The organism is Chryseobacterium nakagawai (genome assembly GCF_900637665.1).
In the GTDB taxonomy this organism is placed as follows: domain Bacteria; phylum Bacteroidota; class Bacteroidia; order Flavobacteriales; family Weeksellaceae; genus Chryseobacterium; species Chryseobacterium nakagawai.
In genome coordinates this window covers 749,398-807,068 of record NZ_LR134386.1, presented here as the reverse complement: position 1 = coordinate 807,068, position 57,671 = coordinate 749,398, and the positions used below count along the sequence as shown (strand labels likewise).

Genomic DNA, 57,671 nt, shown 5'->3' with positions numbered 1-57,671 from the left:
AACCACTTATTCCGATCGCAGGAAAACCTATCGTACAGAGATTGGTGGAAGATATTGCTAAAGTCGCAGGAGAAAAAATTGAAGAAGTAGCTTTTATCATTGGAGACTTTGGTCCTGAGATTGAAAGATCTCTTCTTCAGATTGCTGAAAAACTGGGAGCAAAAGGAAGTTTATATTATCAAAATGATCCCCTTGGAACAGCCCATGCCATTAAATGTGCAGAACAGTCAATGACAGGAGATGTTGTCATTGCTTTCGCTGATACTCTTTTCCGTGCAGACTTCCAGCTGGATAAAAACTCAGATGGAGTAATCTGGGTAAAAAGTGTAGAAGATCCATCTGCTTTTGGAGTTGTAAAGTTAGACAACTATGGTTTCATTACAGACTTCGTAGAAAAGCCACAGACATTTGTCTCTGATCTTGCCATTATCGGAATCTACTATTTCAACAGTGCTGAAAAGCTAATGGATGAAATCAACTATATCATGGACAATGATATTAAAAACGGTGGAGAATATCAGCTGACTATGGCCTTGGAGAACCTTAGAGCTAAGGGCGCTAAATTCACTTTGGGTAAAGTAAATGACTGGATGGACTGCGGTAACAAAAATGCTACAGTAGAAACCAACAGCAAAATCCTTGAATATGAAAGAGAGGAAATGAGTCATCATCCTGCTTCTGCAGTGATTGAAAACTCATTAATTATTCCACCATGCTTTATTGGAGAAAATGTAAAGATTTCTAATTCTAAAGTAGGACCTGGAGTTTCATTAGGAAATAATACAGTTATTGTCAATTCTAATATTGAAAACTCTTTGATTCAGGAAAACACAAAAATCAACCATGGAAACCTTTCCAATTCTATGATTGGTAACTCTGCTCAGTATGTAGGAGTAGCTAGAGAAATTTCTTTAGGAGATTACTCTGTTTTAGATTTCCTTTCTAAATAATTAAGATCAGAACTCTTTAATTCATATAAGATAAAGTCAAACCACACAAAATGTTTTGTGTGGTTTGGCGTTAATATTGCACCGTATTTTTTTAATTAAAAAAGATAAATACATGAAAAATTGGATCCCACTTCTTTTAATACTTCTTGCCTTATCATCCTGTAAAACCCGTAATGCTGTAAAAAATGAGACAGGCAATACCAGAGACAGTATCAAAACAGCAGAAGATAACAAAAATCCAAAAGACGTAAACCAACCGGTAAGAGATAAACTTACCTTTTACGAACATGTATTGATCCCACCAAAATTCGAGCAGATCAAAATCGACAGTAAGGTACGTGTAGAGACTGGCAGCTTTATTCCAACATTAGATGCCACCATTTATATTGAAAATGATAAAAAGGTTTGGATGAACCTAAGAGCCCTTTTCCTAAATGTAGCAAGAGGAATTGCCACTCCGGATGGAATAAAGGGACAGGATAAAACAAGCAAAACCTATATTGATTCTGATTTTGATTACCTTAACAATCTGTTGAATGTTAATTTTATTGATTACAAAGCACTGGAGAAAATCTTATTGGGAAGAACTTTTGTAAAGATTAATGATTCCCAATTTACACTCACTCAAAATGCACAAGGCTATAAACTGATTTCTAATGTCAATCAGAAAATTGTAACGGATGAAAAAAACAGGGAGTACAAGATTGCCCTGCAATATGATACCAATTATGATTTACTGAGTGTTAACTTAAAGGATGTTTTATCTCCGGATGAGTTAGAAATATCTTACAGTGATTGGAATGAGTACAATGGAATTCGCCTGCCGCAAAATGTTAAAATAATTATAAAAGGCTCAAAATCTAGTCAAATTTTACTGGAAAACACGAAATTTGACTTTTCGAGGATGGAAACACCTTATTCTGTACCATCCAGTTATAAGAAAATTGAGATTAAATGATTAAAAAATTTAGCTTTTTAATAGGTGTTCTTATGTTCGGGCTGCACCAGGGGCAGCAGAAAAAAGAACAATTACAAAAACAGAATGCCGAACTTAAAAAACAAATTGCACAAATAAATACAGATTTAGCTAAAACAAGAAGCGAATCTAAACTTTCCATAGCCTATCTTACCAGCGTTAATCAAAAGTTAGTCTTAAGAGAAAAAGTCTACAATAATACTCAAAAAGAAAAGAGATTTATTGAAGATGATATCTATCTGAAGCAACTTGAGATCAATCGTCAGAATAAGGAACTGGCTGTTCTGAGAAAGAATTATGCTGAGGTCTTGGTAAATGCTTATAAAAATAAAGGGGTACAAAATAAAGTAACCTTCATCCTTTCAGCTAAAAACATGGGTGAGGCTATCCGTAGAGTACAATATTTAAAACAGTATTCAGACTATCAGGATAAAAAAGCGGCTGAAATTACTGATGCTGCCAATCAAATCAAAAAAACCATTACGCAAAGACAGAACTCTGTAAAAGAGAAAGAAAACCTTCTGGTAAATCAACAAAAGGATTTAGCTACGATTAATACGGAGAGAGCCCAAAAAGAGCAACTGGTAGCTGATTTTAAAAAGAATGAATCGAAGCTTACTGCTGAACTGAAACAAAAGCAGGTTCAATCTAAGGCACTTGAAGGACAAATCAGGTCAATTATTGCAGAAGAGATCAGAATCGCAAAAGCGGAAGAAGAAGCTAGAAGAAAGGCGGAAGCAGAAAAAATACGTTTAGCAAAAATTGCTGCGGAAAGAGAAAAAGTAAGAATTGAAGCTGAAGCTAAGGCAAGAGCTGAAGCTTTAGAAAGAGAAAGAAGAATAGCTGAAGCTGAAGCGAAAAAAGCAGCTGAATTAGCAGCAAAAAGAGCTGAAGAAGAAAAAAAGCGTAATGAAGAAGCAGCACGAGCAGAAGCTAACTCAAGAGATGAAGCAAGGAAATTAGCGGCAAAAAAAGCTTCCGATGAAGCAGCAGCTAATGCAAAAGTAGCGGCAGATAAATTAGCAGCAGCCAGAGCGGCAGAAGCGGCATTAGCCAAGAAAAAAGAAGAAGAGAAAAAAGCGGCAGAGTCTAAGGCAATGACAAGTTATGGAGTGACAACCTCTACAGGAAGCAGTTTTGCGGATAGCAGAGGAAGGTTAGGATATCCAGCAGACAGAGCAGGACAAATTACTCACCGTTTCGGAAGACAGCCACATCCTGTCTTCAAAAATATTACAGAAGAAAATAATGGGATTAAACTCTCTGTACCTTCAGGTACCCGTGCAAAATCTGTGTATCCGGGATCTGTCTCTTCAGTACTTGCGAATAATGATGGTACAAAAACCGTAATTATTAAACATGGAAGCTATTTTACCATATATTCCAACTTAGGAAATGTAAGTGTTTCCAAAGGACAGCAGGTTTCTGCAGGAACTCCGGTAGGAACTGTAGCCCAAGATTTTGATGGTGCTTATACCCTTGATTTCCAAGTATGGAACGGAAGTACACCAGTTGATCCATTAGGTTGGATTTCATATTAAAAAAAGTGTAACTTTGTAAAAAATTTAAGAGATGAATACACTAACAATACTTGCCTTATCTTGGCAACATATCCTTATCGTAGCAATACTTTTAGTACTGCTTTTTGGAGGAAAGAAAATTCCGGAACTAATGAGAGGTGTTGGTTCAGGAATCAAAGAATTTAAAGATGCGGTAAAAGAAGAAGACAAACCAGGTTCTGAAAATAAATCGTCTTCTACAAACAATAATTCTTCAAGTAACTAAAATTCCTTAGAATTAATGAAATTTACTGAGACTGCATGGAAAGTCTTCAATCAATCTATTGAAGACTATCACGTGTCTGATGACGTTAACACTCTAATTAATAACCCTTTCGAAAAAGACAGTTTGGAACGGATTTTGTATGCAAAGAACTGGATTGATACCGTTCAATGGCATCTGGAAGATATTATTAGAGATGAAAATATTGATCCGGCTGAAGCTCTTCAACTGAAGAGAACAATAGACGCCTCCAATCAGAAAAGAACTGATCTGGTAGAATACATTGACAGCTGGTTCCTTACTAAGTTTGAACATATAACTCCTAAACCTGAAGCAAAGATAAATACGGAAACTCCCGCTTGGGCAGTAGACAGATTATCAATTCTTGCCTTAAAGGTCTATCATATGTCATTAGAAGCTAATAGAGAATCAGCTTCTGAAGAACACAGAAATAATTGCCAGGCTAAACTGGATGTTCTGCTTATTCAGAAAGAAGATCTATCAACTTCTATAAATCAGTTGCTTGCTGATATTGAGAACGGTAACGTTAAGATGAAAGTATACAAACAAATGAAAATGTATAATGATGAAAGTCTTAACCCAATCCTTTATCAAAAAGGGCAACAGAAATGAAAAGACTAGTTTTTTTTGGAGTACTAATACTATTAACATCTTCCTGCGCAACGGAAAAGCTTAACCTTTCTCCGCTGTCAAATAATTTTTATAGCGATACAAAAGGATCTGATTCTGATAGAGGCTCAAAAAAGAGTTTTAATATCAATATCAAAGAAAACGTAAACGCTTCCGAGATTTCAAATATCATCTCCACCTTCCCTAAGTTTAAAAACAACGGGCTGAATGATGAGGTTACAAGTTTGAAATACAGCCTTCAGAATTATTTATATGCTATTGATGCCAATAATTCAGCAGGCAAAAACAGAGCGCTGAAAAGCTTCGAAAAATCATACAAAAAAATTCAAAAGCAAAGACAAAATCTTGACAAGGATGATGATGAAGTTCTTAACAGATATTTGGTACGTTTAAAAACCAATATTTCTGTAATTGAAGATACTTTACCAGGAAGTTAAAAACTAATTGAACTATCAATGATTAAAATTCAGGCGGAAGCCAATGTTCCTACAGAGCACGGCAATTTCCGAATGATCGCTTTCTCCGAAAACGAAAATGATTGGATGCCTCACATGGCAATCATCGCAGACAATACAGATTTTTCAAAACCTGTAAATGTACGCTTCCATTCAGAATGTATCACCGGAGAAGTTTTCCATTCAAAAAAATGCGAATGTGGCCAGCAATTAGATGCTGCTATGAAATACATCCACGAAAACGGAGGTATTATTATTTATCTTCGTCAGGAAGGTCGCAATATAGGCATCATCAATAAATTAAAGGCATATTCATTACAGGAAAAAGGACTTGATACGGTACAAGCCAACCTAGAACTGGGACTTCCTGCAGATGACAGGAACTTTGGCGTAGCCATCGAAATCCTTAACCTGTTACATGTAAAAGATATCAATCTTTTGACCAATAATCCTGAGAAGGTAAAATATGTTGTAGAAAGTAATGTACATCTTAATTCAAGGATACCATTACAGATTCCGGCCAACGAAATAAGTAAAGGCTATTTACAAACGAAAAAAGATTTCTTTGGACATCTACTCGATGACAATGATAACTAGATAAAATAAGAGCTTCAGAATGATTTCTGAAGCTTTTTTATTATGTTCCGGATACCTCATCATTTCAACTCCAATATAAACTATTAACTTTCGCCAAAGCTCTTATTCTGTAAAATAGATGTATTGGAACCAATCGTTATTACTCGTTACCTATCAAAATGCTTCATTCCTCATAAAAATCAAAAGCCCCGGAAGATAACTTCCGAAGCTTTTTTAATTATAAAAAACTGAAAAGATATTTCTTAATTAATGTGCATTGATAGTTTGAACCTTAGATTCATCAATATTATAATGCTTAACTACAGCGTTATAGTCACCAAAATCAACACTGTTGTTTGTTTTTGCTGTCTTTTTCGCAGGATCTGCAGGTACAAGTACAATTCTGAAAGTTTGATTCATCAAATAATTGTTTGCTTCTGCCTGAGACATACTTCCAAGATTAAAGTTAGCATCATCAATTCTAACCTGAACGGTTTTATTATCAAAAACAAAATTATAGTCAAACTTTCTTGGTGAAATAGAAGTTGATGCATCTACATATACAGTCTTTGGTATCTGTTGCCAAGCACTTCCTACTTTTCTATATACCAATACCACATCAGTTGTTTGAATGTCGATATCTGCGTTCAATACATACTTATCTGCAACAAATGTACCTGTTAAGTCTTTCATGATAGGAAAAGTATCATTATCCTTTCCTGGATTTACCACAACCGGATCATCATTACTATTATCACAACTATATGTAAGAAATCCAACACCGGCTAATAATATAAGTGGAAGAATTTTTTTCATTTCTATAAATGTTTAGTTATTATTTATATTGCGTATTCAAATCATATACCAAAAATTTCAAAATCTTTGTTTTTGTCAATTTTTTTAATTGTATTTTTGTTCTTATTCAAAAAGTCATGAAGAAATTATTATATACTTCACTCTTTATTGCAGCATTGATTAGTCCTAGAATTAATGCCCAGTATCAGCCCAAAAACACTTCGAAAGAGGACATGAAAAAGGCACAGCAATGGGTAGAAAAAACGTATAAAAATCTTTCGCAAGATGAAAAACTGGGTCAGCTTTTTATTGTTGCATTATATACTAATAAAGGAGAAGACTATATCAATCAGATAAGAAACATTGTTGCTAATGATAAAATCGGAGGTTTGATCCTGATGCAGGATGATGCGGCAAGAGAAATCAACCTGGTCAACGAGTTTCAGCAAAAATCCAAAATTCCTTTGATGATTGGAATGGATGCTGAATGGGGTTTATTCCAAAGAATTGCAACAGCACATAAATTTCCTTGGGCAATGACTTTAGGTGCTATTCAGGATAAGAATCTAGTGTATCAGATGTCTGCTAAAATTGCAGAAGATTGCCACAGAATGGGAATCAACTGGGATTTTGCTCCGGTAGTGGATGTAAACACCAATCCGAACAATCCTATTATTGGTAACAGAAGTTTCGGCTCTGAGGTGGATAATGTAATTAACTCTGCTCTATCCTACTCTAATGGACTTCAGGATAACAATATTTTAGCAGCAATCAAACATTTCCCTGGTCACGGGGATACTAACACAGATTCACACCTTGATCTTCCTGTGGTTTCCCACAATTTAGATAGATTGAATTCAATAGAACTTGCTCCATTTAAAGCTTTAATGGATAAAGGAATTGGTGGTGTTATGGTGGCTCACTTATATGTTCCTAGTTTAGAATCTGGAAAAGGTATTCCTGCTTCTGTTTCTAAAAATATCATCACAGGATTATTGAAGGATAAACTTGGCTACAAAGGATTAATTATCACAGATGCCTTAAATATGGGCGCCGTTGCCAACAAATACAAACCGGGAGAGTTGGATGCTATGGCATTCAAAGCAGGAAATGATATCATGCTTTTCTCTCAGGGAGTTTCTGAAGGAAAAAAACTGATTCAGAAGGCCATTGATAGCAAAGAAATCTCTCAATCCAGAGTAGAAGAAAGTGTAAAGAAAATTTTATTGACAAAATATTTCCTAGGACTTACTCAATACACTCCAAAAAATCCAGACAACATCAATGCTGACCTGAATAATGATTCTCACAAGATTTTGGTTCAGAATCTTTATTCTAATGCATTAACTTTATTAAAGGATGAAAAAAAACTGCTTCCACTATCAGGAAAACAAGTGTATTATGTTCCGTTAGAAGAAGCTCCTTATCAGACATTTGCTAATAGAATGGGGTCTAATATTATGATTAAAAAGGCAAGTGAGATCAGTACAATTCCAGCAGGCTCTACGGTAATTGTTGGTTTCCACAAAGATAATTCAACAGCTTATAAACCATATAAAATATCTTCAGAATCTAAAAAAGTTCTTGCTGACCTTACTAAAAATCAGAATGTGATTCTTAATGTATTCGGAAGTGCCTATGCTTTGAAAGACGTTGATCTATCAAAAGTTTCAACAGTTCTGGTATCTTATGAAAACAATGATGATTCTATGAATGCTACGGCAGATGCTTTAAACGGAAAAACAAAAATCTGGGGCAGGCTTCCTGTATTGGTTAACGATCAGTTGAAGCCGGGAATGGGTATAGACCTAATTCCTGTTTCCCCAATGAACACACTATAAAAACAACATCAAAACAACAATAATCTAATGAAAATAGGCATACTTTGCTATCCAACCTATGGTGGAAGCGGAATTGTGGCAACAGAACTGGGAATGTCCCTTGCCAATAAAGGATATGAAGTACACTTTATCAGCTCTGCCCTTCCTGCAAGATTAGACATTACCAATCCTAATATTTTTTTTCACAGGGTAAATGTTCAGACTTATCCCCTCTTCCAATACCAGCCTTATGATATTGCGTTAAGTTCTATGATCTACAGAGTTGTGAATCTCTATAAACTGGACCTACTCCATGCTCATTATGCCATTCCTTATGCGTATGCAGCATTTACAGCGAAGCAGATGCTACAGGAAGACAATAATGATATTCCTTTGGTAACTACCCTTCACGGAACGGATATTACTCTTGTAGGTCAGCATCCAAGTTATAAACATGCAGTAGAATTTTCCATCAACCAGTCAGATGCCATTACTTCGGTTTCTGAGAGCTTGAAAAAGGATACCCTTCAGTTTTTCAATATCAAAAAAGAAATCCAGGTAATTACTAACTTTATTGATAATTCTGAATTTGACGACTGTACGGAATGTCAAAGAACTCAGTTTGCGAATCCTGATGAGAAAATTCTGATCCACGTATCGAATCTTCGTCCGGTAAAACGTGTGGATGAGGTATTGCAGATCTTTAAAAATGTTGAGAAGAAGGTAAAATCTAAACTTATCATCATTGGTGAAGGCCCGGATATGGAAAAGGTGAACCAATTCCTTGAAGAAAACCCGGATCTTATCTCAAAAATCCGTCTTTTAGGAAAAGTAAACGACCTTTATAAGATTCTGCAGCTTTCTGACGTATTTTTACTTCCATCAGAGCAGGAAAGTTTCGGTTTGGCAGCATTGGAAGCAATGGCCGCTTATACTCCGGTTATCAGCTCGAATGCAGGCGGAATTCCTGAGGTAAATATTCAGGGAGAAACTGGATATTTAGCAGAAATCGGAAATGTAGAAGCGATGAGCAACTACACCATTAAGCTGTTAAGCAATGAAGAACTTTTAACCAAAATGAAAGAAAATGCGAAAGAACAAGCTATAAAATTCGATTTGAAAAATATTCTTCCTATCTATGAGAAAATGTATAGAACGACTATAGAAAATTTTAAAAATGAGTTGACGAAAGTATAATATTTCTATTATATTTATCGTCACACTATGACGGAAAAATTACTTCAATATCTTTGGAACTATAAGATTTTCAAATATTTTGACTTCAAGGATATTGAAGGAAATTCCGTTGAGATGATACAATTCGGGAAATGGAACAAAGATGCCGGCCCGGATTTTCTCGATTCTAAAATCAAAATGAACGGTGTAATTCTTGCCGGAAATATAGAACTGCATGTTCGTTCCTCGGACTGGATTTTCCACAATCATTCTCAAGATCCCAATTACCAGAACATTATTCTTCATGTAGTTTTTCAACATGACACCGACATTAGTGATCTTACCGATCAAAAGGTGCCAACCCTTGAACTGAAACATTATATTGACGAAAGTATAATATGGAAGTATGAAAGATTGGTCAATGGTAATCAGTTTATTGCCTGTGAGAATATTTTTAATAAAGATAAAATTCCGGTTAACTTTCATGAAGGAAATATTCTGAAAAAACTGGAGGAAAAATCTATTGAACTAGAGCAGAATTTAATTCTTTATAAAAATAATTTTGAAGCGGTTTTATTCCACAGTCTCGCTTATTCTTTCGGATTAAAAGTAAATGCTCATATTTTTAGACAGATTGCAGAAAGTATTGATTATAGTGTTATCAATAAGATTCGCCAGAACCCTTTACAACTTGAAGCATTGTTATTCGGAATTTCAGGCTGGCTTACGACTCCTAAAGATGGACAGATGAAAATATGGAAACGAGAATTTGAATTTATTAGGGCAAAGTTTACATTGCCAGATCTTATATTTCATCCTAAATTCTTAAGATTACGGCCGCCTAATTTCCCAACGATCCGTTTGTCACAACTTGCAGATCTTTACCAACATCAGAATTTATTTTCAAAAATCATGGATGCAAAAAGTACTGAAGAGCTGTACGATCTATTTAAATCAATAAAAGCTTCTGAGTATTGGGATTGTCATTTTAATTTCGGAACGATTTCAAAAGTACAGCCTAAAACTTTAAGTAAGGATTTTATTAATCTTATCATTCTTAATACTATTCTTCCTTTAAAGTATACTTATCATAAATATCACAGTGAAGAAATCGCAGAGACAATTATAGAATTTTATCAAAATATTCCTGCGGAAAAGAACTCAGTAGTCCAAAGCTGGAAAAATATTGGAGTAGTAATTACCAATGCACTGCAAAGCCAGAGCCTGATTTATCACTACAAAAACTCATGTGAAGAAAAAAATTGCTTAACTTGCAGTATTGGATTTAAACTTTTAAAAGAATCTTGAAATGCTGAGTAATATCCGTCATAAAATGGAAAGAGAATGGTTTGGTGTACTAACAAGAATGGGTGCCAAACTTGGAATTCCCGTATCCAAATTAAGGATCTTTTTCATCTACTCTACTTTTGCTACCGCCGGTTTTTTCTTTCTGATCTATCTGGGCCTGGCATTCACTTTGTGGATTAAAGATATTTTCATCACCAGACGACCAAGTGTCTTTGATTTATAATTATGGAATTTTTACCAATTACTTCTGCTGAAGATCATAGAGTTCAGGGAATCTATTCTTCTTATACCAGCACTTTTCCTGTAGACGAACAAAGAGATAAAAAACAGTTTCTGGATTTATTTTCAAATCCGAAAGTAAGTTTTATGTCTATAGTACATGAATCAGAGGCCATAGGATACCTCATCTTATGGGAGCTGAGTTCTTTTGTCTTCGTAGAACATTTTGAAGTATTTGAGGCTTTCAGAAGTAAAAAATTAGGGTCTCATATTATGCAGCATTTACTGGAAAACTATCCAAGAATTATCCTGGAAATTGAGCCTGAGGATCTGAATGAAGATGCTAAAAGACGTTATTCTTTCTATCAGAGAAATAGTTTTGGACTCATTGATACTACTTATGTACAACCAAGTTATGGAGAAGGGAAACAATCTCTAAATCTATGGCTTCTGGCCAATTATTCTCCTGAAAACGTGGAAGAACTTAAAAATGAAATTTGCGATATTGTTTATCCTTAATATAGAACGCCGGAGTATTTCCGGCGTTTATTTTTTATTGAGGAGAAAGATTGATTAGATAAATTATTAACCACAGATTGCACAAATTTTCATAGATGTTGCGCTTCACTTTTTCTGCTCAAATTATCATCTAATTCACTTCATATTCCAGTTTTATAGTAATACTGGCTGCTTTTTCTTTGGAAGAGGTATTAAATGTTCCTCCATATGAATAATCTTCGTTTGAATTGGGCGCAGTAATCTGAATGACACCCATTGTCGCTTTTTTTAGATTACCTAAACTACTTCCGGAGTTTTCTGCAATTTTTTCAGCCCTTTCTTTGGCATCTTTTGTAGCACTGGCAATCATTTCCTGCTTTACCGTAGCCAGTTTTGTATAAAAATAAGAAGGTGAAGAAGAAGTGAATTCAATTCCGCGGTTGATAATTTCAGTAATATTCCTGGAAAGATTTTCAATTTTGCCTACTTCTTTACTTTCAATAGAAACATTTTGAGATAGATTGTAACCGGAAAATTCTCCCTGTACATAATTTCCGTTAGAATCATTATAACTTCTGAACTGCTTTTGGATATCTACAGAAGAAAACACAATCTCATTCTGTTTTATTCCTTTTGAAATCAGATAATCATTAATGACTTTTCTATCCTGCGCCAACTCATCATAAGCTGATTTAAGATCAGGATTATTTTTCGAAAAGCTTCCTGACCAGGTAATCAGATCAGAAGTAAACTGTTTGGACCCCAACCCTGTTACAGAGATTGTATTTTCAGATTTATTTCTGTTTTTGATTGCATTTCCTAAAAAGCCAAGGCCAAGAACAAACCCTAAAGCGCCTATTGCAACTGCAATAATATTTTTATTCATAAAATATGTGAATTTGATTTGATTATGAGTTTATTGCATCAATTTCCATTCCAATATTTTAAGATTTCTTTAACATTAAAAGAAATGATGAACTCTAAAAAATTGAGTTATCGATGACTATTCTTTAGTCTTTCAATGAAAAGAGGGATTACTTCTTCCATTCTCAACATAACACCGGACAAATTTCGGGCTTTTACATACGTACGAACCTGAGGCTTGACTACAAATGAAAATTCTATAAATTCCGAAATTTTGTCGGCAGGTATTCCAGCCTTGACAAAATAATCGTCCTCTACCCTGCTCCGAACCCAGGTAATATGTTCCTGTAGGTCATCATATCTATATTGTCTTTTCTGTTTTCTGGCTTTTCCACTGATCAGATCATATACTCCCTGTACATTAAGATTTCCTAACAATATTGGTAAAAGAACGCTTTTTACTTCTGCCGGCTTTTCCCGCATCTTTCCAACGGGTTGAGGAAGCCCAACAGCTTGTTTTACCTGCTCTCCTTTATCTACTTTGGCAACAATCTTTGAGTCTTGTTCAAGATCACCTGAAAGCCTTTTTACAATTTTCACTTCTCCAACATCTTTGGGAATCTGAAAAAGCGTTATCAACAATTGAGCATTAATCCCGTCCGTCAGCACTCGTCTGGAAACTCTACTGAAGTCTTCTTTTACAAACCTTAGCTCATCATTAGGATTAGCTTCTATAGAAAACATTCCCTGTGAATTGGAATATACTTTTTTATCTGTAGACATATTAACAATAGTTACGGCACTTAAATCTTCCCCGTTGTCATCAATAATCCGGCCGGTTACGGTCTGTTGAGAAAACAAAAAGTTACTGCAAAGCATCATCAGGAAAAGAAATATTTTTTTCCAATGTATATTTGTAATATTTTTGAGGTTATAATCCAATCGTTCTTTTATCATTTAAAAATACCAATATTTTATTTGGCATCAAGCTTATTCAACTTACGATATTCTACAAAGGCAGTTTTTAATTCAAATGCTAATACCTCCTTATTGAAATCTTTTCTGAATTTTTTGGAAAGTTCTCTCGTATTTTCCGCATAAATGAGAAATGCATCAATCTGCTCATCTTCCATCCCATATTTTCTCAGGAAATCTAAATTAACGTCATTTTTAAGTTGTACCATGAAATCCTGAAATTCCAGATAGTTTGCCTTTGTAATTTTAGGTTTTGTTGCATTCGTAAACAGATTTATTGCTTTACCAATAATACCTAAGACATCTACTTGCCCTGCTTTAAAATCATGTCCGGTAAAGGTTTTGGAAATAGATTTATCAGGCAAGGGCTCTGCTAAAGGACTTTTCATATATTTTGACATATCCGATTTTAAAGACCTTAGTTTTTGAGACTCATTAAGGCGCTTACTATCCTTTTCCAGGTTTCCTGTAGGCTTGAAGGCAATTTGTACTTCCGGAATTTGAATCTCCGCTTTTGAGAGCACCATTAGCACAGGAGTATTGAAATCTTCTTTTAAGACCTTCTTACTGGCACGATAATATCCTTCTTTTACAGATCTTATTTCATCATTTTCATCGGCATCTATTACAAATTTCCCTGAAGAATCGCTCAGTACAGAAATATTTTTTGAAACATTAATGATTAATACCGGATTAATATTGTTATGAGTGTTATCAGTAACAAATCCCGTTACTTTTTGCTGTGAGAACAATATTCCTGATAGGAGAGAAAGGATAACACACAGACTGGTTTTGAATATGTTTTCCATAGATTATCTTTGAGGCTGTGGAGCGCGATAAGAAGAAATTCTTGTCAGAACAAAACGTTGGAACCTGTTCAGGTCAGCATCACTGCAAAATCCATATTTGAGGATTTTTTTTCTTTCAAAACCACCTGCTAAAACATAAGAAATGAAATGATTAATCAATGGTTTTTCTATTTTAAGATTGGTGAAATAATCATCTCCAAGACTTGCATGAATATAATTCATTAAATCAATATCATCCCATTTGTCATTAACTTTCCCAATGAAAAATCCTTCTCCTTTCGGTTGTACAAATTCCCCAGGTTTTGCAGCAAGGATTCTCGGATCTGACTTTTGTGCAATATAGCGGCTCATCTCTGTCTCCAGCTTTTGAACCTTTTTAGGTTTATTGTAACTTCTTGAATCTATTTTTAAATTCCCGGTAAGCCCCTGCTTAACCTCCACTTCAGGAATCTGAATGGTAGATCGAATAAGGCTGATGTTCATCGGAGACTGTACATTTTCCTGAGAAACATTTTTCACAACTCTGTCATATCCGGCTTTTATAAATCGTAATTCATCACCTGGTCTCCCGGAAATCATGAAATGACCATCTTCGTTTGAGAATGCCATTTCATCAGTTCTGATATTTACGACAGTGACATCTTTCATTTCTGCACCGCTCTCAGAAACCACCTTTCCAAAAATATAGCTTTGAGCATTGGAATGTATGAAGAAAATCAGAGATAAAAAAAGGAGTAGTTTGAATTTCACGGATTATTTTTTATAGAGCAAAGCTAAAATTATTTTTGTATTGAAGCATAAGTTTAACCACCGTTAACGCCTTTTAGTATTTCTTGCTGCCTTTTGGTCGCGAAACTGTTAAATAGGCAGATTGAATTGTTAAATTTTCTTTTAAATTTTAGCTAACTTGCAGTCTCAATTCTCCTTTAACAATGCAAAATTCTTATACAGTTATCAATGCTTCAGCCGGATCCGGGAAAACATATGCCCTGGTTCAGCGACTTCTGATGATCTGTCTCCGCTATCCTAATCAACAACAATCGATCAGGAATATTCTCGCTTTGACCTTTACCAATAAGGCTGCCAATGAGATGAAGGAAAGAATTTTGTCCTGGCTTGGAAATTTTGCTGCCAGCGATTATGCAGGGAATGCTGATCTTAAAAACATTCAGAAAGCTTTTGAAGAGCAGGGATTAAAAATTACTATTGATGATTTGCATCATCGTTCAAAAAGGCTACTGGATCATATTCTTCATAACTATTCCACTTTGAATATCGGAACGATTGACCGCTTCAACTCAAGGTTGGTAAGAAGCTTTTCCTATGAATTGGGATTGGCAAAAAATTTCAACCTGGAAATTGAAGCAGAACCATTTCTGATTGAAGCAGTGGATAAAATGCTGGATCAGATTGGAGAGAATGACACAATTTCCCATTCTTTTATGGATTATGTGGATTACAGCCTTGAAAATAATGAAAGAATCAATCTTAACAAGAATCTTTATGATTCGGCAAAAGAGTTTGTAAAGGATATTCACTATGAGCATCTGAAAAGCAATCAGAGTTTTGATGATACAAACTATGAAGACATCAAGAATGCACTTCGTAAAGAAATTGTTCTGAATAAAAAACAGGCTGCAGAGCTTGCTGCCAACTCTATTGAGCTATTCAAATCCAGAAATATTGAAATTGAAGATTTTGCACAGGGAAAAAACGGAATTGGAGGCTTCTTTACCAAAGTTATTGATTTTTATCAACAGAAAAGAGCAGGATTTCCTTTTCCAACCACAGCGGAAGAATCTGTAATCAACAATTACAGAAAAGGTGCCTCTTCAAAATCTAAACATAAAGAAACTGAAATTTTTGAGATTCTGGAGCAGCTTATTGAAAATAGGATGAAGCTGATTTTTCTGTACATTGAAACCCAGAAGAAGGAGAAGGTTTTATCTGCCTTGCTTCCATTGAAAGTTAATAAAGATATTCAGGATGAATTGAAAAAAATTGAGGAAGAGAATGATCTTGTTCTTCTTTCAAAGTTTAACATCCTTATCAATGAAAATCTTAAAAACGAACCGTCTGCCTTTATCTATGAAAAAGTAGGGGCACAATTTCAGCATTATTTCTTTGATGAATTTCAAGATACATCAGAATTACAATGGCAAAACTTTGTTCCACTAAGAGATCATAGTGTTTCCACCGAATATACTTCTTTTACGCTGGTAGGAGATCCAAAACAAAGTATCTACAGATTCCGTGGCGGGGAAAGTAAGTTGATGCTGGATATTATCAATAAAAAGGAGTTTTCTCCCAAGCAAGCGGATCTTCTTGTTCTTAAAGACAATTGGAGAAGTGCCCGGAATATCGTTCAGTTCAACAATGAGCTCTATCAGTACCATTCTCTGGAACTGGAAGAGGAGCATCAAAATATTTTCGGTGCGGATGCCGAACAAACACCAAAATCGAAGATTGATGGACGCGTAAGGGTAAACCTGATCGAAAATCTCACTAATGAGGAGTTTTATGATGATACTTCTGAGAGCATGCGTAAAGATATTCAGGAATGTCTGGATAATGGCTTTAAGTTCTCTGACATTACAATTTTATGCCGGGGAAATTTTGATATTTTCAGCTATTCTCAAAAACTGGGAAGCTTAAAAGTAACTTATCATGGTGAGGAAACCAATATAAAAACCATTTCTGATAAAGGTCTTACCCTGGAGCTTTCTAATACTTTGAAAGCAGTCATTGAGTTTTTAAGATGGGAAATCAATCCGAAAAATAAGCCTTGCCTGATTATGATGATGTATTACCTGAATACATTAGGAAAAATTCACATGGCAGATTTCACGCTTGAAATGAAGGAAATTCTGGATATTGAAGGTCATGAGGAAATACTTCAGTTTATCCAGCAAAAATATTCGCTACAGTTGAAGCAGGATCATTTTCCAAGATTCAATTTGTATAATTTTATTGAGTATTACATCAATGAATTTTCAGTAGAAAATAAGGAAACAGACTTCCTGTTGAACTTTTTGGAAATGCTTTTCAACTTTACTCAAAATGCGGGTGCAAGTACCAAGGAATTTTTAAAATATTGGGATGAAGAAGCATCTTCCTATACCATTCAGGCTTCGGAAAATATTGATGCCATTCAGATTATGACGATCCATAAATCTAAAGGACTGGAGTTCCCCATTGTTTTCATTCCTATGATGAATAAAAACCGGGATAGTGAATTTACCAACTGGTTTGAAACGAATGAGAGTGATGCTTTAAAATCAGTGAACATTAACCAGTTCAGTAAAAACCTGGAAGTTTATGATGAGGAAATTCAAAAATTCAATAAAAAGAATTCTTATAAAAATTTGATTGACAGGCTATGCTTGCAGTATGTAGCAACTACAAGACCAGTTGAGCAGTTATTTTTCTATCTTCAAAAAGCTAATAAAACTTCGAATAATCTTGAGTTGTTAGAATTTATTCAGACTAAGAATACTGAAAATTCGGATTCATTTGATCTGTATGAAGTAAAACCTGAAATGCTTAAGAAGTATTCTAAGACAAAGACATCCTCTTTTAAAACTCAGAATATTCAGAATCTGAAAAATGTAAATGAAAAGAGTACTTCCATCAAAATTGCTACTCCATCAAAAAATTATCAGGTACGAAACGAGAAAGTAAGGATCGGGCTTTTTGTACATGAACTTTTATCTAAGATCAATACTAAAAAAGATATTACGAAAGTCTTGGATGGCTATGCTTTGGAAGGGCAGATTACATTGGAAGAAAAGAATGAAATACAGATCACTTTACAGGAAATTGTAAAAACATATTCTGAATTCTTTGATGAAAAGTGGGAAGTTATCAATGAAAAAGATATCATGATCTCTGAAAATGGAGAAAGCCATATTTCAAGACCTGACCGTATTCTTAAAAGTGAAGAAGGCTATATCATTGTGGATTTTAAAACCGGTGAAGAGAAAGGCAAAGATAAAGAACAGGTACAGGGATACAAAAATATTCTTGAAAGGTTGGGAAAAAAAGTTCTGAAAACACAGATCATTTATCTGTAAATCTACTTCTATTTCAAATATCTCTTTGAACTACAATAAAATATCATTAAAAATACAAGTTAAAATATCCGGAACAATAGATTAAGCTGTATCTTTCACCTTATAAAAAAACTGCTGGAAAATGTAAAATAATCTTTACCCTTAAAAATTAACACAAGTATTAATGATATAACCATGAAAATTTATTTTATCTCATTTTTAATAAGCGTCATTATGATGACCTTATCCGGAATTGTCATATTTAATATTCTAGATTATATTGATCCTCCTGTAACCAAGGATGGTCTTAGGTATATGCCTATAGAAAGTATAGTAAAATCTTTTTTTTCTAGTCTTATAATAGGAGCTATAACTTTTATTACAGCTATCAGAATACAGAGATTAAGGCAGAAAAAATAAGCCTTTATAAATCAGAAACAGCAAAAGGCTATGTTAAAAAATTTTATCATTAAAAACTGGAAGATTGTATTCAATATTCAATGGATAAGCCTCAGTATTTTCATTGCTTTAGCTGCTATTTATTATTGGGATAAGACAGCTCATATCTATTTTAACAGAAGTATTGAAACCATTAATTTCCAAAGTATATTCTCTTTAATTATGACCTGGCTCTTCGCCTTCTTTGCAGTCATTACATTCGTATATCCTTTATTCTTACTGATACAGATCTTTTCAATCCGACGTGAAAAAGGGAATGATAAAAAATTGATTCTATTATCTCTTTTATATCTGCTGAGTATTGCTTCTCTGTTTTCATTATATAGTATCAACAGTAGTCATGCAATAAAAGCTACTTGCCTTTCATTACACTAAAAAATAAAAACCGCTATCATAATAATAGCGGTTTTATATTGTTAAAAACTTTTCGGGATTTAGGCAGTTGTATTAGGAGTAAATACTCTCTGTGATAGTTCCTGATCAAAAAGATATAATGCAGATGGGTTATCACATACCATTTTGATTTTTGTTACATACTGGGAAGCACTCGCTTCTTCTTCTACCTGTTCGTTAATGAACCACTGTAGGAATGATGTTGTCGCAAAATCACCCTCTTCATTGGCATTTTTCACAATATTGAAAATACTTTTAGTTACAATTTTCTCATGTGCCAACGCTTTTTCAAAAATATCTGTTGCGTTTTCGAACTCATGTGGAGGTTTTGGAATCTCTCCGATGATAATTTCTCCCCCAACGTCATTCAGATAATCAAACATTTTATCGGCATGCATTAATTCTTCTTTGCTTTGTACTCTGAAGTAGTTTGCAATTCCATCCAGGTCTTTTCCTGAAAACCATGCAGACATTGAAAGATAATATTGAGCGGCGTATTGTTCGTGGGCAATTTGTTCGTTAATTAATTTTGCAATTTTTTCGCTAACCATAAGTATTAAATTTATAGTCAAAAATAGGGAATAAAAGCCCGAAATCAAAAGTTTTACAGAAAATTAATACAAAAAGGATGGAAAAAACTCCATCCTTTACACATTAAAAAATTAAAATTATAAACGGTTATTTTACTTCAGGAGTAGCCGTATTCATAGGCTTTTTCATCATCTTTCTATCCTTCATTGCCATTCTTTTTTGCTCCATTTTAGCTTTTCTGTCAGCCTGCCATTTATCATATTGTTCAGGAGTTAGGATCTTCTTCATATCAGCATCCATTTGTGTTCTTTTGGCCTTCATCTCCTCCATTTTAGCCTGCCTTGCCTCTTTATTTTTTGCAAAATCGGCTTTCATTTCTGCTTTTCTTTTTTCATGTAATGCTTTTACCTGGGTTACCTGCGAAGCATTAAGGTTAAGATCTTTTTGCATCTGTGCAAGATGCTCCTGTTCTTTTTGTTGCATTTTCTGCTGCATTTCTGCTCTTTTTGCTTCCCTGTCCTGTGGAGTTGTCTGTTGTGCCATTGCAAAACTACCCATTCCGATAAATGCTATTGCTAAAACTAATTTTTTCATTTTTTCTAAATTTAATTAATTGTTATTATACCTTTTTGATTCAGTATTAAATCATAAGTTAAATTAACAAATTCATAAATAATGTTAAATTTTAACTAAAATAAACTAATAATAATAAAAAAAAAGGACAGATTATAAAAACCTGTCCTTCACACCACTTAAATATAATATATGAAAATTAATTCCTTACCAAGCTTCCTCTAAAGCCTCCACTATTTCCACGACTTGGTGAAGAATTTTCAGATTTTTGTTGTCTGAAACCACCATTACTGCCTCTGAAACCACCATTATTTTCTCTTGATGGCGCAGGAGCTGCTTCCCGTTTTGCTTCATTATTCCCTCTAAATCCACCGGAGTTATTTCTAAAACCGCCTTTATCAGAATTTCCTCTGAATCCTCCATTGTTGTCAGAGTTTCCTCTGGAACTACCAGAATTATTATTTCTGAAACCTCCATTATCTGCGTTTTCTCTAAAGCCTCCTGAGTTATTATTTCTGAAACCTCCGTTATCTGAATTTCCTCTAAAACCTCCTGAATTATTATTTCTGAAGCCTCCGTTGGATCCTCCTGAGTTTCTGAAACCATTATCAGGTCTACTGCTTCCTCTTACAATATCGAACGTAGGATTATCAACTCTTCTGAACCTTGACCGATCTACTCTGTAAATATTAATGTTTATATTTCGATACCTTGGCATTACAGCATATCTCGGAACATAATAGGTCCTTCTGTAATTCTGGAAGTAAACAATAGGACTTGCCCCTCTGTAGTAATTATTCTGGAAAACAACAAAAACCCTTGGGCCCATAATTCTTTCCAGTGCATAGAATCTATCGTAATACCATCTGTCCGGATTATATCTATAGAAATTATCCCAGGCTGTAAAGCTCGCATATAGATTATTCAGTCTCATGATCTGATCTACCTGCCAACGGGTTAATCTATTTTGAACAAAGAACCCATTCCAATCGATATTGATAATACTGTTTCTGTAATCGCTATAATAACTTTGGTAATAATCACCTGGATAATAGTCCTGAGGATAGTTATAATAATAATCATCAGGAAAATAATTTCTGTCATCTTCATCGCCATAATAGCCATTTCCATTCTGATAATAACCATCATCACCCCAACCATTATTCGGATACTGCTGAGCAGACGTCAAAACGCCCAGCCCAAAAGCCAATCCCAAAAATATTTTTTTCATCTCTGTAGTCGTTAATTGGTTAATATATAACAGAATATCTTAATTCTATCTTTTTGATGCAAATAAAAAAAAGAAGTTAAATCCTTAGATCAAACTTCTTTCAAAATATATTTAACTCACTGAAAATCAAATGTTAAATTTACATTCGACCACTATCTTTTATCCAGTGAGCAATTTTTTCATTGAACATTTTCTGGTTCTTAAGGTCTTCCAGCTTTATATGCATTCTATAACGCCAATAATGTGGAAATACGGCAGGATTATTAATCCTTTCATTATCCATTTTAGGATTGGTAAGTCTTGCATCGGTAGCCATAAATTCCTGAATCGGGAAAATAGCCAGCATAGATTCGTTATATAAGTGCTGCTTCATAATGATCTCAGCCAGTTCTGGAGATAATTCTTCAGGAGCTTTTCCGTATTGAACTAATTGTTGATTAAAATATTTTTGAGTCAAAGCCTTATCTTCTTTCCACCATTGTCTCAAGGTGGAGCTGTCATGGGAAGAAGCAGTAACCACATTCATATAATCGGCATGCCTTGGGTCATAGAATGGAATATTCTCTGCAGGCATACGTTGAACTTTCAGGGCAATAATAGCGAGTTCATCCATTACAATTGGTACACAGGCAGGAACCATTCCTAAATCTTCGCCACAAATCAGCATTTTCGTAGCATTCAGAATAACCGGAAGTTTCTCCATTGCCTTTTCATACCACAGATGATCCTGCCTTCTGAAAAAATAGTCGTGGTACAGATCATTAATACTTTTCTGCTCAGATTCCGGAAGATATTGATAAGACTCCGTATGATAAACATTAAACCTTGGATGATATACTGTTACTCCTTTTCTTTCTTCCGGTAAAAACAAAACATTAGCACAAAGAGAAATTAACTTTTCCTCCAGGGAACCATGTGGTTTTTTCTTAAAGAAATCTACCAGCTTTCTTTGGGTATCAAACTCTTCTTTAAAAGCATATGTTCCATCTTCTTTACGATCCATAAATACAAGAGCTTTTCCACTATCTCCTGCAAAATATTTCCATAAAACTTCATTGTTGATAAATGGCTTACAGTACCTGTCAAATTCAAATGGAATCTGCCAGGCCTTAAATTCATCCGCAACAATAGGAACAGCAGGATAAAAATACCCTAAAATTCCCTGTACGGCAGAAATAGGCATCCTCCATATTCTAAAGAAACCTAAAATGTGATCGATTCTCATGGCATCAAAATACTGCTCCAATGCCTTGAATCTGTTTTTCCACCATCTGTAATCATCAGCCTTCATAGCTTCCCAATTATACGTAGGAAATTCCCAGTTTTGCCCAAGCTCTGTAAACTGATCCGGTGGAGCTCCTGCCTGGAAATCCATACCGAATAGTTCCGGCTCTGTCCATGCTTCAACTGAATATCTGTAGATTCCAATTGGTAAATCTCCTTTTAAAGAAACTCCAAGACTGTGCGTATAATCTACAGCATCTTTTAGCTGTATATGAAGTTGGTACTGTACCCATGCATGAAGCATTGAAAGATCATAATCCTTACTTTTTGTTGTAAAAGACTGAGAAATCTTTCCTGCAATATATTTTTTATGAGTCTTCCACTCATTAAAATTAGGGGTCTTGTATTTATCCCTTAGGACGCAGAATGCAGAATAAGGAACCAACCAATATTCATTATCCTTGATAAATTTTTTGAAGTTTCTGTCCTTATAAATTTTATCTTTTTCTGAATGAAAAATAGCTTTAAGATACTTCCATTTCCCTTCGATCATTTTTTCATAATCAATAAGGTCAAGAGCATTGAGATTCTCTTTATCAGCCTCATATTCTTTAACTAATTCTTTCGGTAAAGAGTAATCAAGTTTTTCTAAGGAAATATATTGGGGATGCAGAGCATATACAGACACTGCTGCATAAGGATAAGAATCCGTCCACGAATAATTCGCTGTAGTATCATTAATAGGAAGAATCTGAATAATTCCAAGGTTCGTTTCCTTCGTCCAGTCTGCCAGTTTTTTGATGTCTGAGAACTCTCCTACTCCAAATCCTTCATTGCTCCTTAAAGAAAATACAGGAACAGCGACTCCTGCATCATGATACATTTGATATCCTTTAAATCTGAAATAATGGTTGGAAACAATCTGTAAAACATCTGGCAATGGATTAGGAACGGTAAATCTGTTTTCACCGGTTTCTACATCTATTACTCTATTTTCTTTTGTATCATAAATGCAATATTTAAACTGGATGAATTCATTCTCGGGAATTTCAACAGAAACTTCCCACAGGCCAAAATCAGTCTGATACAAAGGGACAACTCTATTATAATCCCAGTTTCCTAAAGAAGCTGTGTTTCCAAATAATACGATTCTCCAATCCTTATTATAAATAGGAGCCTCCAGTCTGAATAGATGAGTATGTTTTTTTAAAATTGTTGATTTCTCCGGACTAAAGTCATGTAACTTGTTGTGAAGAATTTTATTATTTAAATAATTCTCTGGAAAATTTTTATTATTCCATTCATCAAAAATGATAAATTCCTTATAGTTATGAGGGAAATTAAGATGATGCTGAACAAACTCGTCTCTCAAAACATTTCCTTTTTCATTAACAACTCTGTATTGATAGGAAATGGATTTTGAAAAATAATCAACTTCACATTTCCACAAACCATTCTCTGCACAAAACATCGTATGGATATGAGCCGCAGCACTTTCTTCACGAATTACCAACTGCAGATTTTCTCCGGCTTTTACAATATATCCTACATTAAAGTATAGCTTCATCTATATTTTTTTATAAAAGTACATTTTAATATCGAAAAATAAAACTTGTTGAATATCAAATAATCATTAAAAAACCTTTTCAAGAAGATTGAAAAGGTTTTTATAATAAGTCTAATTTTATAGATACCTTTTGGGCGAATTATTCAGTGATAAGAATTTTCTTATTTAGTATTACTTTTCCTGATTCATCAGATAAACTTATAATATAGGCTCCTTTAATCAATCCTCTAAAGTAAACCTTCTGATCCATTGCCCCATCTTTCACAGGCAAACTTTGACTCATTACATTTTTACCAGACATATCAAAAACATTCATTTTGATATTTCCTTTTACATTCTTATCATTAACATGAACATTTACAAACTGTTCATCTACTCTGGTAGGATAAATATCCAGATTTGTTAATGCTTTATTATTTGAAGAAACCCTGTCATTCACAAAGTACTTACTGGCCAGATCATAAATATGCAGGTTCTGTTCTCCCGGAAGCTGCTTAGCCTGTAAACTAGTAAGATCCACTTCATATAAAGGAGCTCCTTTAGCACTTGCTATCACTACCTTTCCCTGCGCATTTACTGCAGAACCATTCACAGAATAGTTATCCGGTACCCCTGCAATTTTACCCATAAACTTCGCCTTCAATTCTTTAACAGATACCTTGAAAACATTTCCTGAAGCAGCAAAAACGTAGAAGTTATTATCTGAATCAACAACCATATCTCCCCCAAATCCTGTTTCTATTGTAGTAAATGAATTTTTACCGTTTGAAGCTTCATCTTTTATGATTCCCAAATCATTAACTACATACTGTCCATCTTTTTTACTGATTTGTAAAAGCTGTGTCCCTGAGTTATTAATAGCATAAATATTTCCGTCGTAGCCAGTAGCCATTCTTGTAATATGAGAATTAATATCACAAGATGTTACTCTCACAACATTATTCTCAATCAAAGTAATTTCTTTAGTTTGAGGATTTAAAACATAAATATTAGAAGAAAACATAGGCATATACACCAGATTATTATTAGATGAATCATATGCCAGCGCTGCCATTGTCACAGATTGGGAATTATTGAATGAATTTTTATCCTCAGTTACTAATCCTCTTCGTGTTTGTGAAATAACTTTTGTAGAGGAATCAGCTGTAAAAATCCTCTCACCGGAAGTTCCATTCATCACATCCATTACACGGAAATCACTAAAATTAATAGCCTGGGTGTCTTTTCCTGTAATAGCAAAAAAATCCTGCTGAGCAGATGCATTCGCACCTAACAACAGTAGAAATAGAGGGAATAAATGTTTTTTCATAGATTGTATATTTTAGATTCGTAATCATTTTAATATGACTAAGTTACACAATTTACCCATTAGAAAAACAAAAAAAAACAATCATTTAAACAAACTTTACAACAAAAAAACTAAAATGATAAAAGAATCTTAATTACAAATAAATAAAATCTAGTACGAAATTAGTAAATACTCTAAGATATTTCAGGAGCTTAATCCTGCTATCCACTCATACTCCTCGCGCTAATGTCTTTGCATTATCCTGAACCTAGTCAAAGGGCCAACCCATGCTGTGGGGTAACCGTTCCTATCAGGGCTAGGAAAAAGTATAAATAATCGATAATAGTAATCTAATCAATATGTTGAGTAAAATCTAAGTACTATTTATATTGTGTACAGCCAATATTCAATAGAAGTAGGCTTTAGCCCGCTTAATAGTAAATAAGAATTCCAATGGCTTTAGCCAAAACTTAGAGATTAGATCTTACTTATTACCTATTACTCATTGCTCATTGCTCATTGCTGATTGTATTGTGGTTGTATTGTTCTTAGTGTGGTGTGGTGGTGTGTTTTGTATTGTGTTTTGGATTTGAGTATATAACAAAAAAAAGTCTCATACATTACTGTATGAGACTTTTAAAAATAAAATAAAAACTGGCGGCGGCCTACTCTCCCGCGTTAGCAGTACCATCGGCGCTGGTGGGCTTAACTTCTGTGTTCGGAATGGGAACAGGTGAGCCCCACCGCTAAAACCACCCTAAAGGTTGTATATAAGATGTCAGATGCAAGACAGCAGATGTCAGACCAATTGGTCTGATATCTGAGATCTAATCTCTGATATCTGTTTTAAGCGATAAAAACTTTCACAAAGAGCTAACCTTGCTGCACTTTCGTGTGCCATATCAGGCTATAAATCTACGGGTAATTAGTACTACTCGGCTATGACATTACTGTCTTTACACCTATAGCCTATCAACGTGGTCATCTCCCACGACCCTTAAAAGATGTCTCATCTTGAGGCGAGTTTCGCACTTATATGCTTTCAGTGCTTATCTCTTCCAAACGTAGCTACTCAGCAGTGCACCTGGCGGTACAACTGATACACCAGAGGTTTGTTCAATTCGGTCCTCTCGTACTAGAATCAAGCCCTCTCAAACATCTAACGCCCGCAATAGATAGAGACCGAACTGTCTCACGACGTTCTGAACCCAGCTCGCGTGCCACTTTAATGGGCGAACAGCCCAACCCTTGGGACCTTCTCCAGCCCCAGGATGTGACGAGCCGACATCGAGGTGCCGAACCTCCCCGTCGATGTGAGCTCTTGGGGGAGACTAGCCTGTTATCCCCGGAGTACCTTTTATCCTATGAGCGATGGCCCTTCCATACGGAACCACCGGATCACTATGTCCTGCTTTCGCACCTGATCGACTTGTTGGTCTCACAGTCAAGCACCCTTATGCCATTACACTCTACGCACGGTTACCAAGCGTGCTGAGGGTACCTTTGAAAGCCTCCGTTACTCTTTTGGAGGCGACCACCCCAGTCAAACTACCCACCACGCAATGTCCTTCTAAAAGAAGTTAGGCTCCAAGTAAGTAAAGGGTGGTATTTCAACGTCGGCTCCACAGACACTAGCGTGCCCACTTCATAGCCTCCCACCTATCCTACACATTACTTACTCAAAGTCAATACGAAGTTATAGTAAAGGTTCACAGGGTCTTTTCGTCCCATTGCGGGTAATCGGCATCTTCACCGATACTACAATTTCACAGAGCTCATGGTTGAGACAGTGCCCAGATCGTTACACCATTCGTGCAGGTCGGAACTTACCCGACAAGGAATTTCGCTACCTTAGGACCGTTATAGTTACGGCCGCCGTTTACTGGGGCTTCAGTCAATGCCTTCGGTTTAACCCTAAGCACCTTCCTTAACCTTCCAGCACCGGGCAGGTGTCAGACCCTATACTGCATCTTTCGATTTTGCAGAGTCCTGTGTTTTTGATAAACAGTCGCCTGGGCCTCTTTACTGCGGCCACCATTGCTGATGGCGTCTCTTCTCCCGAAGTTACGAGACTATTTTGCCTAGTTCCTTAACCATGATTCACTCTAGCACCTTAGGATTCTCTCCTCGACTACCTGTGTCGGTTTTGGTACGGGTTGCTTCACTTCGGCTTTTCTTGGAAGCACTTTCCCTACAGCAGCTTCGCCCGAAGGCTAGGCCTTGACTATTCCGTCAGTCTCCAGTAAGTACGGCACTCCGTCCCCTTTTTAGTGTGAGCAAGTATGGGAATATTAACCCATTGTCCATCCACTTCCCCGTTCGGGTTCGCGTTAGGTCCCGACTAACCCTCAGCTGATTAGCATGGCTGAGGAAACCTTAGTCTTTCGGTGAGCGGGTTTCTCGCCCGCTTTATCGTTACTTATGCCTACATTTTCTTTTCTATCCGCTCCACAATACCTCACAGTACTGCTTCAGCGCAAATAGAATGCTCTCCTACCAGATGTATCTAAAATACAAATCCATAGCTTCGGTAATATGTTTATGCCCGATTATTATCCATGCCGGACCGCTCGACTAGTGAGCTGTTACGCACTCTTTAAATGAATGGCTGCTTCCAAGCCAACATCCTAGCTGTCAATGCAGTCCAACCGCGTTGCTTCAACTTAACATATATTTTGGGACCTTAGCTGTTGGTCTGGGTTCTTTCCCTCTCGGACATGGACCTTAGCACCCATGCCCTCACTGCCGTAGAACATTTATTAGCATTCGGAGTTTGTCAGGAATTGGTAGGCGATGAAACCCCCGCATCCAATCAGTAGCTCTACCTCTAATAAACTTATATACGACGCTGCACCTAAATGCATTTCGGAGAGTACGAGCTATCTCCCAGTTTGATTGGCCTTTCACCCCTACCCACAGGTCATCCGAAGACTTTTCAACGTCAACCGGTTCGGTCCTCCACTCTGTGTTACCAGAGCTTCAACCTGCCCATGGGTAGATCACAAGGTTTCGCGTCTAATCCTACTAACTATGCGCCCTATTCAGACTCGCTTTCGCTCCGGCTCCGGACCTGAAGTCCTTAACCTCGCTAGTAAAATTAACTCGTAGGCTCATTATGCAAAAGGCACGCCGTCACAGCTTAATGCTGCTCCGACCGCTTGTAGGCGTACGGTTTCAGGTTCTATTTCACCCTTCTATTCGAAGTGCTTTTCACCTTTCCTTCACAGTACTTGTTCACTATCGGTCTTTCAGGAGTATTTAGCCTTGGAGGATGGTCCCCCCATATTCAGACAGGATTTCACGTGTCCCGCCCTACTCATTTATCACTTAAATATGCCTTTCATATACGGGGCTATCACCCTCTACGGCCGTTCTTTCCAGAACATTCTATTAAACATAAATTAGCTTTTGGGCTAATCCGCTTTCGCTCGCCACTACTTACGGAATCTCTTCGATTTCTTTTCCTCCGGGTACTTAGATGTTTCAGTTCTCCGGGTTTGCTCTCTAAATAAATTTAGAGTGACTGGTCTTCAACCAGACGGGTTGCCCCATTCGGACATCTGCGGATCAATTCGTGTGTGCCAATCCCCGCAGCTTTTCGCAGCTTACCACGTCCTTCTTCGCCTCTGAAAGCCTAGGCATCCGCCATACGCCCTTAACGATTTCTTTCCTAATATTAAATTAGTTCAGTATTTTTTGATAAATTAAATTTATCGATATTTTTATAAACTCGGCACTCGAAAGTGCTCGGTTATCTCTTTGTGATGTCTTTACCGTTAATGTCAATGATCTTAAATTCTTCTTGTCCAACTGATGAACGAATATTGTTTTTGGCTCTATCCGTAACTTTTAAATCAGTCTTCCAAAACTGTGGAGAATAAGGGAGTCGAACCCTTGACCTCCTGCGTGCAAGGCAGGCGCTCTAGCCAGCTGAGCTAATTCCCCTCTAGTAGACTTCAGATTTTAGATCTCAGATTACAGACTTTATTGTCTGACATCTGATGTCTTATATCTTCCCGTCTTTTTAATTAGTAGTCTCGGGCAGGCTCGAACTGCCGACCTCTACATTATCAGTGTAGCGCTCTAACCAGCTGAGCTACGAGACTGTCTGTTAGACTAACAGATTTCAGATAACAGATATCAGATTTAACTGACCATCCTATCTTCATCCTTGTCTCTCTCAATCCCTTTACTAATTTCTAGTGGGTTTTGTATTTTTAATATAATCAACCAAACAAAAAACTAAAGCTTTACTTTGAATAAGTACTTGTATCCGAAGATACTAATTTTGTTTATCGTCTAAAAGACGCTCTAAAATGAGATGTTCCAGCCGCACCTTCCGGTACGGCTACCTTGTTACGACTTAGCCCTAGTTACCTGTTTTACCCTAGGCAGCTCCTGTTACGGTCACCGACTTCAGGTACCCCAGACTTCCATGGCTTGACGGGCGGTGTGTACAAGGCCCGGGAACGTATTCACCGCGCCATGGCTGATGCGCGATTACTAGCGATTCCAGCTTCATAGAGTCGAGTTGCAGACTCCAATCCGAACTGAGACCAGCTTTCGAGATTTGCATCACATCGCTGTGTAGCTGCCCTCTGTACTGGCCATTGTATTACGTGTGTGGCCCAAGGCGTAAGGGCCGTGATGATTTGACGTCATCCCCACCTTCCTCTCTACTTGCGTAGGCAGTCTCACTAGAGTCCCCAACTTAATGATGGCAACTAGTGACAGGGGTTGCGCTCGTTGCAGGACTTAACCTAACACCTCACGGCACGAGCTGACGACAACCATGCAGCACCTTGAAAAATGTCCGAAGAAAAGTCTATTTCTAAACCTGTCATTTCCCATTTAAGCCTTGGTAAGGTTCCTCGCGTATCATCGAATTAAACCACATAATCCACCGCTTGTGCGGGCCCCCGTCAATTCCTTTGAGTTTCATTCTTGCGAACGTACTCCCCAGGTGGCTAACTTATCACTTTCGCTTAGTCTCTGAATCCGAAAACCCAAAAACGAGTTAGCATCGTTTACGGCGTGGACTACCAGGGTATCTAATCCTGTTCGCTCCCCACGCTTTCGTCCATCAGCGTCAGTTGTTGCTTAGTAACCTGCCTTCGCAATTGGTGTTCTAAGTAATATCTATGCATTTCACCGCTACACTACTTATTCCAGCTACTTCAACAACACTCAAGACATGCAGTATCAATGGCAGTTTCACAGTTAAGCTGTGAGATTTCACCACTGACTTACACATCCGCCTACGGACCCTTTAAACCCAATAAATCCGGATAACGCTTGCACCCTCCGTATTACCGCGGCTGCTGGCACGGAGTTAGCCGGTGCTTATTCGTATAGTACCTTCAGCTAGATACACGTATCTAGGTTTATCCCTATACAAAAGAAGTTTACAACCCATAGGGCCGTCGTCCTTCACGCGGGATGGCTGGATCAGGCTCTCACCCATTGTCCAATATTCCTCACTGCTGCCTCCCGTAGGAGTCTGGTCCGTGTCTCAGTACCAGTGTGGGGGATCACCCTCTCAGGCCCCCTAAAGATCGCAGACTTGGTGAGCCGTTACCTCACCAACTATCTAATCTTGCGCGTGCCCATCTCTATCCACCGGAGTTTTCAATATCGAATGATGCCATTCAACATATTATGGGGTATTAATCTTCCTTTCGAAAGGCTATCCCCCAGATAAAGGCAGGTTGCACACGTGTTCCGCACCCGTACGCCGCTCTCAAGATCCCGAAAGATCTCTACCGCTCGGCTTGCATGTGTTAGGCCTCCCGCTAGCGTTCATCCTGAGCCAGGATCAAACTCTCCATTGTATGTTTGTCTGACTCACTCAAAGTTTTTTAACGCTTTAGTTTTTCCTTACTTGGTTGTTATATTGTATGTCAATGATCTTTATATCTTTCGCTTTTTAACGAAGCAATCTCTCTGTCAGTGTCGCTCCGTATTTGCGAGTGCAAAAGTAAAACTTTATTTCCATTTGACCAAATGTTTCGAAAGAAAATTTTAAAGTTTTTTAAGTAACCTTAATCTCTTTCCTAACCCTCAATCTCTCTACTCCTGCGCTCCCTTAATTGGGACTGCAAAGATACAAACTTTATTTTAACTCGCAACTTTTAAATCCTAAAAATTAAAAGTTTTTTTTCGCCTGTCTCTCTCGTAGAATATAATGTTTATGCTTATCTAAAAGCTCCTCTGCGCTTACCGAATCTCTTTCGTTTTTCAGTGGGGCAAAGATAGAAACTTCATCCATTACCCGCAAGTTTATTTAACATAAAATTTACACCAATAGAGTAAATGTTAATAAGTATACAGTTTAACTTACTGATTTATTTATATTTATATACAATTTTATACTTATCCACAATGGGGAATTGCTTTTGAAAGTCTGTAGAATCTCACTTACCCCTATACAACGGGTATTCTTATGCATATAAAACTAGAGATATAGATTTATAATTCTACAGATCATTGAAATCAAAATCAAATGATTTTGGAGACAAGTCTTTCTGAAGATAATAGCTGTAAACGATAATAAATGACGAGGAACAAAAATTCTATAGAATGAATCATTGTAATGGTTCTTTATAGAGATTTTTAAATTGGTGAAAAATTAAATGGATGATAAAGATAGAGCAATAGATAGTCAATGATAAAAACATGCGGGTTCTCAATTATCCTATAATATAAATTAAACAGAGAGATCTTGTTTATTATGAATAATGAGCAGCAATGAGTAATCTCTGATGAATAACAAATATTGATATGCTATAGTAGATTGTCTTGATGCCCTTACGTTGCGATCCCTTAGGCATCCAGGTAACGTTATCAATGTTTATTATCCCACTCAGATTCTTACAGGATAACAAAATGCGGTAAGTTCATCAGAAGTAATGATACTAAAGAAAAGGTCTGTGATAAAATAAAGAATGAAAAAACAGAAAGGGTAATCTGCAATTCAATAGAAGTGAGCTTTAGCCCGCTTAATAGTAAATAAGAATTCCAATGGCTTTAGCCAAAACTTAGAGATTAGATCTTACTTATTACCTATTACTCATTGCTCATTGCTCATTGCTGATTGTATTGTGGTTGTATTGTTCTTAGTGTGGTGTGGTGGTGTGTTTTGTATTGTGTTTTGGATTTGAGTATATAACAAAAAAAAGTCTCATACATTACTGTATGAGACTTTTAAAAATAAAATAAAAACTGGCGGCGGCCTACTCTCCCGCGTTAGCAGTACCATCGGCGCTGGTGGGCTTAACTTCTGTGTTCGGAATGGGAACAGGTGAGCCCCACCGCTAAAACCACCCTAAAGGCTTTATATAAGATATCAGAGGATAGATTTCAGATCTCAGACTTTAAGTCTGTTATCTGATGTCTTATATCTGACATCTGTTTTAATCGATAAAAACTTTCACAAAGAGCTAACCTTGCTGCACTTTCGTGCGCCATATCAGGCTATAAATCTACGGGTAATTAGTACTACTCGGCTATGACATTACTGTCTTTACACCTATAGCCTATCAACGTGGTCATCTCCCACGACCCTTAAAAGATGTCTCATCTTGAGGCGAGTTTCGCACTTATATGCTTTCAGTGCTTATCTCTTCCAAACGTAGCTACTCAGCAGTGCACCTGGCGGTACAACTGATACACCAGAGGTTTGTTCAATTCGGTCCTCTCGTACTAGAATCAAGCCCTCTCAAACATCTAACGCCCGCAATAGATAGAGACCGAACTGTCTCACGACGTTCTGAACCCAGCTCGCGTGCCACTTTAATGGGCGAACAGCCCAACCCTTGGGACCTTCTCCAGCCCCAGGATGTGACGAGCCGACATCGAGGTGCCGAACCTCCCCGTCGATGTGAGCTCTTGGGGGAGACTAGCCTGTTATCCCCGGAGTACCTTTTATCCTATGAGCGATGGCCCTTCCATACGGAACCACCGGATCACTATGTCCTGCTTTCGCACCTGATCGACTTGTTGGTCTCACAGTCAAGCACCCTTATGCCATTACACTCTACGCACGGTTACCAAGCGTGCTGAGGGTACCTTTGAAAGCCTCCGTTACTCTTTTGGAGGCGACCACCCCAGTCAAACTACCCACCACGCAATGTCCTTCTAAAAGAAGTTAGGCTCCAAGTAAGTAAAGGGTGGTATTTCAACGTCGGCTCCACAGACACTAGCGTGCCCACTTCATAGCCTCCCACCTATCCTACACATTACTTACTCAAAGTCAATACGAAGTTATAGTAAAGGTTCACAGGGTCTTTTCGTCCCATTGCGGGTAATCGGCATCTTCACCGATACTACAATTTCACAGAGCTCATGGTTGAGACAGTGCCCAGATCGTTACACCATTCGTGCAGGTCGGAACTTACCCGACAAGGAATTTCGCTACCTTAGGACCGTTATAGTTACGGCCGCCGTTTACTGGGGCTTCAGTCAATGCCTTCGGTTTAACCCTAAGCACCTTCCTTAACCTTCCAGCACCGGGCAGGTGTCAGACCCTATACTGCATCTTTCGATTTTGCAGAGTCCTGTGTTTTTGATAAACAGTCGCCTGGGCCTCTTTACTGCGGCCACCATTGCTGATGGCGTCTCTTCTCCCGAAGTTACGAGACTATTTTGCCTAGTTCCTTAACCATGATTCACTCTAGCACCTTAGGATTCTCTCCTCGACTACCTGTGTCGGTTTTGGTACGGGTTGCTTCACTTCGGCTTTTCTTGGAAGCACTTTCCCTACAGCAGCTTCGCCCGAAGGCTAGGCCTTGACTATTCCGTCAGTCTCCAGTAAGTACGGCACTCCGTCCCCTTTTTAGTGTGAGCAAGTATGGGAATATTAACCCATTGTCCATCCACTTCCCCGTTCGGGTTCGCGTTAGGTCCCGACTAACCCTCAGCTGATTAGCATGGCTGAGGAAACCTTAGTCTTTCGGTGAGCGGGTTTCTCGCCCGCTTTATCGTTACTTATGCCTACATTTTCTTTTCTATCCGCTCCACAATACCTCACAGTACTGCTTCGGCGCAAATAGAATGCTCTCCTACCAGATGTATCTAAAATACAAATCCATAGCTTCGGTAATATGTTTATGCCCGATTATTATCCATGCCGGACCGCTCGACTAGTGAGCTGTTACGCACTCTTTAAATGAATGGCTGCTTCCAAGCCAACATCCTAGCTGTCAATGCAGTCCAACCGCGTTGCTTCAACTTAACATATATTTTGGGACCTTAGCTGTTGGTCTGGGTTCTTTCCCTCTCGGACATGGACCTTAGCACCCATGCCCTCACTGCCGTAGAACATTTATTAGCATTCGGAGTTTGTCAGGAATTGGTAGGCGATGAAACCCCCGCATCCAATCAGTAGCTCTACCTCTAATAAACTTATATACGACGCTGCACCTAAATGCATTTCGGAGAGTACGAGCTATCTCCCAGTTTGATTGGCCTTTCACCCCTACCCACAGGTCATCCGAAGACTTTTCAACGTCAACCGGTTCGGTCCTCCACTCTGTGTTACCAGAGCTTCAACCTGCCCATGGGTAGATCACAAGGTTTCGCGTCTAATCCTACTAACTATCCGCCCTATTCAGACTCGCTTTCGCTCCGGCTCCGGACCTGAAGTCCTTAACCTCGCTAGTAAAATTAACTCGTAGGCTCATTATGCAAAAGGCACGCCGTCACAGCTTAATGCTGCTCCGACCGCTTGTAGGCGTACGGTTTCAGGTTCTATTTCACCCTTCTATTCGAAGTGCTTTTCACCTTTCCTTCACAGTACTTGTTCACTATCGGTCTTTCAGGAGTATTTAGCCTTGGAGGATGGTCCCCCCATATTCAGACAGGATTTCACGTGTCCCGCCCTACTCATTTATCACTTAAATATGCCTTTCATATACGGGGCTATCACCCTCTACGGCTGTTCTTTCCAGAACATTCTATTAAACATAAATTAGCTTTTGGGCTAATCCGCTTTCGCTCGCCACTACTTACGGAATCTCTTCGATTTCTTTTCCTCCGGGTACTTAGATGTTTCAGTTCTCCGGGTTTGCTCTCTAAATAAATTTAGAGTGACTGGTCTTCAACCAGACGGGTTGCCCCATTCGGACATCTGCGGATCAATTCGTGTGTGCCAATCCCCGCAGCTTTTCGCAGCTTACCACGTCCTTCGTCGCCTCTGAAAGCCTAGGCATCCGCCATACGCCCTTAACGATTTCTTTCCTAATATTAAATTAGTTCAGTATTTTTTTGATAAATAAATTTATCGATATTTTTATAAACTCGGCACTCGAAAGTGCTCGGTTATCTCTTTGTGATGTCTTTACCGTTAATGTCAATGATCTTAAATTCTTCTTGTCTAACTGATGAACGAATATTGTTTTTGGCTCTATCCGTAACTTTTAAATCAGTCTTCCAAAACTGTGGAGAATAAGGGAGTCGAACCCTTGACCTCCTGCGTGCAAGGCAGGCGCTCTAGCCAGCTGAGCTAATTCCCCTCTAGTAGACTTCAGATTTTAGATCTCAGATTACAGACTTTATTGTCTGACATCTGATGTCTTATATCTTCCCGTCTTTTTAATTAGTAGTCTCGGGCAGGCTCGAACTGCCGACCTCTACATTATCAGTGTAGCGCTCTAACCAGCTGAGCTACGAGACTGTCTGTTAGACTAACAGATTTCAGATAACAGATATCAGATTTAACTGACCATCCTATCTTCATCCTTGTCTCTCTCAATCCCTTTACTAATTTCTAGTGGGTTTTGTATTTTTAATATAATCAACCAAACAAAAAACTAAAGCTTTACTTTGAATAAGTACTTGTATCCGAAGATACTAATTTTGTTTATCGTCTAAAAGACGCTCTAAAATGAGATGTTCCAGCCGCACCTTCCGGTACGGCTACCTTGTTACGACTTAGCCCTAGTTACCTGTTTTACCCTAGGCAGCTCCTGTTACGGTCACCGACTTCAGGTACCCCAGACTTCCATGGCTTGACGGGCGGTGTGTACAAGGCCCGGGAACGTATTCACCGCGCCATGGCTGATGCGCGATTACTAGCGATTCCAGCTTCATAGAGTCGAGTTGCAGACTCCAATCCGAACTGAGACCAGCTTTCGAGATTTGCATCACATCGCTGTGTAGCTGCCCTCTGTACTGGCCATTGTATTACGTGTGTGGCCCAAGGCGTAAGGGCCGTGATGATTTGACGTCATCCCCACCTTCCTCTCTACTTGCGTAGGCAGTCTCACTAGAGTCCCCAACTTAATGATGGCAACTAGTGACAGGGGTTGCGCTCGTTGCAGGACTTAACCTAACACCTCACGGCACGAGCTGACGACAACCATGCAGCACCTTGAAAAATGTCCGAAGAAAAGTCTATTTCTAAACCTGTCATTTCCCATTTAAGCCTTGGTAAGGTTCCTCGCGTATCATCGAATTAAACCACATAATCCACCGCTTGTGCGGGCCCCCGTCAATTCCTTTGAGTTTCATTCTTGCGAACGTACTCCCCAGGTGGCTAACTTATCACTTTCGCTTAGTCTCTGAATCCGAAAACCCAAAAACGAGTTAGCATCGTTTACGGCGTGGACTACCAGGGTATCTAATCCTGTTCGCTCCCCACGCTTTCGTCCATCAGCGTCAGTTGTTGCTTAGTAACCTGCCTTCGCAATTGGTGTTCTAAGTAATATCTATGCATTTCACCGCTACACTACTTATTCCAGCTACTTCAACAACACTCAAGACATGCAGTATCAATGGCAGTTTCACAGTTAAGCTGTGAGATTTCACCACTGACTTACACATCCGCCTACGGACCCTTTAAACCCAATAAATCCGGATAACGCTTGCACCCTCCGTATTACCGCGGCTGCTGGCACGGAGTTAGCCGGTGCTTATTCGTATAGTACCTTCAGCTAGATACACGTATCTAGGTTTATCCCTATACAAAAGAAGTTTACAACCCATAGGGCCGTCGTCCTTCACGCGGGATGGCTGGATCAGGCTCTCACCCATTGTCCAATATTCCTCACTGCTGCCTCCCGTAGGAGTCTGGTCCGTGTCTCAGTACCAGTGTGGGGGATCACCCTCTCAGGCCCCCTAAAGATCGCAGACTTGGTGAGCCGTTACCTCACCAACTATCTAATCTTGCGCGTGCCCATCTCTATCCACCGGAGTTTTCAATATCGAATGATGCCATTCAACATATTATGGGGTATTAATCTTCCTTTCGAAAGGCTATCCCCCAGATAAAGGCAGGTTGCACACGTGTTCCGCACCCGTACGCCGCTCTCAAGATCCCGAAAGACCTCTACCGCTCGGCTTGCATGTGTTAGGCCTCCCGCTAGCGTTCATCCTGAGCCAGGATCAAACTCTCCATTGTATGTTTGTCTGACTCACTCAAAGTTTTTAACGCTTTAGTTTTTCCTTACTTGGTTGTTATATTATATGTCAATGATCTTTATATCTTTCGCTTTTTAACGAAGCAATCTTTCTGTCAGTGTCGCTCCGTATTTGCGAGTGCAAAAGTAAAACTTTATTTTCATTTGACCAAATGTTTCGAAAGAAAATTTTAAAGTTTTTTAAGTAACCTTAATCTCTTTCCAAACCCTCAATCCCTCTACTCCTGCGCTCCCTTAATTGGGACTGCAAAGATACAAACTTTATTTTAACTCGCAACTTTTAAATCCTAAAAATTAAAAGTTTTTTTCGCCTGTCTCTCTCGTAGAATATAATGTTTATGCTTATCTAAAAGCTCCTCTGCGCTTACCGAATCTCTTTCGTTTTTCAGTGGGGCAAAGATAGAAACTTCATCTATTCCCCGCAAGTTTATTTAACATAAAGTTTACACCAATATTACAATTGTTAATAAGTAGACAGTTTAACTTGCTGATTTATTTATATTTATATACAATTTTATACTTATCCACAATGGGGAATTGCTTTTTGGAAGATGTGAAAATCTTGTTTTAGAGATCATATAACAGGTATTTTATATATTATATAGAGGTATTATTAATTATTATATGTTACTATTATATATTAAAAATACAAAATTGGGTATTGTAAGTTTTGGCTAAGCCAATGGATAAGACTTTATTTTATGTAAATGGGCTAAAGTCCGTTTCTATTAATGAAGACTCTGTGGGGGGAAGCTAATATATAGCATGAAAATTAGGATTGATTCTGGCAGATTCTTTTATTAATATGGAATCATCTTGTTGAGATCCTTACAGGATGACAAAGATGATGGATTAGCCAAGTGTTAGCAATAGAGTTGCAAGACGGGAAGGCAGATTTTCACAGAACTTTCATAGAGCAGAAATGACTAAATTACCACCCCGTCAAAAATTCTTTGAATTTTTGACACCCCTCCAAAGGATGGGAATGATAGAAGCCATCACTTATGGATAATAGGTAATGCTATTAATTGATGCCAACCTATTATCTATTATCTATTATCTATTATTTATTCATCATTTATAAAGTGGTCCATTACCCTAGCCCCGATAGTAACGGTTACCCCACAGCACACGTTGGAGAGCAGGTGGGTTTGAGTATTGGGAAGGATGGCGCGAGGAGTATGAGTGTATAGCGGGATTAAGCTCCTGAATGAATTGGAGAGTTGGAGAGAATGAGAGTTTAATAAGAGGAAGGGAAAATTTATTTGAGCCAGGAAGCTTTCAACGTTGTGATAAAAAAATTCCGTAAGAATCCTTTACAGCAGGTTTCTTACGGAATGATTGTAAAACCGAAGTTTATATTTTTAGTTCAGAACATAGGATGTTCCGTCTCTTCCGTCTTTTAATTCTATGCCTTCAGCAAGCAGTTTGTCTCTGATCTGATCTGAAAGATCGAAATTTTTGGATTTTCTTGCCTGATTCCTAAGTTCGATTAAAACTTTTAGGGTTTGATCCAATTTTTCATTATTGTTTTCTTCTACAGGCTGCAATCCTAGCACGTCAAAGATAAAGGCATTCAATGTTGACTTTAAATCTTCAAGATCTGCTGTTGAGATTGTTTCTTTGCTATCATTTAAAGCAAAAATGTATTTTACGGCTTCAAATAAATGGGCGATCAGAATTGGAGAATTGAAATCATCTGTTAATGCATCATAACATTTGTTTTTCCATTCTGTAAGACTGAATGCTGATTGCTTTTTGTCATCAGGCGTAATGGAATTCAGTACTTTCACAGCTTCCATCAACCTAATAAATCCTTTTTCACTGGCAATCATGGCATCATTGGAGATATCCAAAACACTTCTGTAATGTGCCTGCAGGAAGCAGAAACGTACAATTGACGGATGGAAAGGTTTTTCAAAGAAATCATTATCTCCTGTTACCAACTGCATTGGAAGGATATAGTTTCCTGTAGACTTACTCATACGTTGAGAGTTCATTGTCAACATATTAGCATGCATCCAGTAATGTACTGGTGCGGCTCCATTGCAAGCTTTTCCTTGGGCAATTTCACATTCGTGGTGAGGGAATTTCAAATCCATACCTCCGCCATGGATATCAAAAGTTTCACCTAAATATTTAGTACTCATGGCTGTACATTCAAGGTGCCATCCTGGGAAACCTTCTCCCCAAGGGGAATTCCATCTCATGATGTGAGCGGGAGATGCTTTTTTCCAAAGAGCAAAATCTTGTGGATTCTTCTTCTCCCCTTGCCCGTCAAGATCACGGGTGTTAGCAAAAAGTTCTTCTATATTACGTTTTGAAAGTTCGCCGTAATTCAGTCCTCTTCTATTGTACTCTAATACATCGAAATATACAGAACCATTGCTTTCATATGCAAAACCTGTATCTATCAGTTTTTGAGTAAGCTCGATTTGCTCTACAATATGCCCTGTTGCTGTAGGCTCAATATTAGGAGGGAGCAGATTAAACATCTCTAAAACTTTATGGAAATCTACAGTGTACTTTTGTACAATTTCCATGGGTTCTAATTTTTCAAGACGAGTTTGCTTAACGAATCTATCGTTATTTACATCTCCATCATCAGTAAGATGCCCTGCATCGGTAATGTTTCTTACGTATCTTACTTTATATCCTAAATGCATTAGGGTACGGTAGATAAAATCAAAAGACAGGAAAGTTCTTACATTCCCTAAATGCACATTGCTGTACACTGTAGGTCCGCAGACATACATTCCTACGTTTCCTTCTAAGATGGGTTTGAATATTTCTTTTTCCGCTGTAAGCGAGTTATATATTTTTAATTGCATTTATTTTTTATTAAAAGATTCAATAGTTTTAAGATTCAAAAATTAGTTAAAATAAAAATCTGTCACAACAAATAATTGTTGTGATAAAGATTTTATGTGAAACTTTTTTAAATTTTATCATAATTAAATCGATTCTAAATGATGCTGCAAATGTTCTACGTAATCCTTAATGATAAACTCCAGGGTAAAAACCTGAGTTTCTGTTTTGGTGGTATCACACGTTCTTTGTAATGCTTCATCAGGAATATTTTCTACGATATGAACGATCTGATAGTTTAGTGCTTTCCAAAGGTTGATTAACTCTCCAATGGGAACATTCTGATAATTCTGAGCTTTTACCCAGGCGTTCTGATCATATATGATATTCTCGTTCTCTTTATATTGAGTGACTACAAATCTACGGATATTTGTAAAAGCACTATCACAAAGATGGCCAATAATTTCTTTTTTGGACCATTTTTCCGGTGATTTTTTATAAATCCATTCTTCTTCAGAAATTAACTGGAACTTTTTTAGTTCTGTATCTATAATATTTTTAAGGATCTGGTAGTTCATTGATTAATCTAGTTTTGCATGGCTTCCTACATAATGTAAGAATTCCTGCCTTGTGATTGGGTTTGTTCTGAAGATTCCACTTAGTTCCGCAGTAATAGTGGAGCTTGCAGTGTCTTTAATTCCTCTACAGTTTACACAAAGGTGTTTAGCATCAATGATACATGCAACATTTTTTGTTCCTAAAGCTTCTTTCAGAGCTTCTACAATCTGCATTGTTAATCTTTCCTGAACCTGTGGTCTTTTTGCATAGTAATCCACAATTCTGTTAATTTTTGAAAGACCGATTACTTCTCCATTAGAGATATACGCAACATGCGCTCTTCCTATAATAGGTAAGAAGTGGTGTTCACAAAAAGAGTATACTGTGATATCTTTCTCCACCAACATCTGACGGTATTTATATTTATTGGAAAATGTAGAGATCCCTGGTTTGTTTTCCGGAAGAAGTCCTCCGAAAATCTCGTTCACGTACATTTTAGCAACACGCTTCGGAGAATCCTTTAGAGAGTCATCGGTCATATCCAGTCCTAATGTTTCCATGATTTCTCCAAAAAGCTCAGTAATTTTCTCAATTTTTTCCTGTGGCGATTTATCAAAAGCATCTTCCCTTATAGGCGTATGTTCTTTTCCAGTGAAAATATCATCGTCGTTATCAGTAAAATCAACCATTTTTATTATTTTGCAGCAAAAATACGGATAATATCGTTTCATCTATTTGTTCCGAAAAGTTTTTATTTATTTTTTGGATCGTCAAAAACCTCTATAATCTCCATATCTATTGGATATTTTTTGAATAGTGGAATTTTGGCCAGCATGAACAAAATTATCTTTTATAACCTACTCTGATTAAAAACTATATGATTATTGTCGAAGAAGTACACAACAAAGACCATAAAAGGGAATTTCTGGAATTTCCCGCGCAACTTTATCAACACGACAAAAATTATATACGTCCTTTAGACAAGCATATTGAGGAGATCTTTAGCCATGAAAAGAATAAGTTCTTCAAGAATGGTGAATGCAAAAGGTTTTTATTTAAAAAAGACAATAAGACAGTTGGAAAAGTAGCTGCATTCATCAACAGCTGCTATGAACAAAAGCAGCCTACCGGAGGAATTGGTTTCTTTGACTGTATCAACGATCAGGAGACGGCTAATTTTATTTTTGACCATTGTAAAAACTGGCTTCATGAAAGAGGAATGGAAGCTATGGATGGCCCTATCAATTTTGGAGAACGGGATAAGTTCTGGGGACTTTTGATTGAAGGGTTTATAGAGCCTTTGTATGGAATGAATTATAATTTTCCTTATTACAAAGAGCTTTTTGAAAATTATGGATTTCAGATTTATTTTGAACAGCTTTGTTTCACCAGACCTGTATTTGCAGAAGTTTCACGTGTTTTTACGATTGCTCATGAGAAAAATAGGAGAAATCCGGCTATTTCTGCTCAGCCTATGAAAAAGAATAACCTGCCAAAGTTTGCAAAGGATTTTACAGTGGTTTATAATAAGGCATGGGCAGCTCACGGAGAAGGAAAGCAATTGGAAGAAGGTAAGGTTTTGAAAATGTTCAATACGATGAAACCTATTATGAATGAACATATCTCATGGTTTGTGTATGAAAATGACAAGCCTATTGCGATGTGGATCAATCTTCCGGACCTCAACCAGTGGTTTAAATACCTCAACGGAAAGTTTGGCGTTTTTGAGAAGCTTAAGTTTTTGTTTTTAAAGCGATTTAAGAAGAATGAAAAAATGGTTGGTCTGGTGTTCGGCGTGGTTCCTGAATGGCAAAGAAAAGGAATTGATGGGTATATGATTTGGGAAGGCACCCAACATTTGAGAAAGCATACCGATTTTACGATTACTGAGCTTCAGTGGATTGGTGATTTTAATCCAAAAATGATTAAGATTGCTGAAACTCTTGATACTACTGTGACCAGGAAACTGGCGACCTATCGATATTTGTTTGATCGGGATAAGGAGTTTGAGAGACATGTGATTCTTTAAGGTAAGGGAGATGGAGAATGGAAGATGGGAGTTATTGAAGTCTAATGATTGACTAAAGGTTTAGTTTACTTCTTTTGGAGCCTGCCAATTATTTGACGCAAAGGTTTAATTTGCTACTGTTATATTTTTGAGGGAGCGAAGGTGGAATCAATTTCGTTGATTCTTTTGAAGCTAATGTTTAGCCTACGGCTTTTTTACTCATCTATCTTATTTTGGGGAGATATTACTTGTGAGATTTTTATAAAATAAAAAGCCCTGTCATTTAAGACAAGGCTACTTTCATTTTTGGTACTTTTATTAGAATAGCTCACCGGCTACTTTTTTGATGTTGTCACTTTTCCCCATTGAGTAAAAGTGTAAAACAGGAACTCCGAAATCCAGAAGTTCTTTGCACTGGGCAATGGCCCATTCTACTCCAATCTGCTTAACCGCTTCATTATTTTTAGCATTCTCCACTTCATTGATTAACTCTTCCGGAAGGTCTATTTTAAATACCTGAGGGAGGATTTTCAAATGTTTCTTGGTGGCGATCGGTTTAATTCCCGGAATGATTGGAACGGTAATTCCCATCTCTCTTGCTTTCTGAACGAATTCAATGTACTTTTTATTGTCAAAAAACATTTGGGTTACGATATAATCTGCTCCGGCATCTACTTTTTGCTTCAGCCATTTCAGGTCATAATTCATGGAGGGAGCTTCCATGTGTTTTTCAGGATAACCCGCTACTCCGATGCAGAATTTATTAAGTTCATCACAAACCTGTTCTTCATTGTGAAGGTATTTTCCTCTTCCCAGGTTGTTAATCTGATTCACAAGATCCATGGCGCTGGCATGACCTCCCTGAGTAGGTTCAAAATACTGATGTCCTTTCATAGCATCTCCTCTCAATGCCATTACATTATCAATACCCAAATACATACAGTCTACTAAAAGATATTCGGTTTCTTCTTTGGTAAAGCCTCCACATAATAGGTGTGGAACAGTATCTACATTATATTTATGCTGAATAGCTGCACAAATCCCCAATGTTCCCGGGCGCATCCTTGTGATACGACGCTCCATCAATCCATTTCCTTTATCTAAATAAATATATTCTTCTCTTGAAGTGGTAACATCAATGAATGGTGGCTTGAACTCCATCAACGGATCTATATTCGTATATAAGTCTTCAATACCAATTCCCTTTTGTGGCGGAACCACTTCTAAGGAGAATAAAGTTTTTCCATTTGCGTTTTGAATGTGCTCTGTTATCTTCATATCAATTTTAATCTGCTAAATTTGGTGACAACCACTTTCTTGCTTCCTGTAAAGAGATTCCTTTTCTCTCTGAGTATTCTTTTAATTGGTCTTCTGCGATTTTTCCCAGTCCGAAATATTTTGCATGTGGGCTTCCGAAATAATATCCTGAAACAGCTGCTGTAGGGAACATTGCTAAACTTTCAGTCAAATAAACTCCAATATTTTCTTCAACCTTCAATAAATCCCAGATCGCATGTTTTTCCAAGTGGTCAGGGCAAGCCGGATATCCTGGTGCAGGGCGGATTCCTTTATATTTTTCTGCAATCAGCTCTTCATTGCTCAATTCTTCCTGAACGGCATAGCCCCAATATTCTGTTCTTACTTTTTTATGTAAAAACTCTGCGTAGGCTTCTGCAAAACGATCTGCCAATGCTTTTACCATGATAGCATTATAATCATCATTAGCTTTTTCATATTCTTCGGCTAGCTCATCCGTACCGAAACCTGTGGTTACACAAAATGCTCCCATATAATCTGTCTTTCCTGAACTTTGTGGGGCGATAAAGTCACTTAATGCCAGATAATCTTTTCCTTTTGATCTTTGAGCCTGCTGTCTTAGGGTTAAAAACTTAACCTTTTCGTTATTATTTTCATCAAAAATCAGAATATCATCTGTTTCATTGGAGTTGGCTTTAAAGATCCCGAAGATTGCTTTTGCTGTTAACAGCTTTTCATCCAAAATTCTCTTTAAGATAACCTGTGCGTCTTTGAAAAGTTCTTTTGCCTGCACACCTACCACCTCATCTTCTAAGATATTCGGGTATTTCCCATGAAGATCCCAGCTTCTGAAGAATGGTGACCAGTCTATGAAAGGTAATAATTCTCTCAGGTCCTGATTTTCAATTACAGTGATTCCTAAATTATTCGGAGTGAAGATTTCTTCGTTTTTCCAGTCTATTTTAAACTTACTTTCTCTGGCTTCTTCAATGGAAACATAATCTTTATCAACTTGTCTGTTCAGGAATTTTTCTCTGAAGTCTGAATAATCACTCTTCAGATCAGAAACATATTCCTTATTTCTGTCTCCCAATAATGAGCTTACCACATTTACAGCTCTTGAAGCATCATTAACGTGAACTACTGCATTTTTATATTTTAAATCGATTTTTACCGCGGTGTGTGCCTTTGAAGTCGTTGCACCACCAATTAATAATGGAAAATCTAAATTTTGTCTTTCTAATTCTGAAGCGATGTACACCATTTCATCCAAACTCGGTGTAATCAATCCGCTTAGCCCGATGACATCTACTTTTTCTGCGATGGCTGTCTGAATAATCTTTTCAGCAGGAACCATTACCCCAAGATCCACAATCTCATAATTGTTACAGCCCAGTACTACGCTTACAATGTTTTTACCAATATCATGTACATCTCCTTTTACGGTTGCCATCAGGATTTTTCCATTGGCAGGTCTTGATCCGTCTTTTTCCGCTTCAATAAAAGGCTGTAAATAAGCCACTGCTTTTTTCATTACTCTTGCAGATTTAACAACCTGCGGCAAGAACATTTTCCCACTTCCGAATAAATCTCCCACAACTCCCATTCCGGTCATTAGATTGATTTCAATAACATGAAGGGGCTTAGCAGCAACCTGCCTAGCTTCTTCTACATCTTCTTCAATAAAACGATCAATTCCTTTTACAAGAGCATAGGTAATTCTTTCCTGTAATGGATTTTTTCTCCATTCCAAATCTTCAGTCTTTTCTATTTTGACTGATTTATGTTTTTCGGAGTAATCAAGAAGTCTTTCTGTAGCATCTTCCCTCTTGTCCAGAATAACATCTTCCACAAGCTCCAGCAATTCTTTATTGATTTCATCATAAACTTCCAGCATCGCAGGATTTACAATACCAATATTCATCCCAGCTTGAATGGCATGGTAAAGGAATACGGAGTGCATGGCTTCTCTTACCGTATCATTTCCACGGAACGAAAAGGATACATTACTTACTCCTCCACTCACAGATGCATAAGGAAGATTTTGTCTTACCCAGCGTGTAGCTTCGATAAAATCGATGGCATTTTTTCTATGCTCGTCCATTCCCGTTGCTACCGGGAAGATATTTAAGTCGAAAATGATATCTTCAGCCGGGAATCCTATCTGGTTGACGAGAATATCATAAGATCGTTTTGAAATTTCTATTCTTCGTTCAAGATTGTCAGCCTGCCCTACCTCATCAAATGCCATTACAATAACTGCAGCTCCATATCTTTTAATGGCTTTGGCATGTTTGATAAATTCTTCTTCGCCTTCTTTTAAGCTGATAGAGTTCACCACACATTTTCCCTGAGCTACCTGAAGACCTGCTTCCAGAATTTCCCATTTGGAAGAGTCTACCATGATGGGGATTCTTGCAATATCCGGTTCTGATGCGATTAAGTTCAGAAATTTAATCATCGATGCTTTTCCATCAATCAAACCATCATCGAAATTGACATCAAGAATCTGCGCCCCTCCTTCTACCTGATGGCGGGCAATATCTAATGCTTCAGAGAATTTTTCCTCTTTGATCAGTCTTAAAAATTTTTTGGACCCGGCAACATTAGTTCTCTCACCCACATTGATGAAATTACTTTCCGGTGTTATGATAAGAGGCTCAAGGCCTGATAATCTTAAATATTTCATTTTATTCTTCTAAAATATAGTAGGCGTTATTTGCATTCTGCCTTAATAAGTCCCTGTGCTTGCCTAAAGCAGTAAACAACGGAAATCTTTTGTACGCTAAGCCATGTTCATTAGCAAATTCTTCTATCTCCTCAGTAATCTCATTATAATACATATAGCTGTAGTTAGGAAAGAGGTGATGCGCCACATGAAAATTAAAATTTCCTAATACATTTCTTACCAACCAGTTATTTTCCTGCAAATCGTTGGTTACTTCAAACTGATGATGAAGCCAGCTGAATGGAAGACCATTATCTTTATTCAATCTTGGAAAGGCATTATCAGGAAGAGGGTGCAAAGGCAATAAAACAAACAGTGCAAAAATGCTTGCCGCAATTACCTGTAAAAACCAAGCTCCTAAAGCCAACCCAATTGATACTTTAAAGAACACTATAGGAATTATAATTTGATAAAAAAAGTAAAACAACTTATAACTCACCATTTTCACTTTCTCCACCACAGGTATTTTTCCCTGTGTTTTCAAAATCACTCTTTCCTTATCAAAGAAGTCTCTGAAGTCTCTTATGAACATCCAATTGAACAAATACAATGGATATACTAAAAAGAAAAACCTATGCTGATACTTCTGAACTCCTTTGGCCTTAATCCAAGGCACTATTAAAAGTAAACCACTCTGCTCAATATCGGTATCCCAACCATCCACATTCGGATAAGCATGGTGACTTGCGATGTGTCTCTTCTTCCAGATATAGGAATTAGCTCCTATGAAATCAAAAATGTGTAACACTACTCCATTCAGCTTTTTACTTTTAAAAATGTTGTTATGAGCTGCTTCATGGATCAGATTTAAATAAATTAAAACCAGAAAAATTCCCATTAAAACGAAACTGAATATATACATCCAATGTTTTTCGGCATTCAAGAGAGCAATAAAATATAAACCAACATAGATCAGTGGTAGAAGTACCGCTTTGATCTGAATATAGATATCTCTGTTTTCAGGAATAGCTTCTATCCGTTGGTTTACTTTCTTTCTCAATTCATTAAACAACTTGGCATCATCTGAATCTTTTAAGTAACTCGGCTTTTCCATTATATTAATTTTTGTGGTTTACTTAAAGTTAATATTTATATTCCAGCCTACATTCTTGATTTTAATTAAAAAAATCTATCTAATTACACAAATTCCTTCAATTTCCTTGGTTCATATTTTTCTACCAGCTCCGCAATCGCCTTGATATGTTCCGGAGTGGTACCGCAGCAACCTCCAATAATGTTAATCAATCCTTTTTCTGCATATTCTTTGATCTGTCTTGCCATATCTTCTGGTGTTTCATCATATTTTCCAAAGGCATTCGGTAATCCGGCATTGGGGTAAGCTGAAACATAGAATTCTGAATTATGAGCCAAAGTTTCCAGATAAGGAGTCAGCTGATCTGCTCCTAGAGCACAGTTAAAGCCTACACTTAATAGATTCAAATGAGAAACTGAAATTAAAAAGGCTTCAGCGGTCTGTCCGCTCAAAGTTCTTCCTGAAGCATCAGTAATGGTTCCGGAAACCATGATTGGAATTTTTATTCCTCTTTCTTCCTGAAGTTCATCGATTGCAAACAAGGCAGCTTTAGCATTTAAGGTATCGAAGATTGTTTCCACCAACAGGATATCTGAACCTCCATCCAATAATGCTTCACATTGTTGTTTATAAGCGACTCTCAGTTCTTCAAACGTTATGGCTCTGTATCCAGGGTCATTCACATCAGGGCTTAAGCTTGCCGTTCTGTTGGTTGGGCCTATTGACCCTGCTACAAATCTTGGTTTATCCGGAGTCTTAGCTGTATATTCATCACAGGCTTTTCTGGCAATTTTTGCAGACTCATAATTCAGATCATACACCAACTCTTCCATGTGGTAATCAGCCATTGCAATGGTAGTTCCGGAGAATGTATTGGTTTCAATGATATCAGCTCCTGCTTCCAGATATTTCTTGTGTACTTCTTCAATAGCCTGTGGCTGAGTAAGGGAAAGTAAATCATTATTTCCTTTTACCGGATGTTCCCAGTCTTTGAATCGTTCACCACGATAGTCTTCTTCTTCAAACTTGTAGCGCTGAAGCATGGTTCCCATGGCTCCGTCCAGAACGAGGATGCGTTCTTTGAGGGCTTTGTTTAGTGATTCTATATTTGTCATCTCTTTTATAGTTGTTGAGTGAAACTGATATGGTTTGGGGGTTGATAGGACTTCGTTCTATCTTTGGGTTAAATCGCCCCTTTGGGGCTCTTGGGAGTTTAATCTAAGGCTTGTTTTAAGTCTGCAATGATATCGTCTACGTTTTCTAAACCTACTGAACAACGAACTAATCCTGCTGTAATTCCTACTTCGTTTCTTTCTTCATCTGATAATTTAGAGTGTGTAGTAGACGCCGGATGGGTTACGATCGTTCTTGTATCCCCTAAGTTTGCAGACAATGAACACATCTGGATCTTATCCAGGAAGTTTCTTCCGCCTTCAATTCCTCCTTTTATTTCAAAAGCAACGATATTCCCACCTAGTTTCATCTGCTTTTTAGCGACTTCATAGTTTGGATGGGATTTCAGGAATGGATATTTTACGAGTTCCACATTAGGATGGCTTTCTAAAAATTCAGCTACCTTCAATGCATTTTCACAGTGTTTTTCCACACGGATTGCTAATGTTTCAAGGCTTTTTGATAATACCCATGCATTAAAAGGGGACAACGCAGGTCCTGTATTTCTTGCGAAAAGATAAATTTCTCTGATCAGGTCTTCTTTTCCTACTGCGATTCCTCCCAATACTCTTCCCTGCCCGTCGATCAACTTCGTTGCAGAATGTACAACAACATCCGCACCATATTTAATAGGCTGCTGAAGATAAGGAGTTGCAAAACAGTTATCTACAATAAAAATCAGATTATGTTTTTTTGCGATTTGTCCGAAAAATTCCAGGTCCAGGATTTCAATTGCAGGATTGGTAGGAGTTTCAAGGTATAAAATCTTTGTATTCGGTTTAATATACTGTTCTACATTCTGTGCATCTTCTGCTTTGAAATAAGTGGTTTCAATATTCCATTTCGGAAAATACTTTGTGAATAAAGTGTGAGTAGATCCGAAAACGGACTGACAACTTACAATATGATCTCCAGCACTTAATAAAGCTGCAAATGTAGAATAGATTGCTGCCATTCCGGTTGCAAAGGCATATCCTGCTTCTGCTCCTTCCATTTTTGCAATCTTCTCTGTAAATTCAGATACGTTCGGATTGGAGAAACGGCTGTACAGATTTTTAGGTTTTTCTTCAGCAAAACTTGCTCTCATATCTTCAGCATCCTGAAAAATAAAGCTGGAAGTAAGATATAATGGTGTAGAATGTTCGTCAAACTGAGATCTCTCCGTCTGAGTTCTTATTGCTGATGTTTCGAAATTTTCCATATAGTTTTAATTGATTTACCAATGTATCAATCTAACAGTGTAATAATGAGATTCTTCGCTTTGCTCAGAATGATAGTCATTGGTAAACTGTTACATTATTAAATTGTTACATTAATTTATTTTGTTTCACTTAGTCTTAAAATATCACCGAATACTCCTCTGGCAGTTACCTGTGCTCCGGCTCCGGCTCCCATAATCACGATTGGGTTTTCGCCATAACTTTCTGTATAGATCTCAAAGATGGAATCTGATCCTTTCAACTGCCCTAATGCTGATGTTGCAGGAACAGAAATCAGTTTTACATCCAACTCACCTTTGTCTTTCTGTAAATCTCCATGTAAATCTCCTACATATCTCAATACATGACCTGGCTCCTGGTTTTCTTTGATCTTCTGATATTCTTCATCCAGCTCGTCTAATCTTGTAAGAAATTCTGATTTTGAAACCTCAAGTAAGCTTTCCGGAACGAGATTTTGAATGTTGATATCTTCAAATTCGTTGATTAGATCTAATTCTCTTGCCAAAATCAATAATTTTCTTGCTACGTCATTTCCTGAAAGGTCTTCTCTTGGATCTGGTTCTGTATATCCTTTTTCTAAAGCTTCGTTGATAATTGTTGAAAATTTATCTTCTCTCAAAGAGAAATTGTTGAAAACATAGCTCAATGTTCCCGAAAAAACTCCTTTAATTCTTGTGATATTCTCTCCTGAAAGGTGTAATAATTTGATCGTATCAATTAAAGGAAGACCTGCACCTACGTTGGTTTCATACAGATAACGTCTGTTGTTTTTACTCAACGTATATCTTAGTTTTCTGTATTCTTCAATCGGAAGGGTATTGAAAATTTTATTGGAAGACACCAGATCAAATCCGTTTTCTGCTAATGCATGATAATTTTTTACAAAATCTTTACTTGCTGTGTTGTCTACAACAATCAGGTTCTCTAATTGATTTTCATTGGAAAAATTGATTAATTCCTGAACGTCAGAAGAATGCTCTGCCGTTAAAACCTCATCAGACCAATTATTGTCAAACCCTTTTTTATTGAATGCAATTTTCTTTGAATTGGCTACTGCAACAACTTTCAGATCTACTTTTTTACGTCTTTTGATCTCTTCTGAAGACTCAAGAACCTGCTCAATTAATGTTTTCCCTACATTTCCATGGCCAATAATTGCCAGATGAACGGTCTTCGGTTTTTTGAAAATCTCAGATTCTATAATATTTCTTGTTTTTTCATCCTGTGAAGAAGTTACTACGATGTTTACTCTGTTTTCTCCAGCAACTTGATTTAAAAGCAATGGAAAAACATTGTTTCTAGCCAATTCTGCAAAAACTTTATTGGAATCTTCTGCTACAAAACCAATCACAGAAACATTGTTGATACTGTATATTTGAGATACTTTTCCTGATTTTCTTTCTGCTTCAAACTCATCAATAAGACAAGCTACTGCTTTTTCAGCATCGTTTTCGTGAACTAAAATAGAAATTCCGTTTTCTATAGCTTGCTGAGAGATTACTCCCACACTGATGCGCGCTAAAGTAAGCGCTTTAAAAATTCGTCCGTCAATTCCGATTTCCCCTAAGAAATCTACCCCTTCAAATTTGACAATTGATCTGTTCTTCAAAAATTTTATTTCTTTAGCATTTTTCATTACTTATAAAATGTTTTTTATGATATTATTTAATTGTTGATATTCCATTAGGAAGGCATCATGCCCGTGTATAGATTGGATCTCGTGATAAGAAATATTCTCCTTTTTCTTTTTCAGTTTCTCAAAACACATTCGGATTTCAGAAGCCGGGAAGAATAAATCTGTATCTACGGAGATCATGTGCATTCGTGCTTGTATATTCTCCAGAGCAGTTTCATCAGCATTGATATTCATCAATAAATGATTCATCAGCTTGTATGCTTGTAAACTAAACCTTTCGTTTAGCGCGTTACCATGATAAACCAGCCAGTCTTCTGATTCTAAGCATTGCTTTTCCTGATTGTATTTGTTTTGAAATCTGTCGTTAAGTGATTCCGGAGTTCTATAGCACAACATCGCATGGATTCTTGCTTTTTGTAATGGTTCTTCTTTATCATTCAATAAAAATTTCTGAACCAGACATTGTGCATGAAGCCAATCATGAGTTCTGTAGTCACAGGCAATGGGAATAAAAATTTCTGCCAGCTTTGGTTGTTTTGCTAACATTTCCCATGCAATTCCTCCTCCCAGGGAGCCACCAATAATGGTATATAAATTTTTGATATGTAGAGCTTCTAATCCTTTCAGAAAAATATTGCCTATATCTGAAGGCGTGAAGTCTTCATAGTCTTCAATTAAAAAATGATCGTAACCGTTTCCGGGGATATTGAAACACAGAACAGTGTACTTATTAGTATCAACGATCTGATTTTCGCCTACCAATTGTTTCCACCAGCCTTTTTCTCCGGATACATTTGAATTTCCGGTAAGGGCATGATTAATTAAAATGATTGGAGCTGTAAACAGATCTTTCCCGAAAAGCTCATAGCTCAACGAGATATCGTATTCCTTTTGGGAATGGGTTTGATACGAAAGATTAATATAGTTTAGTTCTGTTTTCAATTCTATTATATATTTTAATACAATTGAAAATGCCACAGGAAATGGCTGAAAAGAACTTCAGTAAGTTATCTGTCCAAAATAATTTTGGTAGAACGTAGCACCTTCTTTGCTTGCGCAAAGGGTTGCTAAGGTTTCATAGGGTCTAATCCCTCAACCTTTCTTGATAACATTTTCAATATTTGAATGAACGAATGGTGCAAAGGTAGTTCTTTTCTTTTAAAATCAAAAAAAAAATAATTTAATATTAAAAAAAGCCCTTAAATAGAAGTCTCTCAAGGGCATATTAATTATTCTTCAGATAAAATGAATTGGAATTATTTTTCAAAAAAACTACCTTCGTAAAGAAAAATGATGATATATGATCGCCGAAAAAGAAAGATTACAAGATACCAAATGGAAAAACTGGGGACCTTATGTAAGCAACCGGCAATGGGGAAATGTAAGAGAAGATTATAGCCCGGACGGAAATGCCTGGAACCATACCAATCATAATAATGCGGAAAGCTACGCCTACCGTTGGGGTGAAGAAGGTATTGCAGGAATTTCTGATGTAAAACAGCTGTTCTGCTTTGCGCTTTCGTTCTGGAATAAAAAAGATAAAATCGTTAAGGAACGTTTCTTTGGTCTGAGCAATCCTCAGGGAAACCACGGAGAAGACATCAAGGAAATTTTCTATTATCTGGATAATACCCCTACTCATAGTTATATGAAAATGGTTTACAAATATCCGATCAATGAATTCCCTTATGATGATCTTGTCACAGTAAACGGAAGGCGCAGCAAACAGGAGCCGGAATATGAGATCTTTGATACCGGAATTTTTGATAATGATGCCTATTTTGATATTTTCATTGAATATTGTAAAGCAGATCACAACGATATTCTGGTAAGGGTAACGATATGCAACCGAAGCCAACAAGATGCTCCAATAGTAGTAGCACCAACAGCCTGGTTTAGAAACAACTGGAAATGGGGTTATAATACCTATAAAGGAGAAATGAATGCCTCCGATGACGGAAGTATTACTATTGGGCACGACAGTATTTCCATCAAAAAGTTTTATTCAAGAAATGGAAATGCCCAAAGCGTATTCTGCGAAAATGAAACCAATACTCCAAAGCTGTATGGAGCACCACAGGCAGAAAATACTTATTTTAAAGATGGGATTAATGATTTTATCGTCCATCATAGTAATACCGTAAACCCTGAAAAAAGAGGTAGCAAAGCTTCTTTTTTAATTGACGAACTCATTGGAGCAGGGCAATCTCAGGTCTTTGAATTCAGACTATGTCCTGAGGAAAGTGATGAGCCTTTTGAAAATTTTGATAAAATCTTTGAGATCAGGCAATCTGAAACCGAAGAGTTTTATCATGAAATTCAGAATGATACCACCAATGAAGACGAAAGGAATGTGCAAAGACAAGCTTTTGCAGGACTTCTTTGGAATAAACAGTTTTATCACTATAATGTTGGAAAATGGCTGAAAGGAGATCCCAACTTTGAGGCGCCCAGAAACTTTAATCAGTATGTAAGAAATACGGAATGGAACCATCTTCACAATAAAGATATTATTTCGATGCCCGATAAATGGGAATATCCATGGTATGCAACCTGGGATTTGGCATTTCACTGTGTTCCTTTATCCATCATTGATGCTGAATTTGCCAAAGGGCAGCTATTACTCCTTACCAAAGAATGGTATATGCATCCTAACGGACAGCTGCCAGCCTATGAATGGAATATGAGCGATGTGAATCCACCTGTACATGCATGGTCTTGCTTCAGGGTTTTTAAAATTGATGAAAAAAACAATGGAAAACCCGATTTATTATTCCTTGAAAAAGTCTTCCAAAAACTTCTTCTGAATTTCACTTGGTGGGTGAACCGAAAGGATAAAAACGGGAAAAATATTTTTGGTGGCGGTTTTCTTGGACTGGATAATATCGGAGCCTTTGATCGAAATATGGTTTTAGAGGATGGACAACATCTGGAACAGGCAGACGGAACAAGCTGGATGGCGATGTATGCGCTGAACATGATGCGAATTGCCATGGAACTTGCCCAATATTATCAGGTGTATGAAGATATGGCCATCAAATTCTTTGAGCATTACCTTTATATTGCGGAAGCTATGGAAAATCTTGGTGAAGGAACCAAAGGACTATGGAATGAGGAAGACGGATTTTTCTATGATGTTCTTCAGCTTGGAAATGGAAACAGTGTTTCTTTACGATTGAGAAGTATTGTTGGATTAATTCCATTATTTGCCGTAGAAATTGTAGATCACCGCCTTCTGGAAAAGATGCCGAATTTCAAAACCAGAATGGAATGGATCTTAAAAAACAAACCTGAACTCACCAAACTTGTTTCTCATTGGGATGAAGAAGGCCAGGGCAGAAAACATCTGATGAGCATCCTTCGTAAAAACAGACTGACTAAAGTATTATCAAGAATGCTTGATGAAAAGGAATTTCTAAGCGCTTACGGAATCCGGGCTATGTCTAAAGTATATGAGGAAAATCCATTTGTATTCTCTGTTCACGGTCATGAAAATGTAGTATATTATACGCCTGCAGAAAGCGATAGCAGAATGTTTGGCGGAAACAGTAACTGGCGTGGTCCGATCTGGTTCCCCATTAATTTTCTTATTGTAGAAAGCTTACAACGTTTCCACTATTATTATGGAAATAGCTTAAAAGTAGAATTCCCAACAGGAAGCGGTGAAAAGAAAAACCTGGATGAAGTGGCACAGAATATCAGTAAGAGACTATGTTCTATCTTCTTAAAGGATGAACATGGGCAACGAGCCTTCAATGGAGGAAATCCGAAATTCAATTACGATGAACACTTTAGAGACTATATCACCTTTTTTGAATATTTCCATGGAGACAATGGCCGAGGCGTAGGAGCTTCCCATCAAACAGGATGGACAGCTACAGTGGCGAAATTGATAAAACCAAGGCTTACCTTTTAATGAGCAATGAATAATAGTTAATGAGTAATAAAAAAAACCGGATGAAACATCCGGTTTTCTTTTTGTATATATATTTTTTGCATAAGGTCTATGTGCTTATGTGGTAAGAATTTTTAAATCACATAGGTATATAGCTCCTATAATGCTTATAAACTATTTTATTCGTGAATTTGTGGCCAAATAAAAAAATGAGGCTTGAAGGCCTCACTATAGTTTTAAATTTTTTCTCCGTTTACGAACACTTCGTATCCGATTTCTACGTTCGGTTCTAAAGTTTTCGATACAGAACAATATTTTTCGAAAGATAATTCTGCAGCTTTTAAAGCTTTCTTAGGATCAATTTCACCTTCTAAAAGGAATTTAACCATAATTGATTTGAAAGGTTTTGCATCGTCTACCTGAACTCTCTCCCCTTCTACTTCTGCCTGAAAACTTTTAATTTCCTGACGTTGCTTTTTTAAAATCGAAACTACATCTATTCCGCTGCATCCAGCCACTGCCATCAGGACACTTTCCATTGGAGAAACTCCTTTAGCTCCTGGCTGAGAAGTATTGTCTAAAAGGATGGAATTTCCCTGACTGTTTGTACATTCAAATAAAAAGTCGTCGTTGATTCTATTTAGTGTTATTTTCATTGTTGCTTGTTGCTTGTTGCTTGTTGCTTGTTACAAAATTATAAAATTCCTCTGGCTTTTATCTCCAAATATTTATTGATAACGTCAATATTCAAATTCTCAGGGAGTGTATATACTGTATAAATTCCATATTTACGGAGCTCCTGAATAATCAGTTTCTTTTCAAATTCGAATTTTTCAGCAACAATCTCATCATAGATTTCCTGCATACTTTCCGGATTCTTATGAATCAATGTTTGTAATTCTGAGTTTTTGAAGAATACCACAACCAACAAATGGTTCTTAGCAATTCCGCGAAGATATTTTAGCTGACGGTTTAATCCATCTAACGTTTCAAAATTGGTAAATAACAAAATAAGACTTCTCTGATTGATCGAATATTTTACATCCTGATACAGTCGGTTGAAATCACTTTCAAAGAAATCTGTTTTAATATTATAAAGTGATTCTGATATTTTCTTAAGCTGTCCGGACTTATTCTCTGCTGCAATTTTATTTTCAGCTTTTTTGGAGAAAGTCATCATTCCTGCTCGATCTCCTTTTCTTAGAATAATATGAGATAAAGCCATCGTTGCATTGATGGAATAATCTAAAAGACTCAATCCTTTGAAAGGCATCTTCATGGTTCTCCCTTTATCTATCAGCATGAAAATACGCTGTGATTTTTCATCCTGAAATTGGTTTACCATCAGACGATTGGCTTTAGAAGTTGCTTTCCAATTGATGGTTCTGATATCGTCTCCCGGAACATATTCTTTGATCTGTTCAAATTCCATAGTGTGCCCCAACTTTCTTACTTTTTTTATTCCGCCTAACAGAAATTCACTCTGTAAAGCCATCAATTCATATTTTCTAAGATGGATAAAAGACGGATAAGAAGGTAACATCGCATCCTTCTGAAAATTGAATCTTTTCGAAACAAATCCTAAAGGTGATGAAGCATAAACATTAAGGCTTCCAAAATGATATTCCCCTCTTTCTTTGGGTTCTAAACTATACTGAAAGAATGTGTTGGCGTCAGCATTAATTGATTTTTCAATTAGAAAATCTCTTTTCTGAAACTGAAACGGGATCTCATCAATAATCTTAGTATTGATTTTAAAACTGTAGT

At 37.2% G+C, this 57,671-nt stretch carries 38 protein-coding genes, 4 tRNA genes, 6 rRNA genes and 1 riboswitch (2 of these 49 only partly in view); of the genes, 16 read left to right on the top strand and 32 right to left on the bottom strand.

Features of this window, described 5'->3' with window-relative positions; all coding sequences use genetic code 11:
• The 7 genes from EL260_RS03680 to ribA all read left to right on the top strand — a co-directional run.
• Window positions 1-950, top strand: the 3' portion of a protein-coding gene (locus tag EL260_RS03680) for a sugar phosphate nucleotidyltransferase (RefSeq protein ID WP_123858894.1). 67 nt of this gene lie to the left of the window's left edge; the window shows 950 of its 1,017 coding nt (coding positions 68-1,017); its start codon lies beyond the left edge, outside the window; its stop codon occupies window positions 948-950.
• A 112-nt stretch (window positions 951-1,062) separates the two neighbouring features.
• The gene (locus EL260_RS03675; RefSeq protein WP_123858893.1) at window positions 1,063-1,908 is read left to right on the top strand and encodes a DUF4292 domain-containing protein; all 846 of its coding nucleotides are present in this window, start codon (window positions 1,063-1,065) and stop codon (window positions 1,906-1,908) included.
• A complete protein-coding gene (locus tag EL260_RS03670) occupies window positions 1,905-3,467 on the top strand; it encodes a M23 family metallopeptidase (RefSeq protein WP_123858892.1) in 1,563 nt (520 codons plus the stop codon). The genes EL260_RS03675 and EL260_RS03670 overlap by 4 nt, the downstream gene beginning before the upstream one ends.
• Window positions 3,468-3,498: 31 nt before the next feature.
• A complete protein-coding gene (locus tag EL260_RS03665; protein ID WP_066699604.1) occupies window positions 3,499-3,711 on the top strand; it encodes a twin-arginine translocase TatA/TatE family subunit in 213 nt (70 codons plus the stop codon).
• 15 nt (window positions 3,712-3,726) lie between these two features.
• Window positions 3,727-4,341 (top strand): DUF4254 domain-containing protein, encoded by a 615-nt coding sequence (locus EL260_RS03660; RefSeq protein WP_123858891.1) that lies wholly within the window; start codon window positions 3,727-3,729, stop codon window positions 4,339-4,341.
• Window positions 4,338-4,796: a hypothetical protein gene (locus EL260_RS03655; protein WP_123858890.1), complete on the top strand. Its 459-nt coding sequence runs from the start codon at window positions 4,338-4,340 to the stop codon at window positions 4,794-4,796. The genes EL260_RS03660 and EL260_RS03655 overlap by 4 nt, the downstream gene beginning before the upstream one ends.
• An 18-nt stretch (window positions 4,797-4,814) precedes the next feature.
• Complete coding sequence (ribA, locus tag EL260_RS03650) at window positions 4,815-5,411, top strand: GTP cyclohydrolase II (protein WP_123858889.1); 597 nt, start codon at window positions 4,815-4,817, stop codon at window positions 5,409-5,411.
• 246 nt (window positions 5,412-5,657) lie between these two features.
• On the opposite strand, the gene EL260_RS03645 is transcribed toward ribA, so the two are convergent.
• Complete coding sequence (locus EL260_RS03645) at window positions 5,658-6,206, bottom strand: hypothetical protein (RefSeq protein ID WP_123858888.1); 549 nt, start codon at window positions 6,204-6,206, stop codon at window positions 5,658-5,660.
• Window positions 6,207-6,322: 116 nt separating this feature from the next.
• On the opposite strand from EL260_RS03645, the gene EL260_RS03640 reads away from it, so the two are divergent.
• From EL260_RS03640 to EL260_RS03620, 5 genes are read left to right on the top strand one after another with little or no spacing between them, the layout of a single operon-like run.
• Entirely contained in the window at window positions 6,323-8,026 is a 1,704-nt protein-coding gene (locus EL260_RS03640) for a glycoside hydrolase family 3 protein (RefSeq protein WP_123858887.1), read from the top strand.
• A 27-nt stretch (window positions 8,027-8,053) separates the two neighbouring features.
• Entirely contained in the window at window positions 8,054-9,202 is a 1,149-nt protein-coding gene (bshA, locus tag EL260_RS03635; RefSeq protein ID WP_123858886.1) for an N-acetyl-alpha-D-glucosaminyl L-malate synthase BshA, read from the top strand.
• Between the two features lie 27 nt (window positions 9,203-9,229).
• Window positions 9,230-10,489 carry a DUF2851 family protein gene (locus EL260_RS03630; protein ID WP_123858885.1) on the top strand — a complete coding sequence of 420 codons (1,260 nt, stop codon included), beginning with the start codon at window positions 9,230-9,232 and terminating at the stop codon, window positions 10,487-10,489.
• A 1-nt stretch (window position 10,490) separates the two neighbouring features.
• Window positions 10,491-10,712, top strand: a complete 222-nt coding sequence (locus EL260_RS03625; protein ID WP_027373948.1) for a PspC family transcriptional regulator — start codon at window positions 10,491-10,493, stop codon at window positions 10,710-10,712.
• Window positions 10,713-10,714: 2 nt separating this feature from the next.
• Window positions 10,715-11,227, top strand: coding sequence for a GNAT family N-acetyltransferase (locus EL260_RS03620; RefSeq protein ID WP_123858884.1), 513 nt, complete (start codon window positions 10,715-10,717; stop codon window positions 11,225-11,227).
• A gap of 130 nt (window positions 11,228-11,357) precedes the next feature.
• On the opposite strand, the gene EL260_RS03615 is transcribed toward EL260_RS03620, so the two are convergent.
• The 4 genes from EL260_RS03615 to EL260_RS03600 form a co-directional block, all read right to left on the bottom strand.
• Window positions 11,358-12,092: an SIMPL domain-containing protein gene (locus tag EL260_RS03615; RefSeq protein ID WP_123858883.1), complete on the bottom strand. Its 735-nt coding sequence runs from the start codon at window positions 12,090-12,092 to the stop codon at window positions 11,358-11,360.
• 107 nt (window positions 12,093-12,199) lie between these two features.
• Window positions 12,200-13,027, bottom strand: a complete 828-nt coding sequence (locus EL260_RS03610) for a carboxypeptidase-like regulatory domain-containing protein (protein ID WP_228445295.1) — start codon at window positions 13,025-13,027, stop codon at window positions 12,200-12,202.
• 17 nt (window positions 13,028-13,044) lie between these two features.
• Entirely contained in the window at window positions 13,045-13,854 is an 810-nt protein-coding gene (locus EL260_RS03605; protein ID WP_123858882.1) for a hypothetical protein, read from the bottom strand.
• Between the two features lie 3 nt (window positions 13,855-13,857).
• A complete protein-coding gene (locus EL260_RS03600) occupies window positions 13,858-14,604 on the bottom strand; it encodes a carboxypeptidase-like regulatory domain-containing protein (RefSeq protein WP_123858881.1) in 747 nt (248 codons plus the stop codon).
• Between the two features lie 182 nt (window positions 14,605-14,786).
• On the opposite strand from EL260_RS03600, the gene EL260_RS03595 reads away from it, so the two are divergent.
• On the top strand, window positions 14,787-17,927 hold the full coding sequence (locus EL260_RS03595) for a UvrD-helicase domain-containing protein (RefSeq protein ID WP_123858880.1): 3,141 nt from the start codon (window positions 14,787-14,789) through the stop codon (window positions 17,925-17,927).
• Window positions 17,928-18,356: 429 nt separating this feature from the next.
• A complete protein-coding gene (locus EL260_RS03590; protein ID WP_123858879.1) occupies window positions 18,357-18,740 on the top strand; it encodes a hypothetical protein in 384 nt (127 codons plus the stop codon).
• A gap of 59 nt (window positions 18,741-18,799) precedes the next feature.
• On the opposite strand, the gene EL260_RS03585 is transcribed toward EL260_RS03590, so the two are convergent.
• The 18 genes from EL260_RS03585 to folE all read right to left on the bottom strand — a co-directional run bounded on the left by EL260_RS03585 (window position 18,800) and on the right by folE (window position 41,643).
• Window positions 18,800-19,309, bottom strand: a complete 510-nt coding sequence (locus tag EL260_RS03585; protein ID WP_105704292.1) for a ferritin — start codon at window positions 19,307-19,309, stop codon at window positions 18,800-18,802.
• Between the two features lie 127 nt (window positions 19,310-19,436).
• The gene (locus tag EL260_RS03580) at window positions 19,437-19,883 is read right to left on the bottom strand and encodes a hypothetical protein (RefSeq protein ID WP_123858878.1); all 447 of its coding nucleotides are present in this window, start codon (window positions 19,881-19,883) and stop codon (window positions 19,437-19,439) included.
• 178 nt (window positions 19,884-20,061) lie between these two features.
• The gene (locus EL260_RS03575; RefSeq protein ID WP_123858877.1) at window positions 20,062-21,093 is read right to left on the bottom strand and encodes a hypothetical protein; all 1,032 of its coding nucleotides are present in this window, start codon (window positions 21,091-21,093) and stop codon (window positions 20,062-20,064) included.
• 139 nt (window positions 21,094-21,232) lie between these two features.
• The gene (locus EL260_RS03570) at window positions 21,233-23,884 is read right to left on the bottom strand and encodes a 4-alpha-glucanotransferase (protein ID WP_123858876.1); all 2,652 of its coding nucleotides are present in this window, start codon (window positions 23,882-23,884) and stop codon (window positions 21,233-21,235) included.
• Window positions 23,885-24,023: 139 nt separating this feature from the next.
• Window positions 24,024-25,193 carry an NHL repeat-containing protein gene (locus EL260_RS03565; RefSeq protein WP_123858875.1) on the bottom strand — a complete coding sequence of 390 codons (1,170 nt, stop codon included), beginning with the start codon at window positions 25,191-25,193 and terminating at the stop codon, window positions 24,024-24,026.
• Between the two features lie 631 nt (window positions 25,194-25,824).
• A 5S ribosomal RNA gene (rrf, locus tag EL260_RS03560) occupies window positions 25,825-25,932 on the bottom strand.
• Window positions 25,933-26,077: 145 nt separating this feature from the next.
• A 23S ribosomal RNA gene (locus EL260_RS03555) occupies window positions 26,078-28,841 on the bottom strand.
• Window positions 28,842-29,043: 202 nt separating this feature from the next.
• Window positions 29,044-29,117 (bottom strand) — tRNA-Ala (locus EL260_RS03550).
• Window positions 29,118-29,204: 87 nt separating this feature from the next.
• Window positions 29,205-29,278: transfer RNA gene (locus EL260_RS03545), tRNA-Ile, on the bottom strand.
• Between the two features lie 208 nt (window positions 29,279-29,486).
• Window positions 29,487-31,003, bottom strand: a 16S ribosomal RNA gene (locus EL260_RS03540).
• Window positions 31,004-32,391: 1,388 nt separating this feature from the next.
• A 5S ribosomal RNA gene (rrf, locus tag EL260_RS03535) occupies window positions 32,392-32,499 on the bottom strand.
• A gap of 144 nt (window positions 32,500-32,643) precedes the next feature.
• A 23S ribosomal RNA gene (locus tag EL260_RS03530) occupies window positions 32,644-35,407 on the bottom strand.
• 202 nt (window positions 35,408-35,609) lie between these two features.
• Window positions 35,610-35,683 (bottom strand) — tRNA-Ala (locus EL260_RS03525).
• 87 nt (window positions 35,684-35,770) lie between these two features.
• Window positions 35,771-35,844, bottom strand: a tRNA-Ile gene (locus EL260_RS03520).
• A gap of 208 nt (window positions 35,845-36,052) precedes the next feature.
• Window positions 36,053-37,569: ribosomal RNA gene (locus EL260_RS03515) — 16S ribosomal RNA — on the bottom strand.
• The 16S, 23S and 5S rRNA genes sit together here with 4 tRNA genes alongside, the layout of an rRNA operon.
• 1,383 nt (window positions 37,570-38,952) lie before the next feature.
• Entirely contained in the window at window positions 38,953-40,419 is a 1,467-nt protein-coding gene (gene cysS, locus EL260_RS03510; RefSeq protein ID WP_123858874.1) for a cysteine--tRNA ligase, read from the bottom strand.
• A gap of 123 nt (window positions 40,420-40,542) precedes the next feature.
• A complete protein-coding gene (locus EL260_RS03505; protein WP_123858873.1) occupies window positions 40,543-40,974 on the bottom strand; it encodes a DinB family protein in 432 nt (143 codons plus the stop codon).
• 3 nt (window positions 40,975-40,977) lie between these two features.
• The gene (folE, locus tag EL260_RS03500; protein WP_045490962.1) at window positions 40,978-41,643 is read right to left on the bottom strand and encodes a GTP cyclohydrolase I FolE; all 666 of its coding nucleotides are present in this window, start codon (window positions 41,641-41,643) and stop codon (window positions 40,978-40,980) included.
• A gap of 188 nt (window positions 41,644-41,831) precedes the next feature.
• Between folE and EL260_RS03495 the strand changes: the two genes are divergently transcribed.
• Window positions 41,832-42,983: a hypothetical protein gene (locus EL260_RS03495; protein ID WP_123858872.1), complete on the top strand. Its 1,152-nt coding sequence runs from the start codon at window positions 41,832-41,834 to the stop codon at window positions 42,981-42,983.
• 297 nt (window positions 42,984-43,280) lie between these two features.
• Here EL260_RS03495 and metF read toward each other — a convergent pair whose 3' ends face one another.
• From metF to EL260_RS03460, 7 genes are all read right to left on the bottom strand, one after another.
• Window positions 43,281-44,240: a methylenetetrahydrofolate reductase [NAD(P)H] gene (metF, locus tag EL260_RS03490; RefSeq protein WP_123858871.1), complete on the bottom strand. Its 960-nt coding sequence runs from the start codon at window positions 44,238-44,240 to the stop codon at window positions 43,281-43,283.
• A 7-nt stretch (window positions 44,241-44,247) separates the two neighbouring features.
• On the bottom strand, window positions 44,248-46,908 hold the full coding sequence (metH, locus tag EL260_RS03485; protein WP_123858870.1) for a methionine synthase: 2,661 nt from the start codon (window positions 46,906-46,908) through the stop codon (window positions 44,248-44,250).
• 1 nt (window position 46,909) lies between these two features.
• Window positions 46,910-48,001, bottom strand: coding sequence for a fatty acid desaturase family protein (locus EL260_RS03480; RefSeq protein WP_123858869.1), 1,092 nt, complete (start codon window positions 47,999-48,001; stop codon window positions 46,910-46,912).
• A gap of 83 nt (window positions 48,002-48,084) precedes the next feature.
• On the bottom strand, window positions 48,085-49,095 hold the full coding sequence (locus EL260_RS03475) for a homocysteine S-methyltransferase family protein (RefSeq protein WP_068940187.1): 1,011 nt from the start codon (window positions 49,093-49,095) through the stop codon (window positions 48,085-48,087).
• 98 nt (window positions 49,096-49,193) lie between these two features.
• Window positions 49,194-50,354 carry an O-succinylhomoserine sulfhydrylase gene (locus tag EL260_RS03470; RefSeq protein WP_123858868.1) on the bottom strand — a complete coding sequence of 387 codons (1,161 nt, stop codon included), beginning with the start codon at window positions 50,352-50,354 and terminating at the stop codon, window positions 49,194-49,196.
• 116 nt (window positions 50,355-50,470) lie between these two features.
• Window positions 50,471-52,009 carry an ACT domain-containing protein gene (locus EL260_RS03465; RefSeq protein ID WP_123858867.1) on the bottom strand — a complete coding sequence of 513 codons (1,539 nt, stop codon included), beginning with the start codon at window positions 52,007-52,009 and terminating at the stop codon, window positions 50,471-50,473.
• A gap of 3 nt (window positions 52,010-52,012) precedes the next feature.
• Window positions 52,013-52,951 carry an alpha/beta fold hydrolase gene (locus EL260_RS03460; RefSeq protein WP_123858866.1) on the bottom strand — a complete coding sequence of 313 codons (939 nt, stop codon included), beginning with the start codon at window positions 52,949-52,951 and terminating at the stop codon, window positions 52,013-52,015.
• Window positions 52,952-53,013: 62 nt separating this feature from the next.
• A riboswitch (SAM riboswitch) is annotated at window positions 53,014-53,121 on the bottom strand.
• 188 nt (window positions 53,122-53,309) lie between these two features.
• Here EL260_RS03460 and EL260_RS03455 point away from each other — a divergent pair.
• Complete coding sequence (locus tag EL260_RS03455) at window positions 53,310-55,925, top strand: MGH1-like glycoside hydrolase domain-containing protein (protein ID WP_123858865.1); 2,616 nt, start codon at window positions 53,310-53,312, stop codon at window positions 55,923-55,925.
• 215 nt (window positions 55,926-56,140) lie between these two features.
• On the opposite strand, the gene EL260_RS03450 is transcribed toward EL260_RS03455, so the two are convergent.
• Both EL260_RS03450 and EL260_RS03445 read right to left on the bottom strand, forming a co-directional pair.
• Entirely contained in the window at window positions 56,141-56,560 is a 420-nt protein-coding gene (locus tag EL260_RS03450) for an OsmC family protein (RefSeq protein WP_123858864.1), read from the bottom strand.
• A gap of 38 nt (window positions 56,561-56,598) precedes the next feature.
• A protein-coding gene (locus tag EL260_RS03445; protein WP_123858863.1) for a DUF58 domain-containing protein crosses the window boundary here: on the bottom strand, window positions 56,599-57,671 show its 3' portion. 250 nt of this gene lie beyond the right edge of the window; 1,073 of the gene's 1,323 nt are visible here — the last part of the coding sequence; its start codon lies off the right edge, out of view; its stop codon occupies window positions 56,599-56,601.

Excerpts from the sequence above, each read along its gene's own strand:
- EL260_RS03675 (WP_123858893.1), top strand. The coding sequence starts at position 1,063 with ATGAAAAATTGGATCCCACTTCTTTTAATACTTCTTGCCTTATCATCC.
- EL260_RS03670 (WP_123858892.1), top strand. The coding sequence starts at position 1,905 with ATGATTAAAAAATTTAGCTTTTTAATAGGTGTTCTTATGTTCGGGCTG.
- EL260_RS03665 (WP_066699604.1), top strand. The coding sequence starts at position 3,499 with ATGAATACACTAACAATACTTGCCTTATCTTGGCAACATATCCTTATC.
- EL260_RS03660 (WP_123858891.1), top strand. The coding sequence starts at position 3,727 with ATGAAATTTACTGAGACTGCATGGAAAGTCTTCAATCAATCTATTGAA.
- EL260_RS03655 (WP_123858890.1), top strand. The coding sequence starts at position 4,338 with ATGAAAAGACTAGTTTTTTTTGGAGTACTAATACTATTAACATCTTCC.
- ribA (WP_123858889.1), top strand. The coding sequence starts at position 4,815 with ATGATTAAAATTCAGGCGGAAGCCAATGTTCCTACAGAGCACGGCAAT.
- EL260_RS03645 (WP_123858888.1), bottom strand. The coding sequence starts at position 6,206 with ATGAAAAAAATTCTTCCACTTATATTATTAGCCGGTGTTGGATTTCTT.
- EL260_RS03640 (WP_123858887.1), top strand. The coding sequence starts at position 6,323 with ATGAAGAAATTATTATATACTTCACTCTTTATTGCAGCATTGATTAGT.
- bshA (WP_123858886.1), top strand. The coding sequence starts at position 8,054 with ATGAAAATAGGCATACTTTGCTATCCAACCTATGGTGGAAGCGGAATT.
- EL260_RS03630 (WP_123858885.1), top strand. The coding sequence starts at position 9,230 with ATGACGGAAAAATTACTTCAATATCTTTGGAACTATAAGATTTTCAAA.
- EL260_RS03625 (WP_027373948.1), top strand. The coding sequence starts at position 10,491 with ATGCTGAGTAATATCCGTCATAAAATGGAAAGAGAATGGTTTGGTGTA.
- EL260_RS03620 (WP_123858884.1), top strand. The coding sequence starts at position 10,715 with ATGGAATTTTTACCAATTACTTCTGCTGAAGATCATAGAGTTCAGGGA.
- EL260_RS03615 (WP_123858883.1), bottom strand. The coding sequence starts at position 12,092 with ATGAATAAAAATATTATTGCAGTTGCAATAGGCGCTTTAGGGTTTGTT.
- EL260_RS03610 (WP_228445295.1), bottom strand. The coding sequence starts at position 13,027 with ATGATAAAAGAACGATTGGATTATAACCTCAAAAATATTACAAATATA.
- EL260_RS03605 (WP_123858882.1), bottom strand. The coding sequence starts at position 13,854 with ATGGAAAACATATTCAAAACCAGTCTGTGTGTTATCCTTTCTCTCCTA.
- EL260_RS03595 (WP_123858880.1), top strand. The coding sequence starts at position 14,787 with ATGCAAAATTCTTATACAGTTATCAATGCTTCAGCCGGATCCGGGAAA.
- EL260_RS03590 (WP_123858879.1), top strand. The coding sequence starts at position 18,357 with ATGTTAAAAAATTTTATCATTAAAAACTGGAAGATTGTATTCAATATT.
- EL260_RS03585 (WP_105704292.1), bottom strand. The coding sequence starts at position 19,309 with ATGGTTAGCGAAAAAATTGCAAAATTAATTAACGAACAAATTGCCCAC.
- EL260_RS03580 (WP_123858878.1), bottom strand. The coding sequence starts at position 19,883 with ATGAAAAAATTAGTTTTAGCAATAGCATTTATCGGAATGGGTAGTTTT.
- EL260_RS03575 (WP_123858877.1), bottom strand. The coding sequence starts at position 21,093 with ATGAAAAAAATATTTTTGGGATTGGCTTTTGGGCTGGGCGTTTTGACG.
- EL260_RS03570 (WP_123858876.1), bottom strand. The coding sequence starts at position 23,884 with ATGAAGCTATACTTTAATGTAGGATATATTGTAAAAGCCGGAGAAAAT.
- EL260_RS03565 (WP_123858875.1), bottom strand. The coding sequence starts at position 25,193 with ATGAAAAAACATTTATTCCCTCTATTTCTACTGTTGTTAGGTGCGAAT.
- cysS (WP_123858874.1), bottom strand. The coding sequence starts at position 40,419 with ATGCAATTAAAAATATATAACTCGCTTACAGCGGAAAAAGAAATATTC.
- EL260_RS03505 (WP_123858873.1), bottom strand. The coding sequence starts at position 40,974 with ATGAACTACCAGATCCTTAAAAATATTATAGATACAGAACTAAAAAAG.
- folE (WP_045490962.1), bottom strand. The coding sequence starts at position 41,643 with ATGGTTGATTTTACTGATAACGACGATGATATTTTCACTGGAAAAGAA.
- EL260_RS03495 (WP_123858872.1), top strand. The coding sequence starts at position 41,832 with ATGATTATTGTCGAAGAAGTACACAACAAAGACCATAAAAGGGAATTT.
- metF (WP_123858871.1), bottom strand. The coding sequence starts at position 44,240 with ATGAAGATAACAGAGCACATTCAAAACGCAAATGGAAAAACTTTATTC.
- metH (WP_123858870.1), bottom strand. The coding sequence starts at position 46,908 with ATGAAATATTTAAGATTATCAGGCCTTGAGCCTCTTATCATAACACCG.
- EL260_RS03480 (WP_123858869.1), bottom strand. The coding sequence starts at position 48,001 with ATGGAAAAGCCGAGTTACTTAAAAGATTCAGATGATGCCAAGTTGTTT.
- EL260_RS03475 (WP_068940187.1), bottom strand. The coding sequence starts at position 49,095 with ATGACAAATATAGAATCACTAAACAAAGCCCTCAAAGAACGCATCCTC.
- EL260_RS03470 (WP_123858868.1), bottom strand. The coding sequence starts at position 50,354 with ATGGAAAATTTCGAAACATCAGCAATAAGAACTCAGACGGAGAGATCT.
- EL260_RS03465 (WP_123858867.1), bottom strand. The coding sequence starts at position 52,009 with ATGAAAAATGCTAAAGAAATAAAATTTTTGAAGAACAGATCAATTGTC.
- EL260_RS03455 (WP_123858865.1), top strand. The coding sequence starts at position 53,310 with ATGATCGCCGAAAAAGAAAGATTACAAGATACCAAATGGAAAAACTGG.
- EL260_RS03450 (WP_123858864.1), bottom strand. The coding sequence starts at position 56,560 with ATGAAAATAACACTAAATAGAATCAACGACGACTTTTTATTTGAATGT.